Annotated in this window: 49 protein-coding genes, 5 pseudogenes and 1 riboswitch (2 of these 55 running past the window's edge); of the genes and pseudogenes, 22 read left to right on the top strand and 32 right to left on the bottom strand. The window is 59.9% G+C overall.

From position 1 onward, the window contains the following. From mdtD to yccS, 4 genes are all read left to right on the top strand, one after another. Positions 1–968, top strand: partial view of a multidrug transporter subunit MdtD gene (gene mdtD / locus ACZZ0D_RS26525; RefSeq protein WP_463554662.1) — the 3' portion only. The gene continues 460 nt to the left of window position 1, outside the view; 968 of the gene's 1,428 nt are visible here — the last part of the coding sequence; the start codon falls outside the window, past its left edge; it ends in the stop codon at positions 966–968. A gap of 310 nt (positions 969–1,278) precedes the next feature. Then, entirely contained in the window at positions 1,279–2,664 is a 1,386-nt protein-coding gene (gene dbpA / locus ACZZ0D_RS26520; RefSeq protein WP_008085781.1) for an ATP-dependent RNA helicase DbpA, read from the top strand. Between the two features lie 158 nt (positions 2,665–2,822). Beyond that, complete coding sequence (locus ACZZ0D_RS26515; protein WP_159814763.1) at positions 2,823–4,001, top strand: BaiN/RdsA family NAD(P)/FAD-dependent oxidoreductase; 1,179 nt, start codon at positions 2,823–2,825, stop codon at positions 3,999–4,001. A 226-nt stretch (positions 4,002–4,227) separates the two neighbouring features. Further along, positions 4,228–6,420 (top strand): YccS family putative transporter, encoded by a 2,193-nt coding sequence (gene yccS / locus ACZZ0D_RS26510; RefSeq protein ID WP_159811845.1) that lies wholly within the window; start codon positions 4,228–4,230, stop codon positions 6,418–6,420. Between the two features lie 113 nt (positions 6,421–6,533). Here yccS and ACZZ0D_RS26505 read toward each other — a convergent pair whose 3' ends face one another. Further along, positions 6,534–7,271, bottom strand: a complete 738-nt coding sequence (locus ACZZ0D_RS26505; RefSeq protein WP_053124610.1) for a substrate-binding periplasmic protein — start codon at positions 7,269–7,271, stop codon at positions 6,534–6,536. Between the two features lie 255 nt (positions 7,272–7,526). On the opposite strand from ACZZ0D_RS26505, the gene ACZZ0D_RS26500 reads away from it, so the two are divergent. Continuing rightward, positions 7,527–7,979 carry a GNAT family N-acetyltransferase gene (locus ACZZ0D_RS26500; protein WP_463554661.1) on the top strand — a complete coding sequence of 151 codons (453 nt, stop codon included), beginning with the start codon at positions 7,527–7,529 and terminating at the stop codon, positions 7,977–7,979. Positions 7,980–8,077: 98 nt separating this feature from the next. Here ACZZ0D_RS26500 and ACZZ0D_RS26495 read toward each other — a convergent pair whose 3' ends face one another. From ACZZ0D_RS26495 to ACZZ0D_RS26485, 3 genes are all read right to left on the bottom strand, one after another. Continuing rightward, positions 8,078–8,374: a winged helix-turn-helix domain-containing protein gene (locus ACZZ0D_RS26495; protein WP_016772794.1), complete on the bottom strand. Its 297-nt coding sequence runs from the start codon at positions 8,372–8,374 to the stop codon at positions 8,078–8,080. 69 nt (positions 8,375–8,443) lie between these two features. Then, the gene (locus tag ACZZ0D_RS26490; protein WP_463554660.1) at positions 8,444–8,935 is read right to left on the bottom strand and encodes a YgjP-like metallopeptidase domain-containing protein; all 492 of its coding nucleotides are present in this window, start codon (positions 8,933–8,935) and stop codon (positions 8,444–8,446) included. 45 nt (positions 8,936–8,980) lie between these two features. Further along, the gene (locus tag ACZZ0D_RS26485) at positions 8,981–11,104 is read right to left on the bottom strand and encodes a putative bifunctional diguanylate cyclase/phosphodiesterase (RefSeq protein ID WP_463554659.1); all 2,124 of its coding nucleotides are present in this window, start codon (positions 11,102–11,104) and stop codon (positions 8,981–8,983) included. 321 nt (positions 11,105–11,425) lie between these two features. On the opposite strand from ACZZ0D_RS26485, the gene ACZZ0D_RS26480 reads away from it, so the two are divergent. Next, the gene (locus tag ACZZ0D_RS26480) at positions 11,426–12,094 is read left to right on the top strand and encodes a polysaccharide lyase family 7 protein (protein ID WP_053124619.1); all 669 of its coding nucleotides are present in this window, start codon (positions 11,426–11,428) and stop codon (positions 12,092–12,094) included. Between the two features lie 264 nt (positions 12,095–12,358). On the opposite strand, the pseudogene fba reads toward ACZZ0D_RS26480, so the two are convergent. The 6 genes and pseudogenes from fba to tkt all read right to left on the bottom strand — a co-directional run bounded on the left by fba (position 12,359) and on the right by tkt (position 18,701). Continuing rightward, positions 12,359–13,424, bottom strand: a pseudogene (gene fba / locus ACZZ0D_RS26475) (class II fructose-bisphosphate aldolase). A gap of 252 nt (positions 13,425–13,676) precedes the next feature. Then, positions 13,677–14,009, bottom strand: a pseudogene (locus ACZZ0D_RS26470) (MliC family protein). A gap of 57 nt (positions 14,010–14,066) precedes the next feature. Continuing rightward, positions 14,067–14,288 carry a hypothetical protein gene (locus ACZZ0D_RS26465; RefSeq protein WP_007913756.1) on the bottom strand — a complete coding sequence of 74 codons (222 nt, stop codon included), beginning with the start codon at positions 14,286–14,288 and terminating at the stop codon, positions 14,067–14,069. Positions 14,289–14,322: 34 nt separating this feature from the next. Further along, entirely contained in the window at positions 14,323–15,486 is a 1,164-nt protein-coding gene (locus ACZZ0D_RS26460; protein ID WP_008081033.1) for a phosphoglycerate kinase, read from the bottom strand. A gap of 12 nt (positions 15,487–15,498) precedes the next feature. Beyond that, on the bottom strand, positions 15,499–16,551 hold the full coding sequence (epd, locus tag ACZZ0D_RS26455; RefSeq protein ID WP_401240154.1) for an erythrose-4-phosphate dehydrogenase: 1,053 nt from the start codon (positions 16,549–16,551) through the stop codon (positions 15,499–15,501). 152 nt (positions 16,552–16,703) lie between these two features. Continuing rightward, positions 16,704–18,701, bottom strand: a complete 1,998-nt coding sequence (tkt, locus tag ACZZ0D_RS26450) for a transketolase (RefSeq protein ID WP_282355594.1) — start codon at positions 18,699–18,701, stop codon at positions 16,704–16,706. A 283-nt stretch (positions 18,702–18,984) separates the two neighbouring features. Between tkt and ACZZ0D_RS26445 the strand changes: the two genes are divergently transcribed. The 4 genes from ACZZ0D_RS26445 (at position 18,985) to ACZZ0D_RS26430 (ending at position 23,596) form a co-directional block, all read left to right on the top strand. Next, on the top strand, positions 18,985–19,980 hold the full coding sequence (locus ACZZ0D_RS26445; RefSeq protein WP_016987232.1) for an ArsR/SmtB family transcription factor: 996 nt from the start codon (positions 18,985–18,987) through the stop codon (positions 19,978–19,980). 18 nt (positions 19,981–19,998) lie between these two features. After that, positions 19,999–21,189, top strand: a complete 1,191-nt coding sequence (gene metK / locus ACZZ0D_RS26440) for a methionine adenosyltransferase (protein ID WP_053124627.1) — start codon at positions 19,999–20,001, stop codon at positions 21,187–21,189. Positions 21,190–21,426: 237 nt separating this feature from the next. Further along, positions 21,427–23,103 carry an NAD-dependent DNA ligase LigB gene (gene ligB, locus ACZZ0D_RS26435; RefSeq protein ID WP_463554658.1) on the top strand — a complete coding sequence of 559 codons (1,677 nt, stop codon included), beginning with the start codon at positions 21,427–21,429 and terminating at the stop codon, positions 23,101–23,103. A gap of 97 nt (positions 23,104–23,200) precedes the next feature. Next, positions 23,201–23,596, top strand: a complete 396-nt coding sequence (locus ACZZ0D_RS26430; RefSeq protein ID WP_463554657.1) for a DUF1090 domain-containing protein — start codon at positions 23,201–23,203, stop codon at positions 23,594–23,596. A gap of 167 nt (positions 23,597–23,763) precedes the next feature. Here ACZZ0D_RS26430 and ACZZ0D_RS26425 read toward each other — a convergent pair whose 3' ends face one another. Beyond that, positions 23,764–24,213, bottom strand: a complete 450-nt coding sequence (locus ACZZ0D_RS26425) for a c-type cytochrome (protein ID WP_463554656.1) — start codon at positions 24,211–24,213, stop codon at positions 23,764–23,766. A 127-nt stretch (positions 24,214–24,340) separates the two neighbouring features. Between ACZZ0D_RS26425 and mltA the strand changes: the two genes are divergently transcribed. Then, the gene (mltA, locus tag ACZZ0D_RS26420; RefSeq protein ID WP_463554655.1) at positions 24,341–25,519 is read left to right on the top strand and encodes a murein transglycosylase A; all 1,179 of its coding nucleotides are present in this window, start codon (positions 24,341–24,343) and stop codon (positions 25,517–25,519) included. Between the two features lie 121 nt (positions 25,520–25,640). On the opposite strand, the gene ACZZ0D_RS26415 is transcribed toward mltA, so the two are convergent. Then, positions 25,641–26,024: an MAPEG family protein gene (locus ACZZ0D_RS26415; protein ID WP_053124636.1), complete on the bottom strand. Its 384-nt coding sequence runs from the start codon at positions 26,022–26,024 to the stop codon at positions 25,641–25,643. A 39-nt stretch (positions 26,025–26,063) separates the two neighbouring features. Beyond that, positions 26,064–26,897 (bottom strand): EamA family transporter, encoded by an 834-nt coding sequence (locus ACZZ0D_RS26410; RefSeq protein WP_463554654.1) that lies wholly within the window; start codon positions 26,895–26,897, stop codon positions 26,064–26,066. A gap of 313 nt (positions 26,898–27,210) precedes the next feature. Here ACZZ0D_RS26410 and ACZZ0D_RS26405 point away from each other — a divergent pair, with 313 nt between their 5' ends. Further along, positions 27,211–28,380 (top strand): MFS transporter, encoded by a 1,170-nt coding sequence (locus tag ACZZ0D_RS26405; protein WP_463554653.1) that lies wholly within the window; start codon positions 27,211–27,213, stop codon positions 28,378–28,380. A gap of 238 nt (positions 28,381–28,618) precedes the next feature. Then, positions 28,619–29,881, top strand: a complete 1,263-nt coding sequence (locus ACZZ0D_RS26400) for a cation:proton antiporter (protein WP_159811860.1) — start codon at positions 28,619–28,621, stop codon at positions 29,879–29,881. A 4-nt stretch (positions 29,882–29,885) separates the two neighbouring features. On the opposite strand, the gene ACZZ0D_RS26395 is transcribed toward ACZZ0D_RS26400, so the two are convergent. Both ACZZ0D_RS26395 and ACZZ0D_RS26390 read right to left on the bottom strand, forming a co-directional pair. After that, a complete protein-coding gene (locus tag ACZZ0D_RS26395; RefSeq protein WP_463554652.1) occupies positions 29,886–31,184 on the bottom strand; it encodes an amidase in 1,299 nt (432 codons plus the stop codon). After that, positions 31,171–31,587: a VOC family protein gene (locus ACZZ0D_RS26390; protein WP_463554651.1), complete on the bottom strand. Its 417-nt coding sequence runs from the start codon at positions 31,585–31,587 to the stop codon at positions 31,171–31,173. Before ACZZ0D_RS26390 ends, ACZZ0D_RS26395 begins: the two co-directional genes overlap by 14 nt. A gap of 112 nt (positions 31,588–31,699) precedes the next feature. Here ACZZ0D_RS26390 and ACZZ0D_RS26385 point away from each other — a divergent pair, with 112 nt between their 5' ends. Then, positions 31,700–32,449 carry a LysR substrate-binding domain-containing protein gene (locus tag ACZZ0D_RS26385; RefSeq protein WP_463554650.1) on the top strand — a complete coding sequence of 250 codons (750 nt, stop codon included), beginning with the start codon at positions 31,700–31,702 and terminating at the stop codon, positions 32,447–32,449. A 112-nt stretch (positions 32,450–32,561) separates the two neighbouring features. Here ACZZ0D_RS26385 and ACZZ0D_RS26380 read toward each other — a convergent pair whose 3' ends face one another. Both ACZZ0D_RS26380 and ACZZ0D_RS26375 read right to left on the bottom strand, forming a co-directional pair. Then, positions 32,562–33,452 (bottom strand): formate/nitrite transporter family protein, encoded by an 891-nt coding sequence (locus ACZZ0D_RS26380; protein WP_053124651.1) that lies wholly within the window; start codon positions 33,450–33,452, stop codon positions 32,562–32,564. Between the two features lie 175 nt (positions 33,453–33,627). Further along, on the bottom strand, positions 33,628–34,035 hold the full coding sequence (locus tag ACZZ0D_RS26375) for an acyl-CoA thioesterase (RefSeq protein WP_016984776.1): 408 nt from the start codon (positions 34,033–34,035) through the stop codon (positions 33,628–33,630). 198 nt (positions 34,036–34,233) lie between these two features. Beyond that, positions 34,234–34,333: riboswitch (S-adenosyl-L-homocysteine riboswitch) on the top strand. Positions 34,334–34,356: 23 nt separating this feature from the next. On the opposite strand from ACZZ0D_RS26375, the gene ahcY reads away from it, so the two are divergent. The 4 genes from ahcY to ACZZ0D_RS26355 all read left to right on the top strand — a co-directional run bounded on the left by ahcY (position 34,357) and on the right by ACZZ0D_RS26355 (position 39,857). Then, entirely contained in the window at positions 34,357–35,766 is a 1,410-nt protein-coding gene (gene ahcY, locus ACZZ0D_RS26370; RefSeq protein ID WP_159811865.1) for an adenosylhomocysteinase, read from the top strand. A gap of 159 nt (positions 35,767–35,925) precedes the next feature. Further along, on the top strand, positions 35,926–36,771 hold the full coding sequence (gene metF / locus ACZZ0D_RS26365) for a methylenetetrahydrofolate reductase [NAD(P)H] (RefSeq protein ID WP_463554649.1): 846 nt from the start codon (positions 35,926–35,928) through the stop codon (positions 36,769–36,771). Between the two features lie 169 nt (positions 36,772–36,940). Next, the gene (locus ACZZ0D_RS26360) at positions 36,941–37,753 is read left to right on the top strand and encodes a substrate-binding periplasmic protein (protein ID WP_212545066.1); all 813 of its coding nucleotides are present in this window, start codon (positions 36,941–36,943) and stop codon (positions 37,751–37,753) included. A 223-nt stretch (positions 37,754–37,976) separates the two neighbouring features. After that, the gene (locus tag ACZZ0D_RS26355; protein WP_463554648.1) at positions 37,977–39,857 is read left to right on the top strand and encodes a DEAD/DEAH box helicase; all 1,881 of its coding nucleotides are present in this window, start codon (positions 37,977–37,979) and stop codon (positions 39,855–39,857) included. A gap of 330 nt (positions 39,858–40,187) precedes the next feature. Here ACZZ0D_RS26355 and ACZZ0D_RS26350 read toward each other — a convergent pair. The 3 genes and pseudogenes from ACZZ0D_RS26350 to ACZZ0D_RS26340 all read right to left on the bottom strand — a co-directional run bounded on the left by ACZZ0D_RS26350 (position 40,188) and on the right by ACZZ0D_RS26340 (position 43,449). Then, positions 40,188–40,764 (bottom strand): annotated as a pseudogene (locus tag ACZZ0D_RS26350) (YceI family protein). A gap of 31 nt (positions 40,765–40,795) precedes the next feature. Beyond that, a complete protein-coding gene (locus ACZZ0D_RS26345; protein ID WP_053124660.1) occupies positions 40,796–41,347 on the bottom strand; it encodes a cytochrome b in 552 nt (183 codons plus the stop codon). Between the two features lie 338 nt (positions 41,348–41,685). Continuing rightward, positions 41,686–43,449: a flavin monoamine oxidase family protein gene (locus tag ACZZ0D_RS26340; protein WP_463554647.1), complete on the bottom strand. Its 1,764-nt coding sequence runs from the start codon at positions 43,447–43,449 to the stop codon at positions 41,686–41,688. 222 nt (positions 43,450–43,671) lie between these two features. On the opposite strand from ACZZ0D_RS26340, the gene ACZZ0D_RS26335 reads away from it, so the two are divergent. Together ACZZ0D_RS26335 and ACZZ0D_RS26330 are read left to right on the top strand one after the other, a co-directional pair. Continuing rightward, a complete protein-coding gene (locus ACZZ0D_RS26335; protein ID WP_212550140.1) occupies positions 43,672–45,078 on the top strand; it encodes an adenosylmethionine--8-amino-7-oxononanoate transaminase in 1,407 nt (468 codons plus the stop codon). Between the two features lie 152 nt (positions 45,079–45,230). After that, on the top strand, positions 45,231–45,950 hold the full coding sequence (locus ACZZ0D_RS26330) for a 16S rRNA (uracil(1498)-N(3))-methyltransferase (protein WP_282358748.1): 720 nt from the start codon (positions 45,231–45,233) through the stop codon (positions 45,948–45,950). Positions 45,951–46,040: 90 nt separating this feature from the next. Here ACZZ0D_RS26330 and ACZZ0D_RS26325 read toward each other — a convergent pair. Both ACZZ0D_RS26325 and ACZZ0D_RS26320 read right to left on the bottom strand, forming a co-directional pair. Continuing rightward, positions 46,041–46,802 (bottom strand): annotated as a pseudogene (locus tag ACZZ0D_RS26325) (transporter substrate-binding domain-containing protein); the annotation flags it as partial. A 51-nt stretch (positions 46,803–46,853) separates the two neighbouring features. Beyond that, positions 46,854–48,095, bottom strand: a complete 1,242-nt coding sequence (locus ACZZ0D_RS26320) for a D-amino acid dehydrogenase (protein ID WP_463554646.1) — start codon at positions 48,093–48,095, stop codon at positions 46,854–46,856. A gap of 108 nt (positions 48,096–48,203) precedes the next feature. Here ACZZ0D_RS26320 and ACZZ0D_RS26315 point away from each other — a divergent pair, with 108 nt between their 5' ends. Beyond that, on the top strand, positions 48,204–49,115 hold the full coding sequence (locus ACZZ0D_RS26315; protein WP_463554645.1) for a LysR family transcriptional regulator: 912 nt from the start codon (positions 48,204–48,206) through the stop codon (positions 49,113–49,115). 102 nt (positions 49,116–49,217) lie between these two features. On the opposite strand, the gene trhA is transcribed toward ACZZ0D_RS26315, so the two are convergent. Next, positions 49,218–49,835 carry a PAQR family membrane homeostasis protein TrhA gene (trhA, locus tag ACZZ0D_RS26310; RefSeq protein ID WP_053124673.1) on the bottom strand — a complete coding sequence of 206 codons (618 nt, stop codon included), beginning with the start codon at positions 49,833–49,835 and terminating at the stop codon, positions 49,218–49,220. A gap of 208 nt (positions 49,836–50,043) precedes the next feature. Here trhA and ACZZ0D_RS26305 point away from each other — a divergent pair, with 208 nt between their 5' ends. Beyond that, positions 50,044–50,958, top strand: a complete 915-nt coding sequence (locus tag ACZZ0D_RS26305; RefSeq protein ID WP_463554644.1) for a LysR family transcriptional regulator — start codon at positions 50,044–50,046, stop codon at positions 50,956–50,958. Between the two features lie 105 nt (positions 50,959–51,063). On the opposite strand, the gene madM is transcribed toward ACZZ0D_RS26305, so the two are convergent. The 9 genes and pseudogenes from madM to mdcA form a co-directional block, all read right to left on the bottom strand. Then, positions 51,064–51,828 carry a malonate transporter subunit MadM gene (madM, locus tag ACZZ0D_RS26300; protein ID WP_283438490.1) on the bottom strand — a complete coding sequence of 255 codons (765 nt, stop codon included), beginning with the start codon at positions 51,826–51,828 and terminating at the stop codon, positions 51,064–51,066. Between the two features lie 5 nt (positions 51,829–51,833). Next, entirely contained in the window at positions 51,834–52,226 is a 393-nt protein-coding gene (gene madL / locus ACZZ0D_RS26295; protein ID WP_463554643.1) for a malonate transporter subunit MadL, read from the bottom strand. A 66-nt stretch (positions 52,227–52,292) separates the two neighbouring features. Further along, a complete protein-coding gene (gene mdcH / locus ACZZ0D_RS26290) occupies positions 52,293–53,213 on the bottom strand; it encodes a malonate decarboxylase subunit epsilon (protein ID WP_463554642.1) in 921 nt (306 codons plus the stop codon). Then, positions 53,210–53,830 (bottom strand): malonate decarboxylase holo-ACP synthase, encoded by a 621-nt coding sequence (locus ACZZ0D_RS26285; protein ID WP_463554641.1) that lies wholly within the window; start codon positions 53,828–53,830, stop codon positions 53,210–53,212. The genes mdcH and ACZZ0D_RS26285 overlap by 4 nt, the downstream gene beginning before the upstream one ends. Continuing rightward, positions 53,824–54,609 (bottom strand): biotin-independent malonate decarboxylase subunit gamma, encoded by a 786-nt coding sequence (gene mdcE / locus ACZZ0D_RS26280; protein ID WP_463554640.1) that lies wholly within the window; start codon positions 54,607–54,609, stop codon positions 53,824–53,826. Before mdcE ends, ACZZ0D_RS26285 begins: the two co-directional genes overlap by 7 nt. Next, positions 54,606–55,457, bottom strand: a complete 852-nt coding sequence (locus ACZZ0D_RS26275; protein ID WP_123454272.1) for a biotin-independent malonate decarboxylase subunit beta — start codon at positions 55,455–55,457, stop codon at positions 54,606–54,608. The genes mdcE and ACZZ0D_RS26275 overlap by 4 nt, the downstream gene beginning before the upstream one ends. Next, complete coding sequence (locus ACZZ0D_RS26270; RefSeq protein ID WP_007913697.1) at positions 55,450–55,749, bottom strand: malonate decarboxylase subunit delta; 300 nt, start codon at positions 55,747–55,749, stop codon at positions 55,450–55,452. The genes ACZZ0D_RS26275 and ACZZ0D_RS26270 overlap by 8 nt, the downstream gene beginning before the upstream one ends. Beyond that, complete coding sequence (locus ACZZ0D_RS26265) at positions 55,749–56,621, bottom strand: triphosphoribosyl-dephospho-CoA synthase (protein WP_463554639.1); 873 nt, start codon at positions 56,619–56,621, stop codon at positions 55,749–55,751. The genes ACZZ0D_RS26270 and ACZZ0D_RS26265 overlap by 1 nt, the downstream gene beginning before the upstream one ends. Beyond that, positions 56,621–57,223, bottom strand: a pseudogene (mdcA, locus tag ACZZ0D_RS26260) (malonate decarboxylase subunit alpha); it runs 1,069 nt beyond the window's last position. The gene ACZZ0D_RS26265 and the pseudogene mdcA overlap by 1 nt, the downstream one beginning before the upstream one ends.

The following is a 57,223-nucleotide window of genomic DNA, read 5'->3' as shown; positions in this document are numbered from 1 at the left end:
GCCCGACCATGGGCGGCTGGATGGTCGAATACCTGACGTGGCACTGGATCTTTCTGATCAACCTGCCGGTCGGCCTCATCGGTTGCTACGCAGTGTGGAAATTCATACCCGACCTGCGTGGCAGCGAGCGCACGCGATTTGATGGACTGGGTTTCCTGCTGTTCGGCGCGGCGATGATTCTGATCACCATCGCCATGGAAGGCCTCGGCGAACTGCACTTGCCGCACCTGCGGGTGATGTTGCTGCTGTTCGGCGGCATGGCCTGTCTGGCGGCGTACTGGTTGCGCGCCGGGCACATCGAAAACCCGCTGTTCGCGCCGTCACTGTTCAAGACCCGCACGTTTGCCGTCGGCATTCTTGGCAACCTGTTTGCGCGTCTGGGCAGCGGCGCGTTGCCGTTTCTGGTGCCGTTGCTGCTGCAAGTGGCGCTGGGTTATTCACCGTCGCAAGCGGGGATGAGCATGCTGCCGCTGGCCGCTGCGGCGATGATCGCCAAGTGGGTGGCGCGACCGCTGATTGAGCGGCTTGGTTACCGCATCGTCCTCACCGGCAATACGTTGGCACTGGGAATCATGCTGGCGAGCATGGGCCTGGTCAGCGAGCAGACGCCGTACTGGTTGCTGCTGTGTCTGCTGGCGGTACTTGGCGCGATCAACTCGCTGCAATTTACGGCGATGAACACGGTGACGTTGATCGATCTGGATGATGCGAGCGCCAGTAGCGGCAACAGTTTGCTGTCGGTGGTCGCGCAGTTGTCGTTGAGTCTGGGTGTTGCCTGCGCGGGTGCGTTGCTTGGCGGGTTTACGGCGGAGGTCGGTAATGATGGTGTGGAGACTGTGCTAGGTGCCTTCCAGCTGACCTTTGTCACGGTCGGGATCATGGCGATGTTGGCGGCGACGATCTTCTCGCAGCTGTCGAAAGAAGACGGGCGCCGCGCGAAACGGCCGGAAGAACACATTGAACACTGATTTGTGCTGAAGGGCTTCTGTGGGAGGGGAATTGTGGTGAGGGGATTTATCCCCGATGGGTTGCGCAGCAGCCCCAAGTGGGTTGAATGCGATCGGTCTGATGTACCGAGGTGGCAGGTATAGGGGGGTGCTGCGCACCCCAACGGGGATAAATCCCCTCGCCACAGATAAATCCCCTTGCCACAGATAAATCCCCTCGCCACAGGTAAATCCTTCACTTCTGGTTTTAGTCGCTGTTCGTCCAGAACTTTCGAGGAAAGTGGCACGGGGCTGCTACACTGCGCGACATTTTGTTTTGCAGGCCAGTCCCGTGACCACCATCGCCACCGCTTTTAATACTCTGCCGCTGTCCGCCGCCATGCTGGCTAACCTCGAATCCCTCGGTTATGCCCAGATGACGCCGATCCAGGCGCAGAGCTTGCCGGTGATCCTCAAAGGGATGGATCTGATCGCTCAGGCCAAGACCGGCAGCGGCAAGACCGCCGCGTTCGGCATCGGTTTGCTCAACCCGATCAACCCGCGCTACTTCGGTTGCCAGGCGCTGGTGATCTGCCCGACGCGTGAGCTGGCCGACCAGGTCGCCAAGGAAATCCGTCGTCTGGCCCGTGCCGAAGACAACATCAAAGTCCTGACCCTGTGCGGCGGCGTGTCCTTCGGCCCGCAGATCGCTTCGCTGGAACACGGCGCGCACATCATCGTCGGCACCCCGGGCCGCATTCAGCAGCACTTGCGCAAGGGTTCGCTGGTACTCGATGGCTTGAACACGCTGATCCTCGACGAAGCCGATCGCATGCTCGACATGGGCTTCTACGACGCCATCGAAGACATCATCGTCAAGACCCCGGAGCGTCGTCAGACCCTGCTGTTCTCCGCGACGTACCCGGTGGGCATCAAGCAACTGGCGTCGAAATTCATGCGTGACCCGCAAACGGTGAAAGCCGAAGCGTTCCACGATGACACGCAGATCGAGCAGCGCTTCTACGAGATTTCTCCGGAAGATCGCATGAGCGTGGTGACCAAAGTCCTGCACCACTTCCGCCCGGCGTCGTGCGTGGCGTTCTGCTTCACCAAGCAACAAGTGCAGGAAACCGTCGATCACCTGACCGCCAAAGGCATTTCCGCCGTCGGCCTGCACGGCGATCTGGAACAGCGTGATCGCGACCAGGTGCTGGCGATGTTCGCCAACCGCAGTACTTCGGTACTGGTCGCCACCGACGTCGCCGCCCGTGGTCTGGACATCGATGCGCTGGACATGGTGATCAACGTCGAACTGGCGCGCGATTCGGAAATCCACATTCACCGCGTTGGCCGTACCGGTCGCGCTGGCGAGAAAGGCATCGCGATCAGCCTGGTTGCACCGGGTGAAGCGCACCGCGCGCAGGCCATCGAACAGCTGCAAAAATCGCCGTTGAACTGGGATCAGGTCGATAACCTCAAGTCCCAGGGCCTCGCGCCACTGCAGCCGCCGATGACCACGCTGTGCATCGGCGCTGGCCGTAAAGACAAAGTGCGTCCGGGCGACATTCTGGGTGCACTGACGGGTGATGCCGGTATTCCCGGTGCACAGGTTGGCAAGATCGCGATCTTCGATTTCCAGGCTTATGTGGCTGTAGACCGCACCGTGGCCATGCAAGCGTTGCAGCGCCTGAACGACGGCAAGATCAAGGGCCGTTCGCTGCGCGTGCGAATCCTGTAACCGATCTGCTGGCCGACAGAGATCAAATGTGGGAGCGGGCTTGCTCGCGAAGTGGGAGTGTCAGACAACATCAATGTTGACTGATATACCGCTTTCGCGAGCAAGCCCGCTCCCACATTGGTCTTCGGTGAATTTGAATTCTTTGTGAGGACACCGTTTTGCGCTCTACCGAAGTCGTGATCATTGGCGCTGGCGCCGCTGGGTTGATGTGTGCACTGACCGCCGCCGGGCGTGGGCGTCAGGTATTGCTGCTCGACCACGCGAACAAGGCCGGCAAGAAAATCCTGATGTCGGGCGGTGGCCGCTGCAATTTCACCAACATGTACACCGAGCCGAGCAATTTCCTCTCGCAGAATGCGCACTTCTGCAAATCCGCACTGGCGCGTTACACCCAGTGGGATTTCATCGGCATGGTCGGCAAGCACGCCGTGCCGTACCACGAGAAGAAACTCGGCCAGTTGTTCTGCGATAACAAATCCAGCGACATCCTCGAAATGCTCCTCACCGAGTGCGATCAGGCCGGTGTCGAGCTGCACCTCGACACGTCGATCCAGACCATCGAGAAAGTAGAGAGCGGTTACCTGCTCGACACCACCCTCGGTCAGGTTCAATGCCAGTCACTGGTGATCGCTACCGGCGGCCTGTCGATCCCGACGCTGGGCGCGACTGGTTTCGGCTATCAGGTCGCCAAGCAGTTCGGGCATGAGTTGCTGCCGACCCGCGCCGGCCTGGTGCCGTTCACCATCACCGATCAGCTCAAGGAGTTGTGCACCGAGCTGTCCGGGACGTCGGTGGATTGTCTGGTCAGCTGCAACGATCAGAGCTTTCGCGAGAACATCCTGTTCACTCACCGCGGCCTCAGCGGCCCGGCGATTTTGCAGATATCGTCGTTCTGGGAATCGGGCGATACAGTGGAAATCAATCTGCTGCCGGATCACGACGCGGCGAGCTGGCTGCAACAGCAAGTGGCCGAGCGTCCGAACAGTGAATTGAAAACTTTGCTGGGTGAGATTTTCACCAAGAAGATGGCCAATCTGCTGGCGGACAACTGGTTTGTCTCCAAGCCGATGAAGCAGTACACCCACGCAGAGCTGGCGGAAATCGCCGAGAAGCTGGGCAGCTGGAAAGTCGTGCCAGCCGGGACGGAAGGTTATCGCACGGCCGAAGTGACTCTCGGTGGCGTCGATACCCGCGAAGTGTCGTCCAAAACCATGGAATCGCTGAAAAGCCCTGGCCTGTATTTCATTGGCGAAGTGCTCGACGTCACCGGCCACTTGGGCGGCTTCAACTTCCAGTGGGCCTGGGCTTCCGGCTACGCCGCCGCGCAATACGCCTGACCAGACACAAATCAAAACTGTGGGAGCGGGCTTGCTCGCGAATGCGATCTGTCAGTCAACGATGATGTTGAATGACACACCGCATTCGCGAGCAAGCCCGCTCCCACATTTGTTCTGTGTGATGCAGTAAGGAACACTTTTTGCTGTCAGATGTGATCGCCGCCATTGCGTCGGCGTCATTACTGGCTCAATTTAGCGGCATCGCCTCGGAAGGCCTTCGCACTTCATGTCCTCGACCTCGTTTCGTCAGTCTTTGCGGCGCCTGTGGGCGCTGGATAAATTCAGCTACAGCGTGCGGGTGTTCATCGCCCTGACCGGCAGCATGGCGCTGTGTTGGTATCAGGATGAAATGGGCCTGTTGATCCCGTTGTTCCTCGGCATCATCGCCAGCGCCCTGGCCGAGACCGACGACAGTTGGCAGGGCCGCCTCAACGCCCTCGCCGTGACGCTGGTGTGTTTCAGCATCGCCGCGCTGTCGGTGGAATTGCTCTTCCCCTACCCCATCGTGTTTGCCATTGCCCTGGCGCTGGCGAGTTTCGGCCTGACCATGCTCGGTGCGCTCGGCGAGCGTTATGGGGCGATTGCTTCGGCGACATTAATCCTCTCCGTGTACACGATGATCGGCGTGGATCAGCGCGGCGGCGCGGTCACCGATTTTTGGCACGAACCGATGCTGCTGGTCGCCGGCGCCGCGTGGTACGGCTTGCTCTCGGTGTTGTGGCAGGCGCTGTTTTCCAATCAACCGGTGCAGCAAAGTCTGGCGCGACTGTTCCGCGAACTGGGCTTTTACCTGAAGCTGAAATCCTCGCTGTTCGAGCCGATTAGGCAGATGGACGTCGAAGCGCGGCGTCTGGAACTGGCCCAGCAAAACGGTCGCGTGGTGGCGGCGCTGAACAGTGCCAAGGAAATCATCCTGCACCGGGTCGGTAACGGTCGCCCCGGCTCGAAAGTCAGCCGCTACTTGAAGCTGTACTTCCTCGCGCAGGACATCCACGAACGCGCCAGTTCTTCGCACTATCCGTACAACGCCCTCGCTGATGCGTTTTTCCACAGCGACGTGCTGTTCCGCTGCCAACGCCTGTTGCGCCAGCAAGGCAAAGCTTGCCGAGCACTGGCCGAGTCGATCCAGTTGCGTCAGCCGTTCATCTACGACGCCAGTTTCGCCGAAGCCCTCAGCGACCTCGACGCATCCCTCGAACACCTGCGCATCCAGAGCAACCCGGCTTGGCGCGGGCTGCTGCGCTCGCTGCGCGCACTGGCGGCCAACCTCGGCACCCTCGACCGCTTGCTCAGCGATGCGAGCAACCCCGATGCCTTGGCTGACGCGACCGACAGCAGCCTGCTCGACCGTTCGCCACGCAATTTCAAAGACGTCTGGATTCGCCTGCGCACACAACTGACGCCGACGTCCTTGCTGTTCCGTCATGCCCTGCGCCTGCCATTGGCGTTGAGTATCGGCTACGGCATGGTGCATTTGATTCACCCGTCGCAAGGCTACTGGATCATTCTCACCACGCTGTTCGTCTGCCAGCCGAACTACGGCGCGACGCGGCGCAAACTCGGTCAGCGGATTTTCGGCACCGCCATCGGCCTGACCGTGGCGTGGGCGCTGTTCGATCTGTTCCCGAACCCGTTGGTGCAATCGTGTTTCGCCATCGCTGCCGGCGTGGTGTTCTTCACCAACCGCACCACGCGCTACACCTTGGCGACCGCGGCGATCACCATCATGGTGTTGTTCTGCTTCAATCAGGTCGGCGACGGTTACGGGCTGTTCCTGCCACGGCTGTTCGATACCTTGCTCGGCAGCTTGATTGCGGGGCTCGCGGTGTTCCTGTTCCTGCCGGACTGGCAGGGTCGGCGCCTGAACAAAGTGCTGGCCAACACCCTGACCTGCAACAGCATCTATCTGCGGCAGATCATGCAGCAATACGCCGCCGGCAAAAGCGACGACCTCGCTTATCGTCTCGCCCGGCGCAATGCACACAACGCCGATGCGGCGCTGTCGACGACGCTGGCGAACATGCTCATGGAGCCGGGGCATTTCAGGAAGGAAGCGGATGTCGGTTTCCGCTTTCTGGTGCTATCGCACACGTTGCTGAGTTATCTGTCAGGCCTGGGCGCGCATCGCGAGACACAGCTGCCGGCTGAGGTGCGCGAGCAGTTGATCGATGGCGCCGGAGTGAAACTGGCGGCGAGCATTGATGAAATTGCTCAGGGGCTGGCGAGCAAGCAGCCGATTGCGATTCAGAGTGATGAAGAAGAAGCGCTGGCCAATGAGCTGGAGCAGATGGCCGATGAGATTGATGAGGGGCAGCGGTTGGTGCAGACGCAGTTGGCGCTGATTTGCCGGCAGTTGGGGCCGTTGCGCACTTTGGCGGCGCATCTGATCAAGGACACCAGTGAGGTTAGTGCTGGCTGACCAGACGCCTTCGCGAGCAAGCCCGCTCCCACAGTTGGAATGCGGTTTAAATGTGGGAGCGGGCTTGCTCGCGAAGAGGCCATCAGCAACAACACAACTCTGGGATCAGAAACTCACATCCCATGCTGGCGCAGCATCCGCTCATAACTCCCATCCGCCTTCATCGCCGCAATCGCCTTATCAAACCCCGCGACAATCTGCGCATGCTGCGGGTTCTTCAGGCTGACCAAAATATGCAGGCTGTTCTCACTCAACGGCTTGGGCAAAAATTCCACGGAGTTGCGCACCTTGGCTGATTCCCGCGCCAGGTAATACTTCGCCACGTACTCATCTTCCAGCGTCAACTTGACCCTATCCGCCGCGAGCATGCGCACGGCCATGGCGAAGTTATGCACAGGGACTTTTTGCAACGCCGTGTCGGCATCGAACGGCGCTGAATACGCATAACCGCGCACCACCGCAATCGGATAGGTGTGCAGTTGTTGCAGATTGGAATAGTCGAGTGGCGTGTCTTTGCGCTTGAGAAAGCGGATGCGGTTGAGCAGATATTCGCCGGAAAACTGCCCGAGTCTGGTGCGGTCTTCGTTGTACCAAGCGTTGACCAACACGTCATAACGCCCTTCGCCTACCCCCATCAGCGCCCGTGCCCACGGCACTTGCTCGTAGCCACTGGCATATCCGGCGCGGGCCAGCGCGGTGCTGACGATGTCGGTGGCCAGACCGCCATTGACCAGCGTGTCGTCGGTAAAGGGCGGCCAGATATCAAACACCAGCCGCAGCTTGTCCGCTGCAGCGGTTTGAGCCAGCAGGAGCAGTCCGATCAACGCAAAGGCTCGATACACACGCGGCATGCTTGAAAATCCTTAGCGGGCGGGCTGCCCGGCCTGTTTTCAGTCAAAACCCCAAGGCCCCTTACCGGCAAAACCCAGGCACTAACAGTAGCTCAACGGAGCCAGTGCACAGCGCTCTCCAGCAGATTACACAAAGACGTGACGACCGCGAGAAAGGAATGATGGCATTTTGATCTTTGTCACAGACTCTTACGCCATGCAGACATCAAAGGCGTGGGCGCTTAGTATCCGGACACACGTTCAAGGAGTCGGCAAATGAATATCGAGTGGATCTGCAAACATCACAGCGATCTGGGCAAGGAGCAGCTGTACGCCATTTTGAAGCTGCGCTCGGAAGTGTTCGTGGTCGAACAGAAATGTGCCTACCTGGATCCCGATGGTCAGGATCTGGCGGGCGACACCTGCCATTTGATGGGTTGGGCCGATGATCAACTGGTCGCCTACCTGCGCCTGCTGGATCCGGAATCCCAGGGCGGTGACGTGGTGATTGGCCGCGTGCTGACCTCAACGGAGGGACGCGGTAAAGGCTTGGGCCACGAGATGCTGGAAGAGGCATTGAAACAGGCTGAGAAGAATTGGCCATCGATACCGATCTATCTGTCGGCGCAGGCGCATTTGCAGGGGTATTACGGCAAGTACGGGTTTGTGGTGGCGGGTGAGGAATATCTGGAGGATGACATTCCACATATTGGAATGCGTCGCTCTTAAGGGCCCTTTCGCGAGCAAGCCCGCTCCCACATTTGGAATGCATTCCCCCTGTGGGAGCGGGCTTGCTCGCGAAGGCGTCAGCTCAGGCACAGCAACTTTCAGGGATATTCCAGCACCGCCTTGATCTGCCGCAAATTGCGCTCAATCCACCCCCGATCAATCGCCCCCCACTCGCGAATCCGATAGCGCCCGGCATGGTTGCGTGCGCCCTCTTCCTGCTCGAATTCACAAATGATATCCAGATCCGCCAACGCCGCGATCGTGTCCTGCGCCGTGCGCCGGGGCATGCCGGTCACTTCGGTCAGCGTCGGCACACTCGGCGCCAGGCCGCTGTCGATCAGGTACGCCACGTATAGGCGGCGATAGAAACTGCTTTTGGTCTTGCTTACGTCCATCTAAACACTCCCAACATTAAAAGATCGCAGCCTTCGGCAGCTCCTACAGAGGCTGCGATTTTTTGATCGTCATTGCATGTCCCGCCACGTCAGGTACACGCGCAGATCAAACTCGATCTGGTGATAGCCCGGCAGCATGTGCTCGCACAATTTATAAAACGCCTTGTTGTGATCCGACTCTTTGAAGTGCGCCAGTTCGTGCACGACGATCATTTTCAGAAAGTCCGGCGCGGCCTCCTTGAACAACGAGGCGATACGAATTTCTTTCTTCGATTTGAGCTTGCCGCCCTGCACCCGCGACACCGTGGTGTGTAGACCGAGGGCGCGGTGGGTCAGGTCGAGGCGGTTGTCGAACAGCACCTTGTCGATGGCCGGGGCGTTGCGCAGGTATTCCTGCTTGAGATCCAGCGCGTAGCTGTACAACGCCTTGTCGCTCTGCACATCGTGCCGCCCCGGATAACGCTGGCTCAGGTAATCGCCCAAACGCCCTTCGGCGATCAGTTGGCGCACCTGATCCTGCAATTGCGCGGGATAGGCCTGGAGGTACTTCAACACAGTCATGGACGGGCGACACGGTTCGAAAAAAGGTGCGCCAGTGTAGCGAATTCAACCGGGCAGCGCGCTCCAGTCGAACGGCTCGGCGAAGCTGGCGGCGTCTTCGGCGATCAATGGCCGTGCGACAAGGAAACCTTGCACGTACTCGCAGCCATGCGCCTGCAGCCATTGGTATTGCTCGATGGTTTCGACCCCTTCGGCGATCACCAGCAAACCGTACTGTTTGCACAGGTTGATCACCGTGCTGACCAGTGAGGCGTCGCGCGCAGAGTCCGGCAATCGAGCGATGAGATGGCGATCAAGTTTGAGTGTGTCCAGCTCCAGATCACGCAGATGCGCCAGCGAACACGGGCCAGAACCGAAATCATCCAGTGCCACCCGCACACCGAGATTGCGCAACAAGCGCAGTTGCTTGCGGGTTTCGTCAGGGTTTTGCATCAAGGCTTCTTCGGTGACTTCAACCTCCAGTTGCCGAGGCTGCAGCGCATGGCGCTCCATGACCTGACGCAATTCAGTGACCAGATTCGGCATGCTGAACTGGGTGTTGCTCAAACTCACGCCGAGCACCAGATCTTCAGCGAACAAGGTTTCCCAGGCTTTGCGTTGACCAGCGCCGCGATGATAAATCCAGCTGCCAAGCCGACTGATCAACCGCGCCTCTTCCAGCAACGGCAAAAACAGCCCTGGCGGGACATCGCCAACGCTCGGGTGCTGCCAGCGCAGCAGTGCTTCAAACCCACGGATCTGGCCAGTGTCGATGGCCACTTGCGGCTGATAAACCAGATTGAAATCACGGTTCTCGATGGCGGTGCGCACGCTCTCTTCAAGCATCAAGCGCGAACGGGCGCGGCCATTCATTTCGTGATCATAGAAGCGATATTGCTGACGCCCCGCGCGTTTGGCTTCGTACATGGCAATGTCGGAGGCGCGCAGCAATCCGTCGAGGTTTGAGCCGCAGTCCGGGAACGTCGCGATGCCGATACTGGCGCCGAGGGCGATATCCAGTCCTTCGATCTGCTGGCAGATGGAGACGCGCTCGATGAGTTTCTCGGCAATCTTTGCCGCTTGCTCAGGGAATTCCAGATCCAGCAGTGCGGTGAATTCATCGCCGCCCATGCGCGCGAGGATATCGAACGGTCGCAGGCAAGCCTTCAACTGTTCAGAAACCCAACGCAGTACGCGGTCGCCGGCATCGTGACCCAGCGAATCGTTGACCCGTTTGAAGCCATCGAGATCCAGATACAGCAGCACCCAACTGCTGTCGCTGCGCTCCCCACGCAGCAGCAGGTTTTCAACGGTTTGGTAGAAACCTCGGCGATTGAGCAAACCGGTCAAAGGATCGGTAACAGCTTGGAATTCCAGTTGCTGATGAAGGTGACGTACGACCGACATGTCCAGCACGGTCACCACCATCGCGTGTTGTTCGCTGGGCAGCGGCGCGCAGGACAATGCTACCGGCACTTGCTGGCCGGGCGCGGTGCGCAATAACGCGTCGTGCAGTCTCAGGGTTTCGCCGCGCTTATAGCCGGCATAAAACTCGGAATCAGCCCACACGGGAATGTGCGGTTTCTGCAGGTAATCAAGAAACTCCTGACCTTCCAGCTCCAAGACCGGCGCATTGAGCAACCGCGAAATAGCCGGGTTCGCAAAACGGATCAAACCGTCCTCACCCACCACCAAAATCCCTTCGGCAGCGTTATCCAATACCGAAGCATTAAAGGCTCGCGCCACTTCCAGGTCATGACTCAAACGCTGCAAGGCGCGGCGATTGCGCTGGTGTTCCAGCAATGCCTGCACCTTGGGCTTGAGAATCTGCGGATCAAACGGTTTGAACAGGTAATCCACCGCACCACTGGCGTAACCCTTGATCACGGCATCCTGAGATTGCTCGTTGGCGGTGAGGAAAATAATTGGCGTAAGGCGCGTACGCTGACTGCCGCGCATCAGCCGCGCGACCTCGAAACCGTCCATGCCCGGCATCTGCACATCGAGCAGTACCAGATCGACGTCGTGTTCAAGCAACAGACTGAGCGCCTCGAAACCGGAGGCGGCGGTGATGACCTGCCAGTCCTGACGCTGCAGCAACGCGCGCATGCTGATCAGATTTTCAGGGTAATCATCAACAATCAATAGGACAGAGTTGCCTTCACCTGGCGGGGGTTGCGCGCATTCCATGCTGCTTCTCTTCTCGGGACTACAGGTCGGTTCCGGTAAAAACCGTACACATACTGAGCGTTCACTCTAGTCCGGGATCTGTAAAAGCAATAGCTGTCATCAGGCCATCATTTAACCAAACGTGCCATTTACCGACTAACGGTCACCGCTACAGCCCCCGGAATCCGGGAAAGATGGCATTTCGACAGGATGTTGACGTCAATCATCTGCCAAACGGGCGTTAACAAAAAACGCCTCTACGCTTATAAAGGCCGCCCCCAAAAGGCGCGGGCTAGAGCTTCTGGCACCCGCGTTCAGGATGAACTGAGTGGAAGAACCGACATGATCGATCTCGCAACCTGGAACCTCAGCGTTCCCGTCGGCAGTCCGCCGTACACCGTCGAAACCTCAAAACTGGTGAATGGCTTCAAAGATCAGTACTTCCATTCCGACACCGGCACTTTGTTCTTCTGGTCACCGGTGACCGGCTCTAAAACCGAAAACGCCATCTATCCGCGCACTGAACTGCGCGAGACCTACAGCAATGGCACGCTGCGAAACTGGTACTACCCGGATGCGGACAACCTGCTGCGCGCGACGGTCACGGTCAACAAAGTGCCGAGCTCGGGCAAAATCGTGATCGGCCAGATTCATGCGTATGAAAGCCAGCGGCCAATGGTGAAACTCGAATATCAGTACAAGACCAAGACTGAAACCGGCAATCTCGTGATCAAAGTGCGCATGCACCCGGATGACAAAGAAAGCCGCGTTATTACCTTGGCCACCGGGATCAAACTGGATAACGAGTTCAACTACCTCATCCACCTGAGCCCGGGCGGCGCGCTAGGCGTGAGCGCGGCCGGTTATCAATGGGATTCCCAGATCAGCGCAACGTGGCGGAATAAGCCGCTGTACTTCAAGGCCGGGGTTTATGTGCAAGACAACACCGGCTACACCAGCGAAGGCGGCCAGGTGACCTTCACCAAACTGGATATCGATCACGATAAATAACCCCCGTCCCTTGTGAGAATTGGCCTGTCAACGTTGACGGTCTGACAGCCACCCAATTTCCTACAGCCCACATCCGATCCAACTGTAGGAGTGAGCCTGCTCGCGATGACGAACCAACATCCAACATCTGTGCTGACTGACCCACCGCCATCGCGAGCAGGCTCACTCCTACAGGGGTTCAGCTATGCGTCACAGACTGCGTACAACCCACCCACAAAAAAACCCGCCTCTCGGCGGGTTTCTTTAACAGGTCAAACCAAACGCTTAGTTAACCTTAGCGTTCAACTCACCTTTCAGATAACGCTGATACATCGCTTCCAGCGAGATCGGTTTGATCTTCGAAGCATTACCCGCAGTACCGAACGCTTCATAACGAGCGATACACACATCACGCATCGCCGTCACGGTCGCGCCGAAGAATTTACGTGGGTCGAATTCGCTCGGGTTGGTGGCCATCAGGCGACGCATTGCGCCGGTGGACGCCAGACGCAGGTCGGTGTCGATGTTGACCTTGCGCACGCCGTACTTGATGCCTTCGACGATTTCTTCAACCGGTACGCCGTAGGTTTCTTTGATGTCGCCGCCGTACTGGTTGATGATCGCCAGCCACTCTTGTGGCACCGAAGAAGAACCGTGCATCACCAGGTGGGTGTTCGGGATGCGTTTGTGGATTTCCTTGATACGGTCGATCGCCAACACGTCGCCAGTAGGTGGCTTGGTGAACTTGTAGGCGCCGTGGCTGGTGCCGATGGCGATGGCCAGGGCATCGACCTGGGTGCGTTTGACGAAGTCAGCGGCTTCTTCCGGGTCGGTCAGCATTTGGCTGTGATCCAGAACGCCTTCGGCGCCGATGCCGTCTTCTTCACCGGCCATGCCGGTTTCCAGCGAACCCAGGCAGCCCAGCTCGCCTTCTACCGAAACGCCGCAGGCGTGAGCCATGGCCACGGTTTGTTGGGTAACGCGGACGTTGTAGTCGTAGTCGGTTGGGGTCTTGCCGTCTTCGCCCAGCGAGCCGTCCATCATGACCGAGCTGAAGCCCAGTTGGATCGAGCGCTGGCAGACGTCAGGGCTGGTGCCGTGGTCCTGGTGCATGCACACCGGGATGTGCGGGAACTCTTCGATCGCGGCCAGGATCAGGTGACGCAGGAATGGTGCGCCGGCGTATTTGCGAGCGCCGGCCGAAGCCTGAACGATCACCGGGGAGTCAGTCTTGTCAGCGGCTTCCATGATGGCGCGCATCTGCTCAAGGTTGTTGACGTTGAAGGCTGGAACGCCGTAGCCGAATTCGGCTGCGTCGTCCGAACATCTGGCGCATGCTGATAAGTGCCATTGTGTGTGTCTCTCCCGGTTGAGGGTCGTTAATCGTGCCAGCCTGCCGGAGCGGCGGCGGCTATTCAAGTGATTGCAGATCGGGGGTTGAGGCCCGGTCTGGTGATTCGATAAAGCCAATTCTTAATTAGTGCGCAGAACCCCTGTAGGAGTGAGCCTGCTCGCGATAGCCATCTTGCAGTCAATATTGCAGCGACTGTCATACCGCTATCGCGAGCAGGCTCACTCCTACAATGGGCCTGCGGTGTGTCAATTACTCGGCTTTGCAGCCGCGGCCGATCAGGTCATTGGTGGCGACCCAGTACACCAGGCCTTCCTCTCCCTTGACGTGAAACGCCAGCATGCCGTCGCTGTACAGCGTGCCCGAAGCGCCCGGCTCTTCTTTCAGGCGATAAACCTGATCACCGCCACCCAGTCGAACGTCGACTTCCTTCTTGTTGGCATCAGCGTAGCGCCACAGCACTTTGGCCTGGCTGTCGCAGGTTCAGGTCGTCCAGTTATCCGCCGGGGCAGACGACTGAAACAGGTTCAACTGCGCGCAACCGCCCAACAATGCCAACGCCGCAATGGCGATCAAGCCTTTCATCCGTGTTCCTCGACTGACGGCGCACGCCGCCAGCCCTGAGTTAAAGAGTCAGACCCGTCAAGGACAACCATGTTCCTTGGCCGGGGTTTGCGTCTCGTATTTGTCCAGACCGTCCGGGCCCGAGCGCTTGTTCAGCACCGGGTTGGTTTCGGCCTGCCAGTCGGCCTGATAACAGCCCTTCTGCGACTCGCTCGGCGCCGGCGTAGCTTCGGCCTTCGGGTTACTCCCGCAGGCCGCCAGCGTACCGGTCAGCAACAACAGTGCTAACGACTTGACCATGTGAACACTCCTTTGCCTGGCCAAACGGGCGGCCTCAGGCCTTGGCCCGGCTTTCCAGGACTTCTACGGCTGGCAGCACTTTGCCCTCGACGAATTCAAGGAACGCGCCACCACCGGTGGAAATGTAGGAGATTTGCTCAGCCACGCCATATTTATCGATGGCGGCCAGGGTGTCGCCACCGCCAGCAATCGAGAATGCCGAGCTTTCCGCGATGGCCTGAGCCAGCACTTTGGTGCCGTTGCCAAACTGGTCGAATTCAAACACGCCGACCGGGCCGTTCCACAGAATGGTTTTCGACGATTTCAGCAGTTCGGCGAAGTTGGCTGCGGTTTGCGGGCCGATGTCCAGAATCATATCGTCAGCAGCGACGTCAGCGATCAGCTTGACGGTGGCTTCAGCGGTTTCAGCGAATTCTTTGGCAACCACCACGTCAACCGGCAATGGCACGCTGACTTTGGCGGCGATTGCACGCGCGGTGTCGAGCAGATCCGGTTCGTACAGCGACTTGCCCACCGGGTGGCCAGCGGCCGCGAGGAAGGTGTTGGCGATGCCGCCGCCGACGATCAGCTGATTGCAGATCTGGCTCAGGCTGTTCAGCACGTCGAGTTTGGTCGACACCTTGGAGCCGGCAACGATGGCTGCCATTGGCTGAGCCGGTGCGCCCAGCGCTTTACCCAGTGCATCCAGTTCAGCGGCCAACAGTGGGCCAGCAGCGGCGACTTTGGCGAACTTGGCCACGCCGTGGGTCGAACCTTCGGCGCGGTGAGCGGTGCCGAACGCGTCCATCACGAACACGTCGCACAGGGCGGCGTATTGCTGGGCCAGTTCGTCAGCGTTCTTTTTCTCGCCTTTGTTGAAGCGCACGTTTTCGAACAGCACGATGTCGCCAGCCTTGACGTCAACGCCACCGAGGTAATCAGCCACCAGCGGCACTTCGCGGCCCAGCGCTTTGCTCAGGTAGTCAGCGACAGGCTTGAGGCTGTTCTCGGCGGAGAACTCGCCTTCGGTCGGACGGCCAAGGTGCGAGCAGACCATCACGGCCGCGCCTTTTTCCAGGGCCAGCTTGATGGTCGGCAGCGAAGCCAGGATACGCGCATCGCTGGTGACAACACCGTCCTTGACTGGGACGTTGAGGTCTTCGCGGATCAATACGCGCTTACCTTGCAGATCGAGGTCGGACATCTTCAACACGGTCATGGGTCGCACTTCCTACGGTTTTTTTGAAATGGCTGTTTGCAGATAGTGTTCTGCAACGTCCAGCATTCGGTTGGCAAAACCCCATTCGTTGTCGAACCAGGCCAGGATGTTCACCAGTTTAGGGCCGGAAACACGGGTCTGACTGGCATCGACGATGGCCGAATGTGGGTCATGGTTGAAATCACAGCTGGCGTGCGGCAACTCGGTATACGCCAGCAGGCCTTTGAGCGGGCCAGTGGTGGCGGCCTCGCGCAGGATCCGGTTGACCTCATTGGCGTCGGTCGCGGTGGCGGTCTGCATCGTGATGTCGAGGCAGGACACGTTGACCGTCGGCACGCGTACGGCTTTGGCTTGAATTCGCCCGGCAAGTTCCGGCAGCAGACGCTCGATCCCGCGCGCCAGACCAGTGGACACCGGGATCACCGACTGGAACGCCGAGCGCGTGCGGCGCAGGTCTTCGTGGTGATAGGCGTCGATCACTGGCTGATCGTTCATCGCCGAGTGAATGGTGGTGATCGACACGTAATCGAGGCCGATGGCCTTGTCGAGCAGACGCAACAGCGGCACGCCGCAGTTGGTGGTGCAGGAAGCGTTGGACACCAGCAGTTCGTCGCCGGTCAGGCAATCCTGATTGACGCCGTAAACGATGGTGGCGTCGACATCCGCCTCGCTGGCCATCGGCTGCGAGAACAACACGCGTGGCGCGCCGGCGTCGAGAAAGCGCTGGCCGTCTTCGCGGGTGTTGTAGGCACCGGAACACTCAAGCACCAGATCGACGCCAAGCGACGCCCAATCGATGCCTTCGGGGGTAGCACTGCGCAGAACCTTCACGCAGTCGCCATTAATATAGAGACAATCGCCTTCTACTCGCACCTCGCCGGGAAAACGGCCGTGGGTGGAGTCGAAGCGTGTCAGGTATTCGATGCTGGCCATGTCCGCCAGATCGTTGATCGCGACAATTTCAAACCCGGCTTTCTCGCCTCGCTCAAACAACGCACGCAAGACGCAACGACCAATCCGGCCGTAGCCGTTGAGTGCAACTTTGTAGGGACGCGGTTGAGGCATGGGGTTCTCGATTACCGTGGTGAATCACAAAGCTCTTTATTGTCTGAACCGACGCTATCGCGAGCAGGCTCACTCCTACACGGGCAACGTAAAACCCTGTAGGAGTGAGCCTGCTCGCGATGGCGTCAGCCCGGACAACACAACTGTCGGACTTAGTCTTCCAGCAGTTCTTCAGCCTGACCCAGGATGTTTTCCAGGGTGAAGCCGAACTCTTCGAACAGTGCCGAAGCCGGAGCCGATTCGCCGTAAGTGGTCATGCCGATCACGCGACCTTCCAGACCCACGTACTTGAACCAGAAGTCGGCGTGCGCCGCTTCGATCGCGATCCGCGCGCCAACCTGCAACGGCAGCACGTCCTGCTTGTAGCCAGCGTCCTGAGCGTCGAACACGCTGGTGCACGGCATCGAAACAACGCGCACTTTGCGGCCCTGCTCGGTCAGCTTGTCGTAAGCCTGAACCGCCAGACCGACTTCCGAACCGGTCGAAATCAGGATCAGCTCAGGCTCGCCTGCGCAGTCCTTCAGTACATAACCGCCACGGCTGATGGCGGCGATCTGGCCGGCATCGCGTTCCTGGTGTTGCAGGTTCTGACGCGAGAAGATCAGCGCCGAAGGGCCGTCCTTGCGCTCCAGAGCGTTTTTCCAGGCCACCGCCGATTCAACGGCATCGGCTGGACGCCAGGTGTCGAGGTTCGGTGTAGTACGCAGGCTGGTCAGTTGCTCGATCGGCTGGTGCGTCGGGCCGTCTTCGCCCAGACCGATGGAGTCGTGGGTGTAGACGTGGATGACTTGCTTCTTCATCAGCGCGGACATGCGCACGGCGTTGCGGGCGTATTCCATGAACATCAGGAAGGTCGCGCCGTAAGGCACCAGGCCGCCGTGCAGGGTCACGCCGTTCATGATTGCGGTCATGCCGAATTCGCGCACGCCGTAGTACATGTAGTTGCCGCTGGCATCTTCAGCGCTGACGCCTTTGCAACCTTTCCACAGGGTCAGGTTGGAACCGGCGAGGTCAGCGGAGCCGCCAAGCAGTTCCGGCAGCAGCGGGCCGAAGGCGTTCAGGGTGTTCTGGCTGGCTTTACGGCTGGCGATGGTTTCGCCTTTGGCCGCGACTTCAGCGATGTAGGCCGAGGCTTTTTCGGAGAAGTCAGCCGGCAGTTCACCGCTCAGACGACGGATCAGTTCGTTGGCTTCGGTCGGGAACGCAGCGGAGTAAGCAGCGAAACGCTGATCCCACTCGGCTTCGGCCGCGCGACCTTTTTCCTTGGCATCCCACTCGGCATAGATGTCGGCCGGGATTTCGAACGGGCCGTAGTTCCAGTTCAGCGCCTTGCGGGTCAGCGCGATTTCTGCGTCACCCAATGGGGCGCCGTGGCAGTCTTCTTTGCCCTGCTTGTTCGGCGAACCGAAACCGATGGTGGTCTTGCAGCAGATCAGGGTCGGCAGCGGGCTCTTGCGCGCGGTTTCGATGGCAGTCTTGATCTCTTCCGGGTCGTGACCGTCAACGTTGCGGATCACTTGCCAGTTGTAGGCTTCGAAACGCTTCGGGGTGTCATCGGTGAACCAGCCTTCGACTTCGCCGTCGATGGAGATGCCGTTGTCATCGTAGAAAGCGATCAGCTTGCCCAGACCCAACGTACCGGCCAGGGAAGCGACTTCGTGGGAAATGCCTTCCATCATGCAGCCATCACCCAGGAACACGTAGGTGTGGTGGTCGACGATGTCGTGGCCAGGACGGTTGAACTGCGCGCCCAGGACTTTTTCAGCCAGGGCAAAACCGACGGCGTTGGCCAGACCCTGACCCAACGGGCCAGTGGTGGTTTCAACGCCCGGGGTGTAACCGAATTCCGGGTGGCCCGGGGTGCGGCTGTGCAATTGACGGAACTGCTTGAGGTCGTCGATCGACAGGTCGTAACCGGTCAGGTGCAGCAGCGAGTAGATCAACATCGAGCCGTGGCCGTTGGACAGCACGAAGCGGTCACGGTCGGCGAACGATGGATTGCTCGGGTTGTGCTTGAGGTAGTCGCGCCAAAGCACTTCGGCGATATCTGCCATACCCATAGGTGCACCGGGATGGCCGCTGTTGGCTTTTTGCACGGCATCCATGCTGAGGGCACGAATGGCGTTGGCACGCTCACGACGGCTAGGCATCGCTGATCTCCTGGGGTTCTGAAACTAAGGGTGAATAATCGGAACGGAAAAAAGGCGAGCATTTTCCCTCACCGGGACGCCTCGGGGCAATGATAGATAGTCATCGGCAGGCGTTTTTCCCATGCTTAACGGCGGTTTCGGCTGGTGAAACCTTTCCGCTGTTCGTTTGTAGAGTGAACCGCTTGGTTAGAAGTGCAATAAAAAGCGCCATTGATCGAGCAATATCAAAACTTTTTGATATTGCCCTTGCGAGGAATTCTCACCGTCACTAGACTGCGGCCCTATGAATTTACGCGTGCCTTCCATTCGCCATGACGATTGCGACGAGCTGGCGGCCCTGTGCAAGGCCGGCGGCGATCCGTTGCGGCTGAATGTATTGCGCGCGCTGGCCAACGACTCGTTTGGTGTATTGGAGCTGGCGCAGATTTTCGGCATCGGTCAGTCCGGCATGAGTCATCACCTTAAAGTGTTGGCGCAGGCTGATCTGGTGGCAACACGCCGCGAAGGCAACGCGATTTTTTATCGCCGCGCCCTGCCCCACACCGAATTGCTTGGCGGCAAATTGCACGCGGCATTGTTAGAAGAAGTCGACAACCTCGACCTGCCTGACGACGTGCAAGCGCGGATCGAACAGGTGCACGGCCAACGTGCCGCCGCCAGTCAGGACTTTTTCGCCCGGGTCGCGGAGAAATTTCGCGCCCAGCAAGACTTGATCGCCGGCCTGCCGCAGTACCGCGACAGCGTGCTGGCCCTGCTCGACAAACTGAACTTCAATGGTGCGGCCACGGCCATTGAAGTCGGCCCCGGCGATGGTGCTTTTCTGCCGGAACTGGCGCGTCGCTTCGGCACCGTAACCGCGCTGGACAACAGCCCGGCGATGCTCGAACTGGCGCGTCAGGTATGTGAACGTGAACAGCTGGCTAACGTCAGCCTGCAATTGGCCGATGCATTGAACGGCACAAGCCTTCAGGCCGATTGCGTGGTGTTGAACATGGTGTTGCACCATTTCGCCGCGCCGGCCGATGCGCTCAAGCACATGGCCGACCTGCTGCAACCGGGCGGTAGTCTGCTCGTGACAGAGTTATGTAGCCACAACCAGAGTTGGGCCAGGGAGGCCTGCGGTGATCTATGGTTGGGGTTTGAACAGGACGATTTGGCCCGTTGGGCCACCGCTGCGGGACTCGTTCCCGGGGAAAGCCTCTATGTAGGCTTACGTAATGGTTTCCAGATCCAGGTTCGCCACTTTCAGCGACCGGCTGGCGACACTCACCATCGGTAAATTCAGGAAAACATCGAGATGAGCGAATACTCCCTCTTCACCTCCGAGTCCGTGTCTGAAGGACATCCGGACAAAATCGCCGACCAGATTTCCGATGCGGTGCTGGACGCCATCATTACCCAGGACAAACACGCACGCGTTGCCGTGGAAACTCTGGTCAAGACTGGCGTGGCCATCGTTGCCGGTGAAGTGACCACCAGCGCCTGGGTCGATCTGGAAGAGATCGTGCGTAACGTGATTCTCGACATCGGCTACGACAGCTCCGACGTCGGCTTCGACGGCGCGACCTGCGGCGTGATGAACATCATCGGCAAGCAGTCCCCAGACATCAACCAAGGTGTTGACCGTGCCAAGCCTGAAGATCAGGGCGCCGGCGACCAGGGCCTGATGTTCGGCTATGCCAGCAACGAAACCGACGTTTTGATGCCAGCACCGATCACCTTCTCGCACCAGTTGGTGCAGCGCCAGGCCGAAGCCCGTAAATCGGGTCTGCTGCCTTGGCTGCGCCCGGACGCCAAGTCGCAAGTGACTTGCCGTTACGAAGGCGGCAAGGTTGTCGGTATCGACGCGGTTGTTCTGTCGACCCAGCACAACCCTGAAGTGTCGTACAAAGACCTGCGCGAAGGCGTGATGGAGCTGATCGTCAAGCACGTGCTGCCTGCCGAACTGCTGAGCAAAGACACCCAGTTCCACATCAACCCGACCGGCCAGTTCATCATTGGCGGCCCGGTAGGTGACTGCGGTCTGACCGGTCGCAAGATCATCGTCGACAGCTACGGCGGCATGGCCCGTCACGGCGGCGGCGCGTTCTCCGGTAAAGATCCATCGAAGGTTGACCGTTCGGCTGCCTACGCTGGCCGTTACGTTGCCAAGAACATCGTCGCTGCCGGCCTGGCCGAGCGTTGCGAGATTCAGGTGTCCTACGCGATCGGCGTGGCTCAGCCTACTTCGATCTCGCTGAACACCTTCGGTACCGGCAAGATCAGCGACGACAAGATCGTCAAACTGGTGCGTGAAGTGTTCGACCTGCGTCCATACGCAATCACCACCATGCTCGACCTGCTGCACCCGATGTACCAGGAAACTGCAGCGTACGGCCACTTCGGTCGCACGCCAGAGACCAAGACCGTTGGCGAAGACACCTTCACCACGTTCACCTGGGAAAAAACCGACCGCGCCGACGCCCTGCGCGCTGCTGCTGGTCTGTAAGACTTTCCCCGGCGGCACAAAAAGCCCCGCACGGTTCGCGCCGTGCGGGGCTTTTTTATGACTGAAATACGTTGTCGAATTCAACCCAAAACCCTGTGGGAGCCGGGCTTGCCCGCGAAGAGGCCGGCAAGATCCACATCAAATCCCGCCCAGACACACCTCGCAAAACACCCCACCTACCGAACTCACCATCGTCTTCTAACCTTCAATCATTCCCCTCGAGCAAGGACGCTCACGATGCTTGCCACGCTGCGCCTGTTATTTATTGTCCTGCTGATGCCCGCAACATTCAGCGCCCACGCCACCTGCCCGAACTGGCCCGGGCCCCAAGCCCAACGCGAAATCACCACCCTGCAAAAACAGATCAACCAATGGGACGACGCCTACCACCGCGAAGGCCGTTCACTGATTGCCGACGAACTCTACGACCAATCCGTTGCGCAATTGAACGAATGGCGGGCGTGTTTCAACCTGCCCTCGCCGCCCGATCCCTTGCGCACAGCCGCAGGCTCGGTTGCACACCCCATCGCCCATACCGGTCTGGATAAAATCCACAAAGATGAGGCCGTGGGTGCATGGCTACATGATCGCAAGGATGTCTGGATTCAACCCAAAGTCGACGGTGTTGCCGTGACGCTGATTTATCGCGCGGGCGTTTTGCAACAAGCCATCAGCCGTGGCGACGGGATTACCGGGCAGGACTGGACAGCCTCAGCACAAAAGATCGGTGCCATCCCGCAACGCCTGTCACAACCTTTGGATTTGCTGGTGCAGGGCGAACTCTACTGGCGCTTGAACCAGCACGTGCAAGCTCGATCCGGCAGCGTTAACGCTCGCGCCACCGTCGCCGGCCTGATGGGGCGAAAATCGTTGGATGCCGAGCAAGCTTCCGGGGTTGGATTGTTCGTTTGGGACTGGCCCCAAGGCCCAGCGCAATTGCCCGAGCGAATCGCCACGTTGGCGACGCTGGGTTTCGCCACGATTGAACCGTACAGCCACCCCGTCACCGAATTTGCTGCAGCGCAGAAATGGCGCGATCACTGGTATCGCTCGCCCCTGCCCTTTGCCACTGACGGCGTGGTATTGCGCCAGAGCCAACGACCACCCGCCGAGCGCTGGCAGGTGCGCGCTCCCTATTGGGCAATTGCCTGGAAATATCCTTTTGCTCAAGCGCTGGCCGAAGTACGCAAGGTCAATTTCAAGATCGGGCGCACCGGGCGCATCACGCCGGTGCTCGAACTCAAACCCGTCATGCTCGATGACCGCGAAATCAAACGGGTCAGCGCCAGCTCCTTCAAGCGCTGGCAAGACCTCGATATTCGCCCCGGCGATCAAGTGTCAATCAGCCTCGCCGGCCTGACCATTCCACGGCTCGACAGCGTTGTGCTGCGCGCGACCGAACGCGCAGACCTCAACATCCCCGTCGCCGATGACTTCCACGCGCTGAGTTGCTGGCAACCCACCCCCGGTTGTGAAAGCCAGTTTCTCGCACGACTGACCTGGCTCAGTAGCAAGCAAGGGCTGGCGATGCAGAATGTCGGGCGCGGCACTTGGGAGAAACTTCTCGAAACACGCCGCGTGAACAACCTGCTGGATTGGTTAACCCTCGACGCGCCAGAGCTTGCTAACATTAGCGGCTTCGGCGAGCGCAGCAGCGCGCGTTTGCTCAACAGTTTTAACAGCGCGCGCCAACGGCCGTTCACTCAATGGCTGAAAGCTTTGGGCATGCCGCCAACCGGTCAGGCACAACTGCCTGACTCGTGGCAGGCGCTGGCACAACGTGACACTGAACAATGGCAGGCAGAAGCCGGTATCGGCCCGGGACGCGCGGCGCAATTGAGCGCATTCTTTCGCGACCCGCAAGTGCTGGCTCTGAGTGAAACCTTACAGGCCGCCGCAATCGACGGTTTCTGAACACGCAACCCCCGCAAGCCGGGAACCCAACGGCCGGCAAAGCGCTCCAACAGCGCAGTGCCCTACCGTCCCGATTGCCTTTGCACATGGAGCTTTTATGAAATTTCTCGCACCGCTCGCCCTGCTGACCCTTTGCGGCGTAATGGCCACCCCTGTAATGGCCGACGAAGACGCTCCGGGCCTGACCGGCTGCGCCGCCAAGAAGCAAGGCATCATGAACCAGATCGAACAGGCCAAATCCCGTGGCAATGCCGATCAGCAGGCCGGTCTGGAAACTGCACTGAATGAAGTGACCAAGAACTGCACCGACGCTGGCCTGAAAAAAGAGCGCGAAAATAAAGTGCTCGAAGCCAAACACGAAGTGAGCCAGCGCCAGGCTGATCTCGACAAGGCGATGAAGAAAGGCGATCCGGAAAAGATCAACAAGCGCAAAGACAAACTCGCCGAGTCGCGCAAAGAACTGCAAGACGCGCTGGATGAAATCGATAAGTAATTGATGGCCCTGTGGCGAGGGGATTCATCCCCGTTCGGCGGCGAAGCCGTCGCAAATCCGGCCGGTCGGGTCTGACTGAAAAAACTCGGCTGTATAGTTTTGGGGCTGCTTCGCAGCCCAACGGGGATAAATCCCCTCGCCACAAAAGTATTCAGCGGCCTCAGGAATTAATGATCCCGAAACTGTTTATGGCAAGCGCTGCAGGCGTCTTCAACCTTCTGCACCGCAGGCCCGAGGTTACTGGCCTTGTACGGCTGAACCTGGCTGGCGGTCACCAATTCACCGGTGGCCGCTTCCAGCTTGCGGGCCATTTCCTGAAACTGCGCCTGTTTTTGCCAGACATCGTCCTTGGCGCTGGTGTGATCTTCTTCGCGCACCTGCGGGAAATGCTTCCACGGCTCATGGGACAGCGCATCGAGTTTGACCGCGCCTTCGGCGAATTTCGGCCCGTCGAACGGAATGCGTCCGCGCAACATGCCACCGAGGTCTTCGCCGGTTTTGAGCATTTTTTTGAAGATTGCCTTGCGTTGACCCAGTGGAGAGTTCGGATCGACACCGCCGCAGGCGGACAAGGTCAGACAGGCCAGCAATACAACAGAAAGTCTTTTAAGAGTCATGGTGGCTTCAGGTCACGGAATCGGCGGCCAGTATCCCCGCGTCACCGACAAACACCAATAGCCCTATTAAAATTAAGGGTTGTCTGAACGCATGGAGCATTCGGGCGACCGGCACAGGAATTACTCCATGAACAGCCGCTTCAAGGCCTGGCGTCACCCACTGATCGCAACCCTTCCGCTGCTGGCGATCCTCGCCGGCTGCACCGGTGGCGAGACTGCCAAGCCGAAAACCCACGCACTGGCCACTTACTCCAGCGCCACGTGGGAAGCACTGCCGGTTGTGTCCGACAGCGATCTGGTGGCAGGTTTTGGCTCGTGGCGCAGCGCCTGCACCCGACTCAAGGCTGATACGGTCTGGGGCCCGACCTGCGCAGCGGCAGCCAATGTGCCGCAGAGCGCCGACGAGATTCGCGCCTTTCTCAAACAGAACCTCGATGTCTTCGGCCTGCGCGCTGAAAACGACAATCCCAACGGCTTGATCACCGGTTACTACGAACCGGTCTACCCCGGCAGCCTGACTCCAACCGACGTAGCGAATGTCCCGGTGTACGGCGTGCCCGAAGACATGATCATCGTCTCGCTCGACAGCATCTATCCGGAATTGAAGGGCAAACGCCTGCGCGGTCGTCTCGAAGGTCGCGTGCTCAAACCTTACGACGACGCCGCGACCATCGAAGCCAAAGGTGTGAAAGCCCCAGTGGTGGCTTACCTGACTGATCCAATGAACCTGCAATTCCTGCAAATTCAGGGTTCCGGTCGCATCCAGACTCAGGACGGCAAACAGCTGCGCATTGCTTACGCCGATCAGAACGGTCATCCGTACCGACCGATTGGTCGTTGGCTGGTCGAGCAAGGCGAGTTGAAGAAAGAAGACGTGACCATGAGCGCGATCAGCAATTGGGCCAAGGCCAACCCGGCGCGCATCCCGGAACTGCTGGGCAGCAACCCGAGCTATGTGTTCTTCACCCGTAACCCGGACAGCAACGAAGGCCCGCGCGGTTCGCTGAACGTACCGCTAACGGCTGGCTATAGCGCGGCGGTGGATCGCAAGGTGATTCCGTTGGGCAGTCTGTTGTGGCTGTCGACCACGCGCCCGGATGGCACCGCATTGGTTCGACCGGTCGCGGCGCAGGACACCGGCGGCGCGATTGCTGGCGAGGTGCGTGCGGATCTGTTTTGGGGCACGGGTGATGCAGCCGGGCAACTGGCCGGGGACATGAAACAGCAGGGACAAATCTGGATGCTCTGGCCAAAAGGCGCGCCGCTGCCGCAAGTGCCGCAGGTGGCTGATACAGAGAAGAAGTAAGCCCTGAGATTATCGATGGCTGTTAGATAGCCTTCGCGAGCAAGCCCGCTCCCACATGGATAGGTATTCCAACTGTGGGAGCGGGCTTGCTCGCGAAGAGGCCATCAGCCACACCCAATAATCAAACCGACACAAAGAAGAACGAAGCAATCAACCCCATCCCCACAAACCACACCAGCGAACGCAAGATCGCCCAGTCGGCCAGATAGCAAATGATGTACAGCAGGCGACTGGTGATAAACATCACCGCCAGCACATTCACTGTCACCAACTGCGCAGTCCCCACCAGATGCGCGACGAGCACCGCCGCGGCAAACGCCGGCATCACTTCAAAGCTGTTCAATTGCGCCGCATGCGCCCGCCGAGCCACACCATTCAGGCTTTCGAGAAAGTCGCGCGGATCATGATTGTCACTCAGCCGATAGCCGCCAACAGCCTTGGCCACGCCTGTGCAGACATACGGCAAAAATATCGCGATCAACACACACCACAGAGCCACCGTCATAACGCCGTCCTTTTTTCGAGTTATAGAATTCGCGGGCTGTCAGAACTTCATGATCAGCATGCCAATCAGCACCAGCCCACAGGCTAAGAGCCGCGGTCGGCCGAAAGGTTCTTTGAGGTAGCGCATACCGAACAGCACCACCAGGATCACGCTGATCTCACGCAACGCCGCCGCTTCGGCAATCGAGCCCAATTGCATTGCCCACAGCACCAGAGCGTAGCTGGCCAACACGCAGAAGCCCACCGCCAGACCGAGCTTCCATTGCTCGCGCCAGAACAGCATGAACGCCGGACGCTTGGCGACCCACGCCAGCAACGGAAACGGCCAGGCGCTGAGCAGCGTGACCCAGACCAGATAATCCAGCGGATGCGACCAGCGCCGCAGCGCCTGGCCATCGATGTAGGTGTAGCAACCGATGCACAGGCCAATCAGCGCCACCACGGGCAGCATCGACCACGGCAAGTGCTTGCCACCACCGCCCTGCCAAAGCAGGCCGGCCATGCCCACCGGAATCAGCATGATCCCGAAGATCTGCTGGGTGGTGAGCACCTCACCGGCGAAGATCAGGGTCAGCGCCAGCACCACCAGCGGCGACAGTCCGCGCATCAGTGGATAGACCAGCCCCAGATCCCCCACCCGATACGCTTGAATCAACAAATAGCGATAGAGCAGTTCAAACGCCGCCGACGCCAGAATCCATGGCCAGATTTCCATGGGCGGCAGGCTCACAAACGGAAACGCGATGGCGACGACCAGCAGCGCCACGGTGTCCATGCACGCCACCACCAGCAGCCGCTCGGCGCTGAATTTGATCAACGTATTCCACGTCGCATGCAACAGCGCCGCCATCAATACCAAAGCTGTCGCCAGCACGTCTTGCTCCTTATTTTTATAATTCCCGTGTAGGAGCTGCCGCAGGCAGCGATCTTTTGATCCTGATTTTTAAGAGCAAGATCAAAAGATCGCAGCCTGCGGCAGCTCCTACAGTGAAAATCGATAATTCGAATAGTCAGATTATTGATTCGCGATGTGTCAGCAGCTGTTTATACTGCAAGCGACCACGCCGCACTCAGTTGCGCACAGAAAAATTCCAATAATTCCCGCCTGCACCGCCTCTCTCCGAGAACGGTCGATGGCCTGCGTACGCCTGATCACAGCGTCAAGACTACCGACAGAGACCTTGCGCATGCCACTCGCTTTGCTTGCCCTCGCTGTTGCCGCATTCGGCATCGGCACCACTGAATTCGTCATCATGGGCCTGCTGCCCGACGTCGCCCGCGACCTCGCCGTGAGCATTCCCCACGCTGGTTTGTTGATCACCGGGTACGCGCTGGGCGTGGTTTTCGGCGCGCCGATCCTGGCGATCGGTACCGCCAACATGCCGCGCAAAGCGACACTGCTGGGCATGACGCTGATGTTCATCCTCGGCAACATCCTCTGCGCCCTCGCCCCGAACTACGCGACGCTGATGGCTGCACGCGTGGTCACGGCGCTGTGCCACGGTGCGTTTTTCGGCATCGGCTCGGTGGTTGCCGCCGGGCTCGTTGCGCCGAACAAACGTGCGCAAGCAATTGCGATGATGTTCACCGGCCTGACTTTGGCCAACGTCCTCGGCGTGCCATTGGGCACAGCGCTCGGCCAGTACGCCGGGTGGCGATCGACGTTCTGGGCAGTGTCGGTGATCGGCGTCATCGCCGCCCTCGCGCAGTGGTTCTGGCTGCCGAAACACATCCCGATGGACAAGGCCAACCTCGCCAGCGAGTTCAAAGTGCTGGGCAAGGTCAATGTGCTGCTGGCGCTGGGCATGAGCGTGCTGGCCTCGACCAGTCTGTTCAGCGTGTTCACCTACATCGCGCCGATCCTGCAGGACATCACCGGCGTCAGCCCGCACGGCGTGACCGTGATGTTGCTGTTGTTCGGCGTGGGTTTGACCGGCGGCAGCATGCTCGGTGGACGTCTGGCCGATAGCCGTTTGCTGCCTTCACTGGTCGGCGTGGCATTGGCGGTTGTGGTGATTCTGGCGGCGTTCAGTCAGACCAGTCGTTCGGTGGTACCGGCGGCGATCACGCTGGTGCTGTGGGGGATATTCGCTTTTGCGCTGTGCCCGATTTTGCAGTTGCTGATTATTGATCAGGCGCATGAAGCGCCGAATCTGGGTTCGACGTTGAACCAGAGTGCCTTCAATCTGGGTAACGCGGCGGGCGCGTGGATCGGCGGGCTGGTGGTGGCCAGCGGTGCGGATCTGGCGGATCTGCCGTGGACGGGGGCGCTGGTCGGCGGGTTGACGGTGCTGACGGCGCTTTTGTTTATTTATCTGCAACGTCGAGGGGCGGTTGCGGTCAATGTCTCCAGCTAGCCCTCACCCTAACCCTCTCCCGGAGGGAGAGGGGACTGACCGAGGTGAATGTCGAGCTACGCCGACGTGAAACTTCGAGTCGAACTCAGGATTTGAACTCGACCAAGATCGGCTCCCTCTCCCTCCGGGAGAGGGCTGGGGTGAGGGAAGCTTGTGCCCTCAGCCACTGTCACCCCATCAAACCCTTGCGCCCAAGCATGGCCGCACCTCAAAAACCCCTCCATCCAAAGGACCCCGGATGCTTGAACTTGTCGCCGCTTTCATCTGCCTCACCACCCTCCTCACCTTCGTCAACTTCCGCTTCATCGGACTGCCGCCGACCATCGGCGTGATGGTCACCGCGCTGCTGTTCTCGCTGATCCTGCAAGGCCTGAGCGTACTCGGCTACCCCGGTCTCGAAGAACGCGTGCAGCAACTGATCGGCCAGATCGACTTCGGCGATCTGCTGATGAACTGGATGCTCTCGTTCCTGCTGTTCGCCGGCGCCTTGCACGTCAACCTCAACGACTTGCGCAGCTACCGCTGGCCGATTGGCCTGCTGGCGACCTTCGGTGTGTTGATCGCCACCACGGTGATCGGCAGCCTCGCCTTTTACATCTTTGCCCTGTTCGGCTGGCACGTGAGTTTTCTTTACTGCCTGCTGTTCGGCGCGCTGATTTCGCCCACCGACCCGATCGCGGTGCTCGGCGTGTTGCGTACCGCCAACGCCTCGAAACCACTGAAAACCACCATCGTCGGCGAGTCGCTGTTCAACGACGGCACGGCGGTTGTGGTGTTCACCGTGTTGCTCGGCATCGCCCAACTCGGCGAAACCCCGACCGTCAGCGCCACGGCCATGCTGTTCGTTCACGAAGCGATTGGCGGTGTGCTGTTCGGCGGGCTGATCGGTTACCTGGTCTATCGGATGATCAAAAGCATCGAGCAGCACCAGATCACCGTGATGCTGACGCTGGCGCTGGTCATCGGCGGTTCGGCGATGGCCACCGAGATTCATGTGTCAGCGCCGATCGCGATGGTGGTCGCCGGTCTGATCATCGGCAACGTCGGGCGCAATCTGGCGATGAACGAAATGACTCGTCGTTATCTCGACGGTTTCTGGGAATTGCTCGATGACATGCTCAACGCGCTGCTGTTCGCGCTGATCGGCATGGAGCTGTTGCTGCTGCCGTTCAACTGGTTGCACATGGCCGCGGCTGGTGTGTTGGCGGTGGCGATTCTGTTGTCGCGTCTGCTCACCGTCGCTCCGGCGATTCTGCTGCTACGGCGCTGGCGCACAGTGCCCGCCGGCACCATCCGCATTCTGACCTGGGGTGGTTTGCGCGGCGGTGTTTCGGTGGCACTGGCGCTGGCCCTGCCGCTGGGGCCGGAGCGCGATTTGCTGCTGAGCATCACCTACATCGTGGTGCTGTCGTCGATCCTGCTGCAGGGCCTGACCATCGGCAAACTGGTCAAGCATGCGACGCGCAATGAGCCGAAAGCGGCGACTGAATCTGCGCACTGACGCATCACTGTGGCGCCGCCTGGCGGGCAGTGCTCAGCACTGCCTCAACCTGCCCGGCAGCGTGTAACAGATGACTGTCAGCTCTGAACGCGCCAATCATTTGCAGGCCAATGGGCAACGCCCCGGTCTTGCGGACGAGAGGAAGGTTGATTTGCGGTAAGCCAAACGCCATCCAGAACTTGCTGAAATCGGATGGGCCCGTCGCGCCAAGCCCCAACGGCGCGACGATACCGCAGCTCGCACCCAGCACGGCGTCGAACGGTTGGAATATCAGCTCCAACACCGCGGCTAACGTTGCCAAGCGCTTCTTCGCGGCTGACTCTTGCGCCCACGTCGTCAGACGGGCGCGCTCGATCATCGCCAATAATTCCTCACTGAGTTGGTCAGGGTGCGCTTGCAGCTCTTTGGCCAGTGATCGAGCGCCCTCGCAATCGTTGATCAACAGATGATCATCGAATACCGACGCAAACGCCTCAGGCAGCACCACCTCAAGGACTTGATGGCCCGCCATTCGCAAATCCTCAACCGCGGCTTCCAGTGCCGTGGCTACCTCTTCATCAACCTGATCCCAACGCGCCGTACGACAGAAGCCGAACGTGCAAACGCTCTGTTGATGAGCAAGCGTCGGGAGACTGGGGATCAAGACTTGCGCCATCAGCTCGAGATCGCGCACCGAGCGGCCATACCAACCCACCGTGTCGAAACTCGGCGCCAATGGCTTTACCCCTTCCAGCGAAACCAGCCCGTACGAAGGTTTGAGCGCATACAGACCGCAGTAGGATGCTGGCTTGATCAACGACCCGGCGGTCTGCGTGCCCAACGCGAGCGGAAAAAAACCGGCCGCCATCCCCGCTGCCGAGCCGGCACTGGAGCTTCCGGGTGTTCTGTCGAGATCATGCGGATTGCGAGTTGGCCCGGTGTGCATGTAAGCGAATTCGGTGGTGTGGGTCTTGCCCATGATCACCGCCCCGGCCTGGCGCAGCAGTGCGACGACATGGGCATCACGCGAAGGACGATTGTCCTCATAGATCGGCGAGTAGAAACGGGTCGGATGATCCACGGTGTCATAGATGTCCTTGACCCCCACCGGCACACCCGCCAGCAGGCCTTTCGCGTGACCGTTCTGCAGTTGGCGAGCCTGGCGGCGTACCTCTTCCGGGTCGAACGAAACAAACGCTTTTATGATGGGCTCGCGCGTATCGACGCATTCAAGAAAATGCTCGGCAACGGTCTCCGCATTCACGTCAGCGCAACGCACGCTTTCGGCAATGGCGGTGGCATCAGCCTGATCAAAATTGTGCATAAACACCCTGCAAGTCAGTGAAGCCCTTTATCTCAATCGGATTTCCGGCAGGATCCAGAAAAAACATCGTGGCTTGCTCACCGGGCTCTCCGGGAAAGCGAATGTGTGGACGAAGCACAAATTGCACCTGACCTTCGATCAAGCGCTCCTTCAACGCAACCCAGTCCGACATCTCGAGGATCACGCCGAGATGGGGCATCGGCACGTCATGCTCGCCGACTTTCCCGGTGTTGCTGACCGCAAAGGGTTCGCCCAAGTGCAACGACAATTGATGGCCGAAAAAATCGAAATCGACCCAGGTCTCGGTACTGCGACCTTCTTTACACCCCAGCAAGCCTCCATAAAAATCGCGGGAAACCTGCAAATCGCGGACGTGCATAGCGAGATGAAAAATCGACTGCATTAAGAACTCCTGACGATCACCGGGCGATGGAAACAGCGGAATGCTTGAAGACTGTGCGGTTTCGATCAAAAGAGATAGCCTGTAATTCTTACTGCTATCGAAAGCATTTCTTATGGATACGCGATATTTAAAGAGCCTGATCACCGTCGTCGAATGCGGCTCGATCGCCCATGCTGCGCGAATTGAAGGACTGACGGCCGCCGCAATCAGTCAGCGCATTCTCGCGCTCGAACGGCAGCTCGGTTTTGAGCTGTTATCCCGCGTCGGGCATGCCGCCAAGCCGAGTCAGGCCTGTCTCGGTCTGTTGCCCAGAGCCAGACGTATCGTTCGTGAAGTGGCCTTATTGGCGGGAGACGCTGACGGCGCGGGGCTGACCGGACAGTTGCGAATCGGCGCGATTTCCACGGTTCTGACCGGGCTGATGCCGGAAGCATTGCGCGCGCTGACCGTGTCGGCGCCGGGTTTGACGCCGGTGATCGTGCCGGGAACATCGCGATCGCTGTATCAGGCACTTCTTTCAGGCGAGGTGGACGCGGCGATCCTCGTCGCTCCGCCGTTCGAATTGCCCAAAGCCCTGCAAGCGGTGTCCCTGCGCAAGGAACCGCTGGTGTTTCTGTCGAAAGAAAAGTCCTCGAATAGAATCACTGCGCAACTCATGAGCCAGCCTTACATCCGCTACGACCCGGACGCCTGGGGCGGCCGCTATGCCGAGCAATATCTGGCGGATCAAGGATTGAAGCCGACACCACTGGTCGATCTGGATGCGCTGGAGACCATTGCCATGCTGGTGACGGGCGGCATGGGTGTGAGCCTCGTGCCCTATTGGTCGGTTTTGAGCAATGGGGCCATCAATGCGCAGTGAGCCAGATTGGCAATGATCGCTATGACCGCGAGATCGCGCTGATCAGCCCGGCCCAGACCGATCGGCCAAACATGATCAGCGCTTTGTGCGCGGCACTTTCAACGACCACGCCTCATCGCTCGGAATCCTTCTTCGACTCGCCTTGATCCTCATCAGGGCCGCTGGATTTCGGCGTCCCGCTCTCACTGCGAATCTGCGCGTGGCTGATCAACGCAAAGATAAAACTGCCGCCGATGATATTCCCCGCCAGCGTCGGCCCGGCGAAGACCATCCAGAAATCACTCCACGGCAACTCGCCGGCAAACACCAGGTACGAAACCTCCGCCGAACCGACGACGATGTGGGTGAAGTCGCCGAGCGCCATCAGGTAAGTGATGAGGATGATGATCCACATCTTCGCGCTCTCCATGGACGGGATCATCCAGACCATGGTGGCGATCATCCAGCCGGACACGATGCCTTTGGCGAACATCTGGCTGGCGTGGTTTTCCATGACCTTGCGGCCTATTTCGAGGAAGGCGTGATCGGTCTTGGTGTCGAAGATCGGCAGTTCGAGCATCACGTACGCCACCAGAATCGTGCCGCAGAGGTTGCCGACCAGCACCACCGTCCACAGACGAATCAGCCGGCCGAAGTTTTGAAGGGTCGGTTTGGTCATCACCGGCAGCACGGCGGTCAGGGTATTTTCGGTGAACAGTTGCTGGCGTGCGAGGATCACCGCGAGGAAACCGGCGCAGTAGCCGAAACTGGCGATCACTTTGAATTCGTCACCGTCGGGCAGGCGCGAGTTGAGCAGGCCCATGCCCATCAGCGACAGGCCCATGGTCAACCCGGCCGCCAGCGCCGACCACCAGAGTGCGGCGATGCTGCGCTCCAGCTCCTGATCGCCTTGCGAGCGGATGATTTCATGCAGAACGGCCGCGCGGGGCGGCTGGTTTTTCTCGACTTCGTGCTGTTCTTTGGCCGAGAGATCGGGGGTCTTGCCGTCGGTAGGGGTGGTCATGGCGTGGGAACCGTGGGGGTGGTGTTTAGCTACGACTCCCGCGGCTCACGACTGTTCAGTGGCCAGATGAAGATTCGGTGGCTGCACGACCGCATTCGCGAGCAAGCCCGCTCCCACAGGGGAACGCATTCCAAATGTGGGAGCGGGCTTGCTCGCGAAGGGCGCGCCGCCGATGTCACTTGGTAACGAGTTCATCTTCCTGGAACTGGTCTTTGACGTATTTGATTTCGGTGCGGCCGTGCGGTGCCGGCAAACCGTCTTCACCGAGGTTCACAAACACCATTTTCTCGACGGTGAGAATGCTCTTGCGGGTGATCTTGTTGCGCACTTCGCAGGTCAGGGTGATCGAGGTGCGGCCGAACTCGGTGGCGGTGATGCCCAGTTCGATGATGTCGCCCTGGCGCGAGGCGCTGACGAAGTTGATTTCGGAAATGTACTTGGTCACCACGCGCTGATTGCCCAGTTGCACGATGGCGTAGATCGCCGCTTCCTCGTCGATCCAGCGCAACAGGCTGCCACCGAACAGGGTGCCGTTGGGGTTGAGGTCTTCGGGTTTTACCCATTTGCGGGTGTGGAAATTCATCTTCACTCCTGAGTGTCTTGCCGAACGATGGGCGGTATTTTGGCAGACTGAGCGGTCATGCTCCATGCGGCTTCGACTATGGTCGCCATTAGCGATCTTCATCTGGCCGACAGAAACCCTTTGGAAGATCAGTCTAGACGGCTATAATCGCCACCGTTTCAAAACGGTCATCTTCAATTGATACCGTTTTCCCGCCACCTGTCCGAGGGGCGCTGCAGCAGGTTCAACCTGTCAGGCTCGGATGGGGCGTTGACCGGCCTGAGGCTGGACACTAAACGCACAACGGCGCCCATTCGCATACATTACGAATGGAGGCTCTTCATGAGCGCTGTTATCACGCCTGCAGATTTTAACGATTACAAAGTTGCCGACATGTCCCTGGCTGCCTGGGGCCGTCGCGAAACCATCATCGCCGAATCGGAAATGCCGGCTCTGATGGGTCTGCGTCGCAAGTACTCCGGCGAACAGCCGTTGAAAGGCGCCAAGATCCTCGGCTGCATCCACATGACCATTCAGACTGCCGTGCTGATCGAAACCCTGGTTGCCCTGGGTGCCGAAGTACGCTGGTCGTCGTGCAACATTTTCTCGACTCAGGATCAGGCCGCTGCCGCTATCGCTGCTGCCGGCATCCCGGTTTTCGCCTGGAAAGGCGAAACTGAAGAAGAGTACGAGTGGTGCCTGGAACAAACCATCCTGAAGGATGGCGCGCCATGGGACGCCAACATGATCCTCGACGACGGCGGCGACCTGACTCAGTTGCTGCACGACAAGTACCCACAAGTACTGGATCGCGTACACGGCGTGACCGAAGAAACCACCACCGGCGTACACCGTCTGCTGGACATGCTGGCCAAGGGCGAACTGCGCATCCCGGCCATCAACGTCAACGACTCGGTGACCAAGTCCAAGAACGACAACAAGTACGGCTGCCGTCACAGCCTGAACGATGCGATCAAGCGCGGTACCGACCACCTGCTGTCCGGCAAGCAAGCGCTGGTCATCGGTTACGGTGACGTGGGCAAGGGCTCCGCGCAGTCCCTGCGTCAGGAAGGCATGATCGTTAAAGTCTCCGAAGTTGACCCGATCTGCGCCATGCAAGCGTGCATGGACGGTTTCGAACTGGTGTCGCCGTTCATCGACGGTATCAACGACGGTTCCGAAGCGAGCATCGACAAAGCACTGCTGGGCAAGATCGACCTGATCGTGACCACCACCGGTAACGTCAATGTCTGCGACTCGAACATGCTCAAAGCTCTGAAGAAGCGCGCCGTTGTCTGCAACATCGGTCACTTCGACAACGAAATCGACACCGCTTTCATGCGCAAGAACTGGGCATGGGAAGAAGTGAAGCCACAGGTACACAAGATCCACCGTACCGGCCCGGGCGCTTTCGACGCGCAGAACGACGACTACCTGATCCTGCTGGCCGAAGGCCGTCTGGTGAACCTGGGTAACGCCACTGGCCACCCAAGCCGCATCATGGACGGTTCGTTCGCCAACCAGGTTCTGGCGCAGATCTTCCTGTTCGACCAGAAGTACGCCGACCTGTCGCCAGCCCAGAAAGCCGAGCGTCTGACCGTTGAAGTACTGCCGAAGAAACTCGACGAAGAAGTGGCCCTGGAAATGGTTCGCGGCTTCGGTGGCGTGGTTACTCAACTGACCAAGCAACAGGCTGACTACATCGGCGTCACCGTCGAAGGCCCGTTCAAGCCGCACGCTTACCGCTACTAACAGGCGCTGATTGCTCGCTTTCCCTGTGGGAGCGGGCTTGCTCGCGAAGGCGGATTCACATTCGACATCTGTGTTGTCTGACCCGCCGCTTTCGCGAGCAAGCCCGCTCCCACACGGGACTGCAGCGCCTCGAAGGTTCTTGTTTCCAAGGGTATGACCATGTCCCAAGACCGTCGCTACAGCTTCGAGTTCTTCCCGACCAAGACCGATGCTGGGCATGAAAAACTGCTCGCCACTGCCCGTCAGTTGGCCACTTACAACCCTGATTTCTTTTCCTGCACCTATGGCGCTGGTGGTTCGACCCGTGATCGCACCCTCAACACCGTTCTGCAACTGGAAAGCGAAGTCAAAGTACCGGCCGCACCGCACCTGTCGTGCGTCGGCGACAGCAAGGACGACCTGCGCGGCCTGCTGAACGAGTACAAGGCTGCCGGCATCAAGCGCATCGTCGCCCTGCGTGGTGACCTGCCGTCCGGCATGGGCATGACCAGCGGTGAGCTGCGTCACGCCAATGAACTGGTTGAATTCATTCGTGAAGAAACCGGCGATCATTTCCACATCGAAGTCGCCGCTTACCCGGAGATGCATCCGCAAGCGCGCAACTACGAAGACGATCTGGCCAACTTCGTGCGCAAAGCCAAGGCTGGCGCCGACAGCGCGATCACCCAGTACTTCTTCAACGCCGACAGCTACTTCTATTTTGTCGACCGTTTGCAGGCACAGGGTGTCCATCTGCCAATCGTTCCGGGGATCATGCCGATCACCAACTACAGCAAACTCGCGCGCTTCTCCGATGCCTGCGGTGCGGAAATTCCGCGCTGGATCCGCAAGCAACTGGAAGCCTACGGCGATGACACGCAAAGCATTCAGCGCTTTGGTGAGCAAGTCGTCAGCGAGATGTGCGAGCGCCTGTTGCAGGGCGGCGCACCGGGGCTGCACTTCTATTCCATGAACCAGGCTGAACCGAGTCTGGCGATCTGGAATAACCTGAAGTTGCCGCGCTAAGTTTCAAAGAAAGATCAAAAGATCGCAGCCTTCGGCAGCTCCTACACAGGGTGATTAATACCAATGTAGGAGCTGCCGCAGGCTGCGATCTTTTGCTTTTAAACGCCCGAAACAGAGCATCTGCTGCCACCTTCTGGCTCTTTCGCGTTTCTCGTCGTAATCTCAAGCCATGCCCTTGATCACACAGTTATTCGCCGTGCTGGTTTTTGCTTGCCTGAGCTTCGCTGCTCGAGGCGAGAAGTTGCGTATTGTCACCGAGCCGTGGGCGCCTTACGTCTACGAAGAGAACGGCAAAAACCTCGGGCTTGACTACGAAACCACCGCTATTGTCTTCAAACGGCTGGGCATCGAAGTCGAATGGCAGTTCCTGCCGTGGAAGCGTTGCCTGTCGATGCTCGAAACCGGTCAGGCCGACGGTGCGCTGGATATCTTTCACAGCGATGAGCGCGACGCCACCCTGCTCTACCCGAGCGAACCGTTGTCGGACGTCGAGTTCGTGATGTTCTACGCCAACGATCGACCGCACCCGTTCAGCACACTCGAAGAACTCAAAGGCCTGACCATAGGCACCTCGCCGGGCTATCTATATAGCCCCGACTTCAGCAATTCGACTCTGTTTACTCGCGAACCGGCGCCGACCCACGAGGCCAACTTCGGCAAACTTGTGCGTGGTCGTATCGACTTGCTGATCACCGATCGCCGCGTCGGTCAGCACTTGCTCGATGAACTGGATATCCGCAATCAGATCACTGAAAACCCGACCGTGATTAGCCGCCAGAGCCAGTTTTTGGCGGTTCGGCGCAATGCTGGCATGGATTTACTGGTGCAGCGTTTCGGTGCCGAGCTCAAGCGTTTCAAGCGCGAACCGGCCTACGCCGAGCTAAGCGCGCGCTATGGCGCGGCCCCGTCCGATGTCGCGCCGCTGGGCAATGCCTCGGCCAGCCGCAAAACCGTTGAGCAGCAGGAAAGCAGCGCGCAGTGATTGCTCTGTTATACTCCGGCGTTCCCGCCAGGCTCACGCCCGGACGCCCGGAACCGTAAAAGGCCTCTCGACCCGCTACAGCGCAGCTTCCCAGCCCGCGCGAGCACTCCAGACGTGCCTTCGGAACCGCAGCACTAACCGGACGGGATTGCGTCCTCTTAAACGTGATTCGCGCCAGGCAAGACTCCCATTGGGCCAAGCCCTAACTAAAACAGGATTACTCATGTCCTTTGCTTCCCTCGGTCTCTCCGAGGCTTTAGTCCGCGCCATCGAAGATGCGGGCTATACCGAGCCTACTCCGGTGCAACAGCGGGCCATTCCCGCCGTGTTGCAAGGTCGCGACCTGATGGTGGCGGCTCAGACAGGTACCGGTAAAACCGGCGGTTTCGCCCTTCCGATCCTGGAGCGGTTGTTCCCCAACGGTCACCCGGACAAATCCCAGCGTCATGGCCCGCGCCAACCGCGCGTACTGGTCCTGACCCCGACCCGCGAACTCGCGGCCCAGGTACACGAGAGCTTCAAGATCTACGCCCGTGACCTGAAATTCGTCAGCGCCTGCATCTTCGGCGGCGTCGGCATGAACCCACAGGTTCAGGCCATGTCCCGTGGTGTCGACGTGCTCGTCGCCTGCCCGGGTCGTTTGCTCGATCTGTGTGGCCAGGGCAGCGTTGACCTGTCCCACGTGGAAATCCTCGTCCTCGACGAAGCCGACCGCATGCTCGACATGGGCTTCGTGCACGACGTGAAGAAAGTCCTCGCGCGCCTGCCGTCCAAGCGTCAGAACCTGCTGTTCTCGGCGACGTTCTCCAAGGACATCACCGACCTCGCCGGCAAGCTGCTGCACAACCCGGAACGCATCGAAGTGACGCCGCCGAACACCACGGTCGAGCGCATCGAACAACGCGTCTTCCGTCTGCCGGCCAGCCACAAGCGTGCGCTGCTGGCGCACCTGATCACTGCCGGCGCGTGGGAACAGGTGCTGGTCTTCACTCGCACCAAGCACGGCGCCAACCGTCTGGCCGAATACCTGGACAAACACGGCCTGCCGGCTGTGGCGATCCACGGTAACAAGAGCCAGAACGCGCGCACCAAAGCGCTGGCCGACTTCAAGGCCAACCAGGTACGCATTCTGGTAGCCACCGACATCGCCGCACGCGGTCTCGACATCGATCAGTTGCCACACGTGGTCAACTTCGAACTGCCGAACGTCGATGAAGATTACGTACACCGTATCGGCCGTACCGGCCGTGCCGGTCGTTCGGGCGAGGCGATTTCGCTGGTCGCACCGGACGAAGAAAAACTGCTGAAAAGCATCGAACGCATGACCAAGCAGAAAATCGCCGACGGCGACCTGATGGGCTTCGATTCGAGCACCATTGAAGCCGAGAAGCCGGAAGTGCGTGAGCGTCCGGACGTGCGTAACCCGCGCAATCCACGTGGCCCACGCGGCGACGGGCCGAATGGCGGCGGCGGTGGCGGCGGTCGTAAAGACAAAGGCAAAGACAAGGGCAAAGAGAAACCGGCCGGCGAACGTGGCGAGCGTCCTGCCCGTCAGCAGAAACCGCGCGAAGGCACCCCGGCCCGTGAGCAGCGTCCAAGCCAGCCGCCACGTGCGGCAGCTGATCGTGCGCCGGACGAGTTCCTCGATGACGATGTGGATAACTTCGGTAACCGCGTTGACTACGTGCCCAAGCCGGCTCCGGCTGGCGGTCGCGGCCGTCGTCCAGGCGCACCGGCTCAAGGTGCTGGCGCAGGTTCGGGCGCACCTCGTGGCGGTCAGCCACAAGGTCGCCAGAACGGCCCGCGCAACAGCAACGGTTCGAGCACCGGCACCCCACCGGCCAAACGCAGCGGCCCGCGCAACGGCGCACCGCGTGATGGTCAGCCGGCGCGTCGCGATGACACTTCGTCGTCGCGCAACCGCCGTCCAGCCCGTGACGATCAGCCACGCAGCGAGCCAGCCGTGCAAAACCCGCGCAGCACTGGCCCGAAGATCATGCACAAGGAATCGAAAGCCGACCGCTTCCCGACGCCTGAACAGCTCGATCAACTGCCAAGCCGCCCACGTGGCGAAAAACCAGCCTTGCTGACCCGCAATCGCTGAGTTAACGCTGCACTGAAAAATGCCCCGCCTCGAAAGAGCCGGGGCATTTTTTATCCCTCCGCCACTATTCCTGATTCACCACAATCCCCCTGTGTACACCACCCCTGTGGCGAGGGGATTTATCCCCGATCGGCTGCGAAGCAGTCGCAGATCAAGCGAACGCGGTCCGTCAGATGCACCGCGTTGTAGATTTTGGGGCCGCTGCGCGACCCATCGGGGATAAATCCCCTCACCACAAAAAGCCCGCCCCCACAGGGAATTGTGTTGTGACGGGCAATAAAAAACGCCCCCGGCCTTTCAACCGGGGGCGTTTTTGTGTGGCGGGGAAAGTTACTTAACTTTCACGCCTTCCAGCGAGATGTCCAGATCTGCAGTTTGCGAGGTACGGACCTGGGCCCTTGATCCCGAAATCGTTCAGGTTCAGGGTGGTGGTGGCGTTGAAGCCAGCACGCTCGCCGCCCCATGGATCCTTGCCTTCGCCGTTGAACGTGGCCTTGAAGGTCACAGGCTTGGTCACGCCGTGCAGGGTCAGGTCGCCAGTCACGTCAGCGGTCTTTTCACCGGTCGATTTAACGGCGGTGGAAACGAACTTGGCGTCAGCAAACTTGCCAACATCGAGGAAGTCTTTGCTGGCGATGTGCTTGTCACGCTCAGCGTGGTTCGACCACAGACTGGCGGTTTTCACGTCTACAGCGATCTTGCTGGCTTCAGGCTTGGCCGAATCCCACGAGAAGGTACCGTCGAAATCTTTGAAAGTACCGTGGATGAAGCTGTAACCCAGGTGGCTGATTTTCCAGTCAACGAAGGCGTGCTGGCCTTCCTTGTCGATTTTGTAGTCCGCTGCCATGGCCTGAGCCGAGAGCAGTGCAGAACCGATTGCCAGAGCGGCCAGAGTCTTTTTCAACATGCTTTCTTTTCCTTTGAGTCGAGGTTGAATTTCAGGCTTTGCGACCGAGCATTCGCGTCAGGGTCACATCACGATCGATAAAGTGGTGCTTCAAAGCTGCCAACGCATGGAGACCGGAAAAAATTACCAGTATCCACGCCAGCCACAGGTGAATCACCCCAGCGGTATCTGCCTGATCCGGTAGCCCGGAAAGCAGTGCAGGAACTTCAAACAGGCCAAACACCGGGATCCCGACACCGTCTGCGGTGGAAATCAGGTAACCGGCAATCATCACAGCGAACAGCGCGAGATACAGAAACCCGTGACCGAACTTGGCGCCGAGACGGGTCATGCGGCTGTAGCTTTGCAGCGTCGGCGGCGGTGGGCTGATAAAGCGCCACAGCACCCGTAACACCATCACGGCCAGCAATACCAGGCCGATGCTCTTGTGCAGATCCGGCGCCTCTTTGCGCCAGCTGCTGTAGTAATCCAGCCCGACCATCCACAGACCCAGCGCAAACAATCCGAAGACCACCAGCGCCACGCCCCAGTGCATGAAGATGCTGACCCAACCGTAGCGCGAAGAAGAGTTACGTAGCTGCATTGCCCAAATCCTGTGAGAACTGCGAACCAAGACTAGCGAGTTATCTATCGAATTAAAGCGGAAAATTTCGCTTTGAAAGATCGAGAAATACGATCAAGAGTCTGTAAGTGGCGTGTTAAGGAAAGATTAACGGGGAAAGTGTGGCGGGATGTTGTTTCTAAGCAATGGATTTGTGTTGGCAGAGCTGGCCCTATCGCGAGCAGGCTCACTCCTACAGTTGGCCGTATTCCAACTGAAGAAATGCGATCCCCTGTAGGAGTGAGCCTGCTCGCGATAGCAATCTGAAAGGCAAAAAAAAGCGCGGCATAAACGCCGCGCTTCTTCATTCACCGCAAGGCTTACTGCGCCTTGGTCTCGGTCGTTGCAGCAGGCTTGGCCGCTGGCTTCTTCGCCGGCTCAGCCTTCTTCGCTGCCGGTTTCGCCGCAGGCTTTTTCGCTTCGGTTTTAGCCGCCGGCTTCTTCGCCGCAGGCTTGGCCGCCGCTTTCTTCGCCGGTGCAGCTTTCACTGGTGCCGCAGGCTTCGGTGCTTCCACCGGAGCTGGCGCAGGTGCCGGAGTCGGCGCAGGTGCTGGTGCTACCGGAGCAGGAGCCGGCTCTGGCGCCTTCACTGGCTCAGGCTTCTTCTCGTCATCCGAACCACCAAACAGGTTGCTGAAGAAGTTGCCCTTCTTCGCCGCCACGGCACCCGCCGCCGCTGCTGCAGCCGGCACCACTTTCACCGGTTCGAAGGATTTGCCCGCCGCCAGATCTTCAACCTGACTGGCCGCACGCTGACCGGTGCGCAGTGCGCCTTCCAGCGTGCCCGGGTACAAGGTGTCGGTGTGTTCGCCAGCGAACGCTACGCGTTGCAGCGGACGTTCCCACAGGCGCCAGAACTTGCTGATCTGGCCCGGGCCGTAAGCCAGGTAAGCGCCGCCCATCGACGGGTCGGTGCTGTAGCGGCGGATTTCATAACCGGTGAACGAGCCACGGGCCTGTGGATAAAACGCGTGCAAACGGATCAGTACCTGATCGACCATCTGCTTGTCGCCGAACGCCTGCATCACGCGGGCATTGTCGCCGGACAGGTTGATCACCACGTTGGCGCCGCCCTTCAGCGCAGGCTCGATCCAGAGCATGCCGAGACCGGTGTTGCTGTAGATCTCGCCGGACATGCGCGCCTTGGGTTCCCACACTGGCGTCTTGAACTTCAGCATGATCTGGTCGCGCCAGCCGTAGTTGGTGCCTTTGATGGCGGCCAGGTGCTGAGCATCCAGCGCCGGCGTCAGGGCAATCTTGTTCAGCGCACGCAGCGGCACGGCCAACACGACGTAGTCCGCCTGGTAGCCAACGCTGCCGACTTTGACGGTAACGCCGTCCTTGTCCTGAACGATCGCCGATACCGGCGAGTTGGTCTTGATGGTTTTGATCTGTTTGACGAACGCCTGCGCCAGCACCTGGCTGCCGCCGACCAGACGCGAAGCACGCAGGTCACGGTCGGAAACGCCGCGATAAACGCGGTTCTGCTGCGCGAAGTACAGCAGCGACAGACGCGAAGGTTCGTCGTAGTGAGTGCGGATGTCCTGGTTGATCAACTGACGCGCAGTGGCCGGCAGGTTCTGCCGGTCGAGCCAGCTCGCCACGGTGATCTGATCCAGCGCGTGCAGGGTGTTGTTCGCGGCCGGGTTCTGCGGATCATCGATCGAACGCGCCAGGTCATCGACGGTTTTCTCGTAACGCTTGATCGCTTCGGCGGTGGCCGGTTGCTTGGTTGCCAGATCAGCGGCGGAGAAATACTCGCCGTCGATCAGATAACTCGGCGTACGCACGAATTCCGGCGCGGGCGTGGTGCCCAGCTTGAACGTCGACACGTACTTGTTCAGCACCGGCTGCGTCTTGTCGTTGCCGATCCACTCGCTGGTGGCCATGCCCGAGCGCCCGCCCATGCTCGGTTTGGCTTCCAGCAGCGTGACCTGCCAGCCCTTGTTTTGCAGTTCGTAAGCGGCGGTCAGACCCGACAGGCCGCCGCCGATCACGATTGCAGTTTTATCCTTGGCCAGCGCCGTAACGCTGAACAGCCCCAACATCACCAGCGCACAGGCGCGCAGCCAACCGACAGACATTCAGCGAACTCCGGAAATAACACAGAAAAAAGCAGTTGTGCGGGTCAGACGACCCAAAGAACCGCGAAGAATACGTTAGCCATCAAAACGCCGCCAGCGACGTCTATCGGCTCATACAAAGTAGCTCAATCGACACAATGGGTTGTTCCCGCGCGACGCATTGCATAGGCTTGCGCGATTGTTTGCCCGCGCCTGACGCGAGCCGCCTCGAGGAGACTGTAAATGGGCCTGAATAACCAGTGGATGCAACGCGACCTCGCGGTGTTGTGGCATCCCTGCACCCAGATGAAAGACCACGAACAGCTGCCGCTGATCCCGATCAAGCGCGGTGAAGGCGTGTGGCTCGAAGACTTCGAAGGCAAGCGCTACCTCGATGCGGTCAGCTCGTGGTGGGTCAACGTATTCGGCCACGCCAACCCGCGGATCAACCAGCGCATCAAGGATCAGGTCGATCAGCTGGAGCACGTGATTCTGGCCGGCTTCAGCCATCAACCGGTGATCGAGCTGTCCGAGCGTCTGGTGAAGATGACGCCGGAAGGCCTGAACCGGGTGTTCTACGCCGATAACGGTTCGTCCTGCATCGAAGTCGCGCTGAAAATGAGCTTTCACTACTGGCTCAATCGCGGCCAACCGAACAAAAAGCGCTTCGTCACCCTGACCAACAGCTACCACGGCGAAACCATGGCGGCGATGGCGGTCGGCGACGTACCGCTGTTCACCGAAACCTACAAAGCGCTGCTGATGGACACCATCAAAGTGCCGAGCCCGGATTGCTACGGCCGCCCCGACGGCATGAGCTGGGAAGAACATTCGCGCAACATGTTTGCGGCCATGGAACAGACCCTGGCAGAGAATCATGACAGCGTCGCGGCAGTGATCGTCGAGCCGTTGATTCAGGGCGCTGGCGGCATGCGCATGTATCACCCGGTGTATCTCAAGCTGCTGCGTGAATCCTGCGATCGCTACGGCGTGCATTTGATCCTCGACGAAATCGCCGTTGGTTTCGGTCGCACCGGGACAATGTTTGCCTGTGAACAGGCCGGCATTCGCCCGGACTTCCTCTGCCTGTCGAAAGCCCTGACCGGCGGCTATTTGCCGCTGGCGGCGTGCCTGACCACCGATGAAGTCTACAGTGCGTTCTACGACGACTATCCAACCTTGCGCGCCTTCCTCCATTCGCACAGCTACACCGGCAACCCGCTGGCGTGCGCGGCGGCACTGGCGACGCTGGATATCTTCGAGCACGACAACGTCATCGAGAACAACAAGGCCCTCGCGCAGCGCATGGCCTCGGCCACGGCGCATCTGGTCGATCACCCGAACGTCTCCGAAGTGCGCCAGACCGGCATGGTGCTGGCCATCGAGATGGTCAAGGATAAAGCCACCAAAGAGGCCTACCCTTGGCAGGAGCGTCGCGGCTTGAAGGTGTTCCAGCATGCGCTGGAGCGCGGCGCGTTGCTGCGACCGCTGGGCAGCGTGGTGTATTTCCTGCCGCCGTACGTGATCACCCCGGAGCAGATCGACTTCCTCGCCGAAGTCGCCAGCGAAGGCATCGACATTGCTACGCGTGACAGCGTCAGCGTGGCCGTGCCAAAAGACTTCCACCCCGGTTTCCGCGATCCGGGTTGATCACGCTTACTTTAGATTTTCAGTGTCTGGACTGATGCTTTCGCGAGCAAGCCCGCTCCCACATTTGGAATGCATTCCCCTGTGGGAGCGGGCTTGCTCGCGAATGAAGTCGACACCGATCCAACTGATTCACATTTTTCCAGAGACCCGAAATGAGACTGTCCCGCTTCTTTATCGACGCCCCCCTGAGCACCGGCGAACACGAATTGCCGGAGGCCCAGGCGCATTACATCAGCCGCGTGCTGCGCATGGCCGAGGGCGATGCGGTGCAGATGTTCGACGGTTCCGGCCATGAGTTTCGCGGCGTCCTGCTGGAAGTCGGCAAGAAGCGCGTGACCGTGCAGATCAACGAGCAGTTCGCCGGTCAGGTTGAATCGCCGCTGCACATCCACCTCGGTCAGGGTCTGTCCCGTGGCGAGCGCATGGATTGGGCGATTCAGAAAGCCACCGAGCTGGGCGTGAATGAAATCACGCCGATCTTCAGTGATCGCTGCGAAGTCCGCCTCAAAGACGAACGCGCCGATAAACGCCTGCTGCACTGGCGTCAGGTAGCGATCAGTGCGTGTGAACAATGTGGTCGTTCGCGAGTGCCGGTGATTCACCCGCCGGTGTTGTTGGCGGACTGGATCAAGCAGACCGAAGCCGAGTTGAAACTGGTGCTACACCCGGTGGCGGAGCCGTTGGTGAGTCATGCGAAACCGGCGACGCTGGCGTTTCTGATCGGGCCTGAGGGCGGGTTGACGGATGCTGAGGTTGAGCAGGCCAAGGGCAACGGTTTCCATGCGGCCCGGCTTGGGCCTCGGGTATTGCGCACCGAGACTGCGCCGGTGGTTGCATTGGCGGTGGCTCAACAGCTTTGGGGTGATTTTTAGGGCCCCTTCGCGAGCAAGCCCGCTCCCACATGGGTACTTGGGTGGACACATATTTTGTGTTCACTGAAGATCCAATGTGGGAGCGGGCTACAGATCCGCCAACGCGCCATTCACCAGCGCCAGAAACTGCGGATCATCCTTGCGCACCATGCAGCTGTAGATTTCCCGCGACTGCTCCTCCCCCACCACCACCCAGTTATGCGGATCGCGCGCCTTGGCCCGCTCGCCGTAGAGCAACGCGTCGTCCATATAGAACGCCGCTGCACGTCCCGACTCGAGCATCTGGAACGCCTCGCCATGATCCTTGGCGCTGATCACTGACATATCGAGTTTGTGATCGTGGTTGTAGCTCTTCAGGTAGCGCTCGTTGGTCGTGCCCGCCGTGGTCACCACGTTCTTGCCGCGCAGGTCGTCGAAGCTTTTGATGCCGCTGTCCTTGGCCGTCAGCAACTGGCCTTTGACGTAGATGAACCCATAGGAAAACGACACCTGTTTCTGCCGCTCGGCGGTGACGCCGGTGGAGCCGCACTCAAGGTCGACCGTGCCGTTCTGCACCAGCGGAATCCGTGTCTGCGAAGTGACAAGGTTGTACTTCACTTTCAAATCCGGCCGCGCCAATTGCTGCTGAATGCGCTCGACAATCTTGCCCGCCAGATCCACCGAATAACCCATCGGTTTGCCGGTGTTGTCGCCCACGTAAGAGAACGGCACCGAGGCGTCGCGATAGCCCAGGGTGATGCTGTTGGCGCTGGCGATCTTGCCGAGCGTGCCGGTCAGCGGCGCCTCATTGGCGTGGGCCTGACTGCCGATCAGCAGTCCCAACGTACAGGCAAGCAACGTGATTTTTTGCATTGTTATTCTCCGTTGTCGGTGTGGTTGTTTGAGCGGTAAAGCGTGTATCAGTTACGCCGCACGGGGATTGAAACCGTGCAGATCGATTGAGGTGCGCTGTTGGCCAATCAGCTCGCGGAGCAACTGGCCGCTGCCGCACGCAAGGGTAAAACCGAGCGCACCGTGACCGAGATTCAGCCATAGATTGCGATAGGCCGTGGCGCCCAAAAGAGGCACACCGGTTGGCGTTGCCGGACGCATACCGGCCCACTCGACAGCGGCGTCGTAGTTTCCGGCCTCGGGAAAAGTGTCGCGGGCCTGACGTTTGATCAGCGCCAATCGCTGCGGATCAACTGCCGGATCGAAGCCGACAATATCCACCATCGCCGCCACGCGCAGTTGTTCGCCGATGCGCGCGTAAACGATTTTGCGGTCGTAGTCGGTGATGCTCACGTCGGGCGCGTGGTGCTCGCTGCCGATTGGCACGGTCAAGCTGTAGCCCTTCAGCGGGTACAGAGGTAAACGTAAACCGGGCAGCGCCAGCAATGAACTGCGATGGCCGGCGGCGATGACCAGTTGCTCGACGGGCAGCGTTTCACCGCCCAACTCGATAGCGGTGACCGCGCCGTTACTGTGCCGAATCGCGGTCACTGGTTGGCCGAGGCGAAACTCGCAACGCCCGGACGCCTTCAATCGCGCCGCCAGTTGCTGACAGAAACCGTGGCAATCGCCGACCTCTTCGTCCGGCGTATAGATCGCACCCACGAACGGTGCATCGGCCAGCGCCGGTTCCAGTTGCGCGCATTCGCTGGCGGACATCACCTGCTGTTGCTGCGGATCGGCCAGGCCTTTGCGTGCATGCTCAAAGCTGCCGGCGTTGCGGAAGGTCACCAGTTTGCCGTTGCGCCGCCAGTTGAATCCGTCCAGCCCATCGTCCTCGCGCCAGCGCTTCAGCGTGCTCTGACTGAACAGCGCCAAACGCAGCAGATGCGCGGCATTTTCACGGTTGACCGAAGTGCGACAGGCGGCAAGAAACGCCGCCATCCAGCGCCATTGCGCTGGATCCAGACGCGGACGCAGCTTGAGCGGTGAGTCGCCGCGCAGCATCCAGCCAATCGCCTGCACCGGCACGCCGGCATCGGCCAGCGGTGCGACGTAGCGATAGGACAACTGGCCGCCGTTGGCAAAACTGGTCTCGCTGCCGAGCGCATCACGCGCCTCGATCACCGTCACTTCAAAGCCGTCGCGCACCAGCGCATAGGCCGTTGCCAGACCGATCACGCCACCGCCGATGATGCACACACGCTGAACCATTGCCGCCTCTGAATCCTGCTAAAGACGGATCCGAGGTTAGAGCCAGGTGACAGCCGCCGGACAATGAATAAAGATGCCCAAACCATAAACAAAGGTTATGGACTCGCCATGCGTCTACGTCACATCGAGATTTTCCAGGCCATTCGCCAAACCGGCTCGGTCAGCGGCGCCGCGCAGTTGCTGCACGTCTCGCAACCGGCGGTCAGCAAGGTGTTGCAGCACGCTGAGCAGCAACTGGGGTTTCCGTTGTTCCTGCGCGTGCGGGGCAAGTTGCAGGCGACCCCGGAAGCGCTGGAGCTGGAGCGCGAAGTCGACAAGGTCACGGAAAGCCTGCAAGGCGTGCGGCGTCTGGCGCAGAGCCTGCGCCGCGAGCCGGGACACAGTTTGCGCATCGGCGCGACGCCGGCGCTGGCCTTGTCGCTGCTGCCGCCGGCGATTCATCAGTGGACAACGCGCTACCCGGACATCGCCTGCGAACTGTCCAGCGCGCACAGCCGCGAGCTGATGCAGAATTTGTTGATGCGCGAAGTGGATGTCGCGCTGACCTTGCAGTTGCCCGATCACCCGGGATTGAAGGCGCAGGCGCTGGCTTCAGGGGTGCTGGTGGCGTTGGCGCCGAAGGATTTCTGGCCGGTTGAAGAGGCAGGAAAACCGTTGCCGTTGATGGCGCTGGCGGGGGCGTCATTGATTGGTTTGTCGAGTGCGGATCCGTTGGCGGCGCGGCTCGACAGTTACCTGGAAGCGGTCGAACCGCCGCCGCTGGTGCGGATTGCCGTGCAGACGTATTCACTGGCGCGGGCGATGGTGGAATCGGGTGCGGGGGTGGCGGTGATTGATCCGTTTACTGCGCTCGGCGCGTCATCGGCAACTACCACGATTCGCCCGCTGGCCCCGCCGCTGCCGATCACCCTGTACGCCGTGACCCGCGCCAGCGAACCACCGCCGCATACCCTCAACGATCTGCTGAAAATCTTCAGCGATCGCGCGCAAGAACAACTGGATGAACTCGTTCCCCTGTAGGAGTGAGCCTGCTCGCGATCGCGGTGGATCAGCCAAAAACTCTGTCGCCTGACCTGACGCTATCGCGAGCAGGCTCACTCCTACAGGGGGATGGTGGCGTGCCTAAAGGACATAAAACATAATCGCCACAAAGTGCAGCAGACTCCCGGCGATCACGAACAAATGCCAGATCCCGTGCGCATGCCGCAAGCGATGATCAAGGGCAAAAAAGATAATCCCCACCGTGTACAAAACCCCGCCCGACGCCAGCCAGGCAAACCCGGTCGTGCCCAGCGCCGCAATCAAAGGCTTCACCGCTACCAACACAATCCAGCCCATCACCGCGTAAATCACGATCGACAGAATCCGCGCCTCTGAACGCGGTTTGATCTCTTGCAGAATACCGATCAGCGCCAGCCCCCAGACAATCCCGAACAACGTCCAGCCCCACGGCCCGCGCAGGGTTACCAGGCAGAATGGCGTGTAACTGCCGGCGATCAACAGGTAGATCGAAAAGTGATCGACCTTTTTCATGATCGCTTTCTTGCGCCCGCGCACGCTGTGGTACACGGTCGAGGCGCTGTAGAGCACCAGCAAGGTGAACGCATAAATCGCCACACTGACAATCTTCCACGGGCTGCCGTCGAGGCAGGCGATCACCAACATCCACACGCCACCCACAAATGCTGCGACCGCCCCGACCAAATGGGTCCAGGCGTTCAATCGTTCTCCGTGATACATGTATTGCTCACCTCACATTCATTACCGCAGCGCGCAAGGCTCGGGCCTTGAGCGTAAAAGCGCAATGTTTCTGTTCAAAGCCAAGATCAAAAGATCGCAGCCTTCGGCAGCTCCTACAGGTGATCGCATTCCAATGTAGGAGCTGCCGAAGGCTGCGATCTTTTGATCTTCCGTGCACAATCGGCCGATACCAAAAAGAGTCCGCGCCATGCTGATCGACGAAGAGTTGACCCTGAAAAAACTCGAGGTGTTCCTCGCTTTCATGCGCACCGGCAACCTCGCCCGTGCTGCGGCCGAGCTGCAGACCAGCAACGTCAGCGTGCACCGCGCCATTCATTCGCTGGAAAGTGCCTTGCGCTGCCCGTTGTTCAAACACGAAGGCCGCAACCTGACGCCGCTGGAAAGCGCTTACGTCCTCGAAGAACGCGCGCAGAAGTTAATCAACGATGTCGTCGAAAGCGTACGCCTGACCCGCGAAGCTGCCGGATTCTCCGCCGAACGTTTCAAACTCGGCTCCCTGTATTCGCTGACGGTAAAAACCGTACCGCAACTGATCATGGGCCTGAAGATCCGTCGCAGCGAACTCAACATCGACCTGATCCTCGGCTCGAACATCGACCTGCTCTACAAGCTGAAAAACATGGAGGTCGACGCGATTCTGGTGTCGCTGGACGACAGCATCAACGACCCGGACTGCGAGCAGATTGCGCTGTTCTCCGACGACATCTTCCTCGCCACCCCGGCGGATTCAAAGTTTGCTCAGCGCAGTGAAGTCGATCTGGCGGAAGTGCGTGATGAAACGTTCATCACCCTGACCCAGGGCTTTGCCACGCATCAGGACGGTAACCGGGTGTTCAAGCAGGCGGGGTTCGAGCCGAAAGTGGCAATGCAGGTGAATGACATTTTCACGCTGTTGAGCATGGTCAGTTCGGGGGTGGGTTATGCGTTGCTGCCGGGGCGGATTGCGGCGGTGTATGAGAACCGGGTGAAGCTGATTCCGTTGCAGGCGAAGTATCGGTTGCAGCAGCACATTGGCGTGGTGTTTTTGAAGGCCAAGGAGCGCGATCCGAATTTGCTGGCGTTGCTGGCGGAGTGTCGGATGTACGCCAATCGCCAGATCTGATACCGAGTCGCGCCCTTCGCGAGCAAGCCCGCTCCCACATTTGGAATGCGTTCCCCTGTGGGAGCGGGCTTGCTCGCGAAGGCGTCTGTCCCGACAACTAATGTCTCAGCCCATCAACCCGCGCATCGCCAAAAACAACACCGAAGGCCCAAGCAAACACCCCAGCGCGGTATAAAACGCCGCTGTCAGACAGCCGTAAGGCACCAGCTTCGGATCCGTCGCCGCCAACCCGCCGGCAACACCGCTGGACGTGCCCATCAAGCCGCCGAAAATCACAGCACTGCGCGGGTTATTCAGACCGATCATCGGTGCCACAAACGGTGTCATCACCATCACCAGAATCGCCTTGATCAACCCCGCCGCAATCGATAGCGCCATCACCTCGGAACTCGCGCCAATCGCCGCGCCAGTTACCGGCCCGACGATGTAGGTCACCGCACCCGCGCCAATGGTGGTCAGGCTCACTGCATCGGTATAACCGAACGCCATCGCCACACCGACCCCGGCGACAAACGACGTACCGACACCCACAAACAGCGCCAGCACACCGACGAACCCGGCACGCTTGAGCTCTTCCACACTCACGCCAAACGCCGTGGCAACAATCGCGAAATCGCGCAACATAGCGCCGCCAAGCAAGCCAATACCCGACAACAAGGGAATATCCACCACGCCCTTCTGCCCGCCAGTCAGCGCGCCGCCGACATACGACAGCACCAGGCCCAACAGAATAGCGATGGCCGAGCCGTGCAAGCGTCCTTTGGTGAAGGTGTTGGACATCCAGTAGGACACCCACATGGTCAGGCCGACAATCAGGAAACCGCTGATCAAACCGTAGCCGGTGATCACTTTCATCATCGATTCGTACATGGCGATTACCCCGCAGTCTTGGCTGGAGCAACCGGCGCCGGTTCCTTGTTACCAAGGCGCACGAGCACAGGCACCATGGCGAAGGCGATCACCACGGCGAGCGTCCCGGCGAGGATTGCCATCGGGCCGCCCTTCAGTGCGCCGTAGACGTTTTGCTGCGCGGCCATGGCCACCACGATGGGAATGTAGATGGCGCTCCAGAACTCCACGCCCTGCTCGGTCTTGCCTTTGAGCCAGCCGCTTTTGTTTAGGTAACTGCCCAGACCGATCAACAGCAGCATCGCGATACCGACACCGCCGACGTTGGCCGGCACGCCGATCAGCTTGCCGAGCAACTCACCGACCCAGATACCCACCAGCGTACAAAAGGCGAGAAACGCCACACCGTAAATAATCATTGTTGTAGTCCTCAAAGTGCATCGTCGAATGTTGTTTTTGTTGTTCGAAGCTTGAGTCGCGGCGGTTTAGGGTTGGCGGCTACCCTCCTCACGCAGCAGCGCTTGCAGGGTGTCGAGGCGAGCGCTGTCGAAGGCCGCCACAGTACCTTGTTCGAATACGCGGCGCGCAAGGCCGGTCAGGACTGCACCGGGCGGTAATTCGATCTGTAGCCGTACGCCGCGCTCGTAAGCGCTTTGCACGGTGCCGCGCCAATCCACCACGCGGCACATGTTGAAGGCGAGGTCGTCGCGCAGCGCTTCGACTTTGCTCACAGGGCGTGCGCGACTGCCGCTCAGGTAGGCGATCTGCGGTGTCTTCAACTCGACTTTGGCGAAGGCCTCAGCGAGGGTTTGCGCCGGTTTCTCCAGCAGCGGACAGTGCGACGGTACGCTCACCGCCAGACGTTTTGCCAGACCAGCGCCACTACTGCGCGCCAGTTCCGCGACCGCTTGCATCGCCTCGTCACTGCCAGCAATCACCACCTGGTTGTCGGCGTTGATGTTGGCCAGATACACCGGCGAATCCTCGCTGTGCACCTGCGCCAGCAGCGTTTCGACTGTGGATAATTGCAGGCCGATGATCGCGGTCATGCCATAGCCTTGTGGATAAGCCTGTTGCATCAACTCACCGCGCAGGCTGACCAGGTGCAACGCATCGCCGAAGCTCAAGGCCCCCGCAACCACTGCTGCGGGATAAGCGCCTATGGACAGACCGGCGACGTAATCCGCCGTGAGTCCGTCCTGCAACAACTGCCGTGAAGCCGCGACGCCAGCGATCAGCAGGCAGAGTTGAACGGCTCTAGTCGCGCGCAATGTTTCAGCAGAATCGAGTAGCAAAACATCTTCACCAAGCACATCACTGGCCTCGACCAGCGTTTCCCGAGGGAAGCGCTGAAGCATGCCTGCCTGCTGCGCACCCTGACCGGGAAACACCAGCAGACTGCTCACGCTGCCTGCTCCTGCGGGTTCCACGGATCAATCACCAGACAGGCCTGATGAGCGTTTTTCAGCAGCACGCGCGCCGAGCCGCCGGCCCATTCACGCAACGCCACAGCACCGAATGGCGTCTGCAATTGCATGTCAATCCGGCACGCGGCTTGATCGAAAAGCTCAACGAACTTGCTTGCCTGATTACGCGTGATCATCTGCGGTGTCCGCAAAATCAAATCGAGATCGCTGGCCGCGTGCATCGCGGTAAAACCACTGGCCAATTCAAACCCGACACTGCCGCTGACTCCCCAGACCCAACCGCAATCGTCGAGCATCGGCCGCAGTTGTTTGAGCGCCTGCATGACTGGCAGATCGCGCTCGCTGTCGACCTGACACAGCGCTTCCGGGCTGACCCGACAGGCAATCGAATCGACCGCCATAAACGCCGCCAAGCGCTGCTCGCGCAACACACCGCGCACGCCGACCGCGATAAAACCCTCATCGCTCAGCGCCCGCCGCACCACCACCGGTTGCCCGGCGCTGAGCGACTCGACGGCCCACAACGGCGCATCCGCCGGCAGCTGCGCCGGGGTCATGCCCCAGAGCAGATCGTGGGCCAGAGGGCTGCTCACCACTGCGCCCTCAACAGTTCGCGCACACGGCTGGAGGCAGCACGATTTTTTGCGCCGAGACGATTGCTCAAGTCAGCACCGGTGATATCACCGATGGCTTGCTTGAGGCACTCGTTGACCCTTGATAGATCCTCTGCGGTTGGCTGTTCAATCTGCTGCACCGACAGGGTTTCCCAGAGCAATCCGAGACTCGCATAACTGTCGATGTCATAGGCCATCGGCGGCACGCTGGCGGCCAGCGCTTCCAGTTCTTCAACACTGCGCAAGGTCACCCGCGCCGCCGACGCCTTGCCCATCGCATGCACCATCACGCCCGGATCACGCAGCGCGATCAAACGATTCGCCTGATAACCATGAGCGAGAAACGCCCCGGACATCGCTTTCCCCACCAACAACGCAATCACCGGATGCCCGGCCAAACGCGCACGGGCATAACTGTCCGCCGCACCGGCCAGCGCCTGATGAATGCCGAGCGCTTCTTCGCGGCGACCATAAGCCTGGCTCGGCACATCGACGATGGCGATGATCGGGCGCTTCTGCGCTTTATCGCGGTCAGCCGTGATCGCGTCATCCACAGCCTTGGCCAGACCCCAGCCTTCGAGCAAGCCGACTTCGCCATTACGAGCACGCGGAAAACGATTGTCCGGGTCAGCGACCACAGCGATAAAACGCCCCAGTTCAGCGTCAGCAACCCTCAACGATGGCGGCAGTCCTTCAACACTTCTAGCGCCCGCACTCAAGGCGTTAAACCAGTTCAAACCGCGCAATGAATAGCCGCTCATGAGCGCTCTCCTTGATACAGATCGCGAACCACCGACGGTTCGATTTGCGGGTCAGTGTTCAGACTGCTCAGGCGTTGCAGGAACCACTCGGCGCGCTGGCTGCGTGGCTGTGCCGGCAAACCCTGCTGCAATAATTCACCCACCTGCTGACGAATCTTCGCCACGTCATCAGCGACATAACGATCCACCAGTCCACTGGCGAAACGCTGCTCGCCGCCAGTCAGGCTCCAAATAAAAGGCCGGTCGCGAGAGTCGTATTCTTCGATCCCGGCTTCCTGCTCAATCACCTGCGGGCCGTTCAAACCAAGGCGTGCTTCCTGAGTCACCAGCAAATAACTGCACAGCGCAGCGGCAATCGACATGCCGCCAAAGCACCCAACACTGCCAGCGACCACACCGACCACCGGTTGGTACTGCTGCAAATCGACAATCGCCGCATGAATATCAGCAATCGCCGCCAGCCCGAGATTGGCTTCCTGCAAGCGCACACCACCGGTTTCCAGCAGCAGCACCGCGCGGGTCGGAATACCTTTGCGGTTGTCTTCAGCCGCCAGTTCCAGCGCACCGGCAATCTTCGCCCCGCCGACTTCGCCAAGGCTGCCGCCCTGAAACGCGCCTTCAATCGCGGCGATCACCACCGGCAAACCGTCGAGGCTGCCCTTGGCAATCACCACGCCGTCATCGGCCTGCGGCACCACGCCTTGACGTTCAAGCCACGGCGACATCACCCGTTGAAACGGATCAAGCAACTCGCGAAAGCTGCCGGCATCGAGCAAGGCTTTCGCCCGTTGCCGCGCGCCGAGTTCGACGAAGCTGTGTTTGTTGAGCAACGCGGCGCTGTCAGTCATGGCCGATCTCCTCGAAACCTTGTTCCAGTCGCAAACGCACCACCCCCGGCGTCGCGCCGAAATCGTGGATATCGATGGCCATTGCTGGCGGCGTGGTGCCGTCGAACATCCGCGCAAACAGATGCTGCCAGCGCAGTTGCGCGCCGTTGACCGAAGTCTGCACATTGATCGTCAGCTTGCCGGCCAAGCCCGGTTCGATCAGCACTTCCAGATCACCCGAACCGACACAACCGACCAGCGCGCGACCGCGTGGCGGCTGCCCGGCGGGGAATTCAAACGATAGGGTTTCCATCAAAACGCTCCCTGAAGGATGCCGTTGTGCTCGATACGGTCGAGCAGCAGCGTGGCGGCGAGCAAGTCGGCGGCGCCACCGGGCGAGGCATTCAATGCGATGAGTTGTTGATCCAGTTCGTGCAGCCGGCGGCGACCGCTGAGGCTGGCGCTGCCACCGGCGTCGAGCACCGCTTGCGCGCCGAGTTGCATGGCCTGCAAACCCTCTTCGCCGGCGCGGTAGAGCACGCAGGTGTCGGCCAGATTGGTCATGATTGCGAGCAAGGCGTCGAGCCGGGCGTTCTGTTCGCCGCTGGCGTTGGCGCGGCTGCGTTTGAGTTGTGGCAGACCGCGTTGCAACACCGAAGGGAAGCCGAGTTGTGCTTCTTCGCGAGCGCCGCGTGCGCCGTAACGCAGAGCGACTTGGGCGCCGTGGCTTAGGGGTTTGGGTGCGTGGCGATCGTCCAGCAAGGCCAGACGTGCGGCGCGTAGGGTCACCGCATTGGCGCTGGAGGATTGCGGTTCCAGCGCAGCAGCCGTCACCAACAATCCCAGCGCCCAGATCGCCCCACGATGGGTGTTCACACCGTTGGTGGTGGTGAGCATCGCTTGTTCGCCTTCGCGCCCGATGCGACCAATCGCTTCGCGCAACGTTGAATCGACTTCACCGATTGCAACCGCCGCTTCAGCCATTTCCTTGAACGCCGGCCACAACGACAGTGCCGAAGCGTGCATCAGACCCAAGTGCAGATCGGTGTGCGCGCCGTTGCCGCGACGGTCGACCAGTGCCGGTTTCGGCGACAGATCGGCTTCGTCGATCAACGCGTCCACCGCCAGATCGGCCAATCGATCAGCCAGGGACAGCGGTTTCGCTTGCAGGTTAAATGCGTGCATTACCAGCTCCTGAATTTCGCGGGCGGGTTGTACAGGCCGCCTGAACCACTCGACCAGATCGGCCACGCTTTTCGCCGCGAGCAATTCGCGGGTGGCGTCGGTGCGGCGGATACCGAGGTCTTCGGGCAAGGCGATCAGCCCTTCGCGGCGCATGCGTTCGGTGTCTTTCGGGTTGTGGCGCAGGCCGATGGCGGTGACACCCGCGACGGCGGCGATCATCGCCTGGCGTTCTTCCAGCGAACGCGCCTTGTACAGGTAGGCGATGCCTTCTTCGGTCAGCAGGTGGGTGACGTCGTCGCCGTAGATCATGATCGGTGCCAGCGGCATGCCGCTTTTCTTCGCCACTTCCACGGCATCGAGGGTTTCAACGAAGGTCGGTTTGCCGCCCTCCTGGAAGGTCTCGACCATTTGCACCACGAGTTTCTTGCCACGTTCGAGCATCGGTTGCTGCGAGTCGTCGTGGCGCATGTCCAGCCACGCCGGGGTGCCGTGACGCCGACCGCGCGGGTCGTGGCCCATGTTCGGCGCGCCACCGAAACCGGCGAGGCGGCCACGGGTTACGGTCGAGGAATGGCCATCGCCATCGACCTGCAACGTCGCGC

Source organism: Pseudomonas sp. AC193, from assembly GCF_979258075.1.
Note: the sequence above shows the minus strand (reverse complement) of the source record. Positions and strands in the feature narration are given on the sequence as shown.

Coding starts and splice junctions, on each gene's coding strand:
- yccS (WP_159811845.1), top strand. CDS start 4,228: ATGTCCTCGACCTCGTTTCGTCAGTCTTTGCGGCGCCTGTGGGCGCTG.
- ACZZ0D_RS26505 (WP_053124610.1), bottom strand. CDS start 7,271: ATGCCGCGTGTGTATCGAGCCTTTGCGTTGATCGGACTGCTCCTGCTG.
- ACZZ0D_RS26500 (WP_463554661.1), top strand. CDS start 7,527: ATGAATATCGAGTGGATCTGCAAACATCACAGCGATCTGGGCAAGGAG.
- ACZZ0D_RS26495 (WP_016772794.1), bottom strand. CDS start 8,374: ATGGACGTAAGCAAGACCAAAAGCAGTTTCTATCGCCGCCTATACGTG.
- ACZZ0D_RS26490 (WP_463554660.1), bottom strand. CDS start 8,935: ATGACTGTGTTGAAGTACCTCCAGGCCTATCCCGCGCAATTGCAGGAT.
- ACZZ0D_RS26485 (WP_463554659.1), bottom strand. CDS start 11,104: ATGGAATGCGCGCAACCCCCGCCAGGTGAAGGCAACTCTGTCCTATTG.
- ACZZ0D_RS26480 (WP_053124619.1), top strand. CDS start 11,426: ATGATCGATCTCGCAACCTGGAACCTCAGCGTTCCCGTCGGCAGTCCG.
- ACZZ0D_RS26465 (WP_007913756.1), bottom strand. CDS start 14,288: ATGGTCAAGTCGTTAGCACTGTTGTTGCTGACCGGTACGCTGGCGGCC.
- ACZZ0D_RS26460 (WP_008081033.1), bottom strand. CDS start 15,486: ATGACCGTGTTGAAGATGTCCGACCTCGATCTGCAAGGTAAGCGCGTA.
- epd (WP_401240154.1), bottom strand. CDS start 16,551: ATGCCTCAACCGCGTCCCTACAAAGTTGCACTCAACGGCTACGGCCGG.
- tkt (WP_282355594.1), bottom strand. CDS start 18,701: ATGCCTAGCCGTCGTGAGCGTGCCAACGCCATTCGTGCCCTCAGCATG.
- ACZZ0D_RS26445 (WP_016987232.1), top strand. CDS start 18,985: ATGAATTTACGCGTGCCTTCCATTCGCCATGACGATTGCGACGAGCTG.
- metK (WP_053124627.1), top strand. CDS start 19,999: ATGAGCGAATACTCCCTCTTCACCTCCGAGTCCGTGTCTGAAGGACAT.
- ligB (WP_463554658.1), top strand. CDS start 21,427: ATGCTTGCCACGCTGCGCCTGTTATTTATTGTCCTGCTGATGCCCGCA.
- ACZZ0D_RS26430 (WP_463554657.1), top strand. CDS start 23,201: ATGAAATTTCTCGCACCGCTCGCCCTGCTGACCCTTTGCGGCGTAATG.
- ACZZ0D_RS26425 (WP_463554656.1), bottom strand. CDS start 24,213: ATGACTCTTAAAAGACTTTCTGTTGTATTGCTGGCCTGTCTGACCTTG.
- mltA (WP_463554655.1), top strand. CDS start 24,341: ATGAACAGCCGCTTCAAGGCCTGGCGTCACCCACTGATCGCAACCCTT.
- ACZZ0D_RS26415 (WP_053124636.1), bottom strand. CDS start 26,024: ATGACGGTGGCTCTGTGGTGTGTGTTGATCGCGATATTTTTGCCGTAT.
- ACZZ0D_RS26405 (WP_463554653.1), top strand. CDS start 27,211: ATGCCACTCGCTTTGCTTGCCCTCGCTGTTGCCGCATTCGGCATCGGC.
- ACZZ0D_RS26400 (WP_159811860.1), top strand. CDS start 28,619: ATGCTTGAACTTGTCGCCGCTTTCATCTGCCTCACCACCCTCCTCACC.
- ACZZ0D_RS26395 (WP_463554652.1), bottom strand. CDS start 31,184: ATGCACAATTTTGATCAGGCTGATGCCACCGCCATTGCCGAAAGCGTG.
- ACZZ0D_RS26390 (WP_463554651.1), bottom strand. CDS start 31,587: ATGCAGTCGATTTTTCATCTCGCTATGCACGTCCGCGATTTGCAGGTT.
- ACZZ0D_RS26385 (WP_463554650.1), top strand. CDS start 31,700: ATGGATACGCGATATTTAAAGAGCCTGATCACCGTCGTCGAATGCGGC.
- ACZZ0D_RS26380 (WP_053124651.1), bottom strand. CDS start 33,452: ATGACCACCCCTACCGACGGCAAGACCCCCGATCTCTCGGCCAAAGAA.
- ACZZ0D_RS26375 (WP_016984776.1), bottom strand. CDS start 34,035: ATGAATTTCCACACCCGCAAATGGGTAAAACCCGAAGACCTCAACCCC.
- ahcY (WP_159811865.1), top strand. CDS start 34,357: ATGAGCGCTGTTATCACGCCTGCAGATTTTAACGATTACAAAGTTGCC.
- metF (WP_463554649.1), top strand. CDS start 35,926: ATGTCCCAAGACCGTCGCTACAGCTTCGAGTTCTTCCCGACCAAGACC.
- ACZZ0D_RS26360 (WP_212545066.1), top strand. CDS start 36,941: ATGCCCTTGATCACACAGTTATTCGCCGTGCTGGTTTTTGCTTGCCTG.
- ACZZ0D_RS26355 (WP_463554648.1), top strand. CDS start 37,977: ATGTCCTTTGCTTCCCTCGGTCTCTCCGAGGCTTTAGTCCGCGCCATC.
- ACZZ0D_RS26345 (WP_053124660.1), bottom strand. CDS start 41,347: ATGCAGCTACGTAACTCTTCTTCGCGCTACGGTTGGGTCAGCATCTTC.
- ACZZ0D_RS26340 (WP_463554647.1), bottom strand. CDS start 43,449: ATGTCTGTCGGTTGGCTGCGCGCCTGTGCGCTGGTGATGTTGGGGCTG.
- ACZZ0D_RS26335 (WP_212550140.1), top strand. CDS start 43,672: ATGGGCCTGAATAACCAGTGGATGCAACGCGACCTCGCGGTGTTGTGG.
- ACZZ0D_RS26330 (WP_282358748.1), top strand. CDS start 45,231: ATGAGACTGTCCCGCTTCTTTATCGACGCCCCCCTGAGCACCGGCGAA.
- ACZZ0D_RS26320 (WP_463554646.1), bottom strand. CDS start 48,095: ATGGTTCAGCGTGTGTGCATCATCGGCGGTGGCGTGATCGGTCTGGCA.
- ACZZ0D_RS26315 (WP_463554645.1), top strand. CDS start 48,204: ATGCGTCTACGTCACATCGAGATTTTCCAGGCCATTCGCCAAACCGGC.
- trhA (WP_053124673.1), bottom strand. CDS start 49,835: ATGTATCACGGAGAACGATTGAACGCCTGGACCCATTTGGTCGGGGCG.
- ACZZ0D_RS26305 (WP_463554644.1), top strand. CDS start 50,044: ATGCTGATCGACGAAGAGTTGACCCTGAAAAAACTCGAGGTGTTCCTC.
- madM (WP_283438490.1), bottom strand. CDS start 51,828: ATGTACGAATCGATGATGAAAGTGATCACCGGCTACGGTTTGATCAGC.
- madL (WP_463554643.1), bottom strand. CDS start 52,226: ATGATTATTTACGGTGTGGCGTTTCTCGCCTTTTGTACGCTGGTGGGT.
- mdcE (WP_463554640.1), bottom strand. CDS start 54,609: ATGAGCGGCTATTCATTGCGCGGTTTGAACTGGTTTAACGCCTTGAGT.
- ACZZ0D_RS26275 (WP_123454272.1), bottom strand. CDS start 55,457: ATGACTGACAGCGCCGCGTTGCTCAACAAACACAGCTTCGTCGAACTC.
- ACZZ0D_RS26270 (WP_007913697.1), bottom strand. CDS start 55,749: ATGGAAACCCTATCGTTTGAATTCCCCGCCGGGCAGCCGCCACGCGGT.
- ACZZ0D_RS26265 (WP_463554639.1), bottom strand. CDS start 56,621: ATGCACGCATTTAACCTGCAAGCGAAACCGCTGTCCCTGGCTGATCGA.